The 56,260-nt window shown below is 68.9% G+C and carries 52 protein-coding genes, 1 tRNA gene, 1 other RNA gene and 1 riboswitch (1 of these 55 running past the window's edge); of the genes, 33 read left to right on the top strand and 21 right to left on the bottom strand.

The features are described from left to right. The 7 genes from ABD156_RS03205 to ABD156_RS03175 all read right to left on the bottom strand — a co-directional run. Window positions 1-212 carry the 5' portion of a hypothetical protein gene (locus tag ABD156_RS03205; RefSeq protein ID WP_344266039.1) on the bottom strand. 160 nt of this gene lie to the left of the window's left edge, so the window shows 212 of its 372 coding nt (coding positions 1-212); it begins with the start codon at window positions 210-212; its stop codon lies beyond the left edge, outside the window. Beyond that, window positions 209-2,959: an FtsK/SpoIIIE domain-containing protein gene (locus tag ABD156_RS03200; protein WP_344266036.1), complete on the bottom strand. Its 2,751-nt coding sequence runs from the start codon at window positions 2,957-2,959 to the stop codon at window positions 209-211. The genes ABD156_RS03205 and ABD156_RS03200 overlap by 4 nt, the downstream gene beginning before the upstream one ends. 7 nt (window positions 2,960-2,966) lie before the next feature. Then, complete coding sequence (locus tag ABD156_RS03195; RefSeq protein WP_344266033.1) at window positions 2,967-3,215, bottom strand: hypothetical protein; 249 nt, start codon at window positions 3,213-3,215, stop codon at window positions 2,967-2,969. Between the two features lie 5 nt (window positions 3,216-3,220). Further along, window positions 3,221-3,481 carry a hypothetical protein gene (locus tag ABD156_RS03190; RefSeq protein WP_009084635.1) on the bottom strand — a complete coding sequence of 87 codons (261 nt, stop codon included), beginning with the start codon at window positions 3,479-3,481 and terminating at the stop codon, window positions 3,221-3,223. A 371-nt stretch (window positions 3,482-3,852) separates the two neighbouring features. Continuing rightward, a complete protein-coding gene (locus tag ABD156_RS03185; RefSeq protein ID WP_344266027.1) occupies window positions 3,853-4,230 on the bottom strand; it encodes a nuclear transport factor 2 family protein in 378 nt (125 codons plus the stop codon). A 102-nt stretch (window positions 4,231-4,332) separates the two neighbouring features. Then, window positions 4,333-4,417 (bottom strand) — tRNA-Ser (locus ABD156_RS03180). A 63-nt stretch (window positions 4,418-4,480) separates the two neighbouring features. Next, window positions 4,481-5,230 (bottom strand): PP2C family protein-serine/threonine phosphatase, encoded by a 750-nt coding sequence (locus ABD156_RS03175; RefSeq protein ID WP_344266024.1) that lies wholly within the window; start codon window positions 5,228-5,230, stop codon window positions 4,481-4,483. 77 nt (window positions 5,231-5,307) lie between these two features. Here ABD156_RS03175 and ABD156_RS03170 point away from each other — a divergent pair, with 77 nt between their 5' ends. Together ABD156_RS03170 and ABD156_RS03165 are read left to right on the top strand one after the other, a co-directional pair. Beyond that, window positions 5,308-7,050 carry an HsdM family class I SAM-dependent methyltransferase gene (locus ABD156_RS03170; RefSeq protein ID WP_344266021.1) on the top strand — a complete coding sequence of 581 codons (1,743 nt, stop codon included), beginning with the start codon at window positions 5,308-5,310 and terminating at the stop codon, window positions 7,048-7,050. Window positions 7,051-7,067: 17 nt separating this feature from the next. Continuing rightward, a complete protein-coding gene (locus ABD156_RS03165) occupies window positions 7,068-7,955 on the top strand; it encodes a serine/threonine-protein kinase (protein WP_344266018.1) in 888 nt (295 codons plus the stop codon). Here the strand turns inward: ABD156_RS03165 and ABD156_RS03160 are convergent. Further along, window positions 7,945-8,457 carry a hypothetical protein gene (locus tag ABD156_RS03160; RefSeq protein WP_344266015.1) on the bottom strand — a complete coding sequence of 171 codons (513 nt, stop codon included), beginning with the start codon at window positions 8,455-8,457 and terminating at the stop codon, window positions 7,945-7,947. The genes ABD156_RS03165 and ABD156_RS03160 overlap by 11 nt on opposite strands. Window positions 8,458-8,717: 260 nt before the next feature. Between ABD156_RS03160 and ABD156_RS03155 the strand changes: the two genes are divergently transcribed. From ABD156_RS03155 to folP, 3 genes are all read left to right on the top strand, one after another. Then, window positions 8,718-9,350, top strand: coding sequence for a L,D-transpeptidase (locus ABD156_RS03155; protein ID WP_344266012.1), 633 nt, complete (start codon window positions 8,718-8,720; stop codon window positions 9,348-9,350). Window positions 9,351-9,443: 93 nt separating this feature from the next. Further along, entirely contained in the window at window positions 9,444-12,422 is a 2,979-nt protein-coding gene (locus tag ABD156_RS03150) for a PQQ-dependent sugar dehydrogenase (RefSeq protein ID WP_344266010.1), read from the top strand. A gap of 76 nt (window positions 12,423-12,498) precedes the next feature. After that, window positions 12,499-12,589: riboswitch (ZMP/ZTP riboswitch) on the top strand. Between the two features lie 25 nt (window positions 12,590-12,614). After that, a complete protein-coding gene (gene folP, locus ABD156_RS03145; protein WP_344266008.1) occupies window positions 12,615-13,466 on the top strand; it encodes a dihydropteroate synthase in 852 nt (283 codons plus the stop codon). A 116-nt stretch (window positions 13,467-13,582) separates the two neighbouring features. On the opposite strand, the gene ABD156_RS03140 is transcribed toward folP, so the two are convergent. After that, window positions 13,583-15,100, bottom strand: a complete 1,518-nt coding sequence (locus ABD156_RS03140) for a 3-hydroxyacyl-CoA dehydrogenase (RefSeq protein WP_344266006.1) — start codon at window positions 15,098-15,100, stop codon at window positions 13,583-13,585. Window positions 15,101-15,146: 46 nt separating this feature from the next. After that, on the bottom strand, window positions 15,147-15,827 hold the full coding sequence (locus ABD156_RS03135) for a TetR/AcrR family transcriptional regulator (RefSeq protein WP_344266004.1): 681 nt from the start codon (window positions 15,825-15,827) through the stop codon (window positions 15,147-15,149). A 125-nt stretch (window positions 15,828-15,952) separates the two neighbouring features. On the opposite strand from ABD156_RS03135, the gene ABD156_RS03130 reads away from it, so the two are divergent. Continuing rightward, window positions 15,953-16,399 carry a nitroreductase family deazaflavin-dependent oxidoreductase gene (locus tag ABD156_RS03130; protein WP_344266001.1) on the top strand — a complete coding sequence of 149 codons (447 nt, stop codon included), beginning with the start codon at window positions 15,953-15,955 and terminating at the stop codon, window positions 16,397-16,399. 1 nt (window position 16,400) lies between these two features. Here ABD156_RS03130 and ABD156_RS03125 read toward each other — a convergent pair whose 3' ends face one another. Both ABD156_RS03125 and ABD156_RS03120 read right to left on the bottom strand, forming a co-directional pair. Next, complete coding sequence (locus tag ABD156_RS03125; RefSeq protein ID WP_344265998.1) at window positions 16,401-16,595, bottom strand: hypothetical protein; 195 nt, start codon at window positions 16,593-16,595, stop codon at window positions 16,401-16,403. 69 nt (window positions 16,596-16,664) lie between these two features. Then, window positions 16,665-17,240, bottom strand: coding sequence for a hypothetical protein (locus ABD156_RS03120; RefSeq protein WP_344265996.1), 576 nt, complete (start codon window positions 17,238-17,240; stop codon window positions 16,665-16,667). 180 nt (window positions 17,241-17,420) lie between these two features. Between ABD156_RS03120 and ABD156_RS03115 the strand changes: the two genes are divergently transcribed. From ABD156_RS03115 to ABD156_RS03105, 3 genes are read left to right on the top strand one after another with little or no spacing between them, the layout of a single operon-like run. Continuing rightward, the gene (locus ABD156_RS03115) at window positions 17,421-18,173 is read left to right on the top strand and encodes a response regulator transcription factor (RefSeq protein WP_344265993.1); all 753 of its coding nucleotides are present in this window, start codon (window positions 17,421-17,423) and stop codon (window positions 18,171-18,173) included. Beyond that, a complete protein-coding gene (locus ABD156_RS03110) occupies window positions 18,148-19,635 on the top strand; it encodes a sensor histidine kinase (protein WP_344265991.1) in 1,488 nt (495 codons plus the stop codon). The genes ABD156_RS03115 and ABD156_RS03110 overlap by 26 nt, the downstream gene beginning before the upstream one ends. A 45-nt stretch (window positions 19,636-19,680) precedes the next feature. Continuing rightward, window positions 19,681-21,498, top strand: coding sequence for an ArnT family glycosyltransferase (locus tag ABD156_RS03105; protein WP_344265989.1), 1,818 nt, complete (start codon window positions 19,681-19,683; stop codon window positions 21,496-21,498). Here the strand turns inward: ABD156_RS03105 and ABD156_RS03100 are convergent. Next, window positions 21,485-22,390: a serine/threonine dehydratase gene (locus ABD156_RS03100; RefSeq protein ID WP_344265986.1), complete on the bottom strand. Its 906-nt coding sequence runs from the start codon at window positions 22,388-22,390 to the stop codon at window positions 21,485-21,487. The genes ABD156_RS03105 and ABD156_RS03100 overlap by 14 nt on opposite strands. 261 nt (window positions 22,391-22,651) lie before the next feature. Here ABD156_RS03100 and ABD156_RS03095 point away from each other — a divergent pair, with 261 nt between their 5' ends. From ABD156_RS03095 to ffs, 4 genes are all read left to right on the top strand, one after another. Further along, window positions 22,652-24,997: a sensor histidine kinase gene (locus tag ABD156_RS03095; protein WP_344265983.1), complete on the top strand. Its 2,346-nt coding sequence runs from the start codon at window positions 22,652-22,654 to the stop codon at window positions 24,995-24,997. After that, window positions 24,994-25,413, top strand: a complete 420-nt coding sequence (locus ABD156_RS03090; protein ID WP_009084595.1) for a roadblock/LC7 domain-containing protein — start codon at window positions 24,994-24,996, stop codon at window positions 25,411-25,413. Before ABD156_RS03095 ends, ABD156_RS03090 begins: the two co-directional genes overlap by 4 nt. 3 nt (window positions 25,414-25,416) lie before the next feature. Beyond that, a complete protein-coding gene (locus tag ABD156_RS03085; RefSeq protein WP_344265976.1) occupies window positions 25,417-25,911 on the top strand; it encodes a GTP-binding protein in 495 nt (164 codons plus the stop codon). A gap of 5 nt (window positions 25,912-25,916) precedes the next feature. Next, window positions 25,917-26,016: signal recognition particle sRNA small type (ffs, locus tag ABD156_RS03080), an RNA gene on the top strand. A gap of 6 nt (window positions 26,017-26,022) precedes the next feature. Here ffs and ABD156_RS03075 read toward each other — a convergent pair. Next, the gene (locus ABD156_RS03075) at window positions 26,023-26,895 is read right to left on the bottom strand and encodes a spermidine synthase (RefSeq protein ID WP_452039180.1); all 873 of its coding nucleotides are present in this window, start codon (window positions 26,893-26,895) and stop codon (window positions 26,023-26,025) included. A 24-nt stretch (window positions 26,896-26,919) separates the two neighbouring features. Here ABD156_RS03075 and ABD156_RS03070 point away from each other — a divergent pair, with 24 nt between their 5' ends. Then, a complete protein-coding gene (locus tag ABD156_RS03070; RefSeq protein WP_344265973.1) occupies window positions 26,920-29,031 on the top strand; it encodes a DNA polymerase III subunit gamma and tau in 2,112 nt (703 codons plus the stop codon). Window positions 29,032-29,275: 244 nt separating this feature from the next. Here the strand turns inward: ABD156_RS03070 and ABD156_RS03065 are convergent, their stop codons facing one another. Together ABD156_RS03065 and ABD156_RS03060 are read right to left on the bottom strand one after the other, a co-directional pair. Beyond that, window positions 29,276-32,374, bottom strand: a complete 3,099-nt coding sequence (locus ABD156_RS03065; RefSeq protein ID WP_344265970.1) for a TIM-barrel domain-containing protein — start codon at window positions 32,372-32,374, stop codon at window positions 29,276-29,278. Between the two features lie 105 nt (window positions 32,375-32,479). Beyond that, window positions 32,480-33,298, bottom strand: coding sequence for an N-acetylmuramoyl-L-alanine amidase (locus ABD156_RS03060; RefSeq protein ID WP_344266707.1), 819 nt, complete (start codon window positions 33,296-33,298; stop codon window positions 32,480-32,482). Window positions 33,299-33,437: 139 nt separating this feature from the next. On the opposite strand from ABD156_RS03060, the gene ABD156_RS03055 reads away from it, so the two are divergent. Then, window positions 33,438-33,794, top strand: coding sequence for a YbaB/EbfC family nucleoid-associated protein (locus tag ABD156_RS03055; protein ID WP_344265967.1), 357 nt, complete (start codon window positions 33,438-33,440; stop codon window positions 33,792-33,794). 3 nt (window positions 33,795-33,797) lie between these two features. After that, window positions 33,798-34,394 (top strand): recombination mediator RecR, encoded by a 597-nt coding sequence (gene recR / locus ABD156_RS03050; RefSeq protein WP_043834546.1) that lies wholly within the window; start codon window positions 33,798-33,800, stop codon window positions 34,392-34,394. A 420-nt stretch (window positions 34,395-34,814) separates the two neighbouring features. Here the strand turns inward: recR and ABD156_RS03045 are convergent, their stop codons facing one another. After that, a complete protein-coding gene (locus ABD156_RS03045; protein ID WP_344265959.1) occupies window positions 34,815-35,912 on the bottom strand; it encodes a UDP-N-acetylglucosamine 2-epimerase in 1,098 nt (365 codons plus the stop codon). 111 nt (window positions 35,913-36,023) lie between these two features. Here ABD156_RS03045 and ABD156_RS03040 point away from each other — a divergent pair, with 111 nt between their 5' ends. The 11 genes from ABD156_RS03040 (at window position 36,024) to ABD156_RS02990 (ending at window position 48,356) form a co-directional block, all read left to right on the top strand. Further along, complete coding sequence (locus tag ABD156_RS03040; protein ID WP_344265956.1) at window positions 36,024-37,043, top strand: glycosyltransferase family 2 protein; 1,020 nt, start codon at window positions 36,024-36,026, stop codon at window positions 37,041-37,043. After that, the gene (locus ABD156_RS03035) at window positions 37,040-38,344 is read left to right on the top strand and encodes a hypothetical protein (RefSeq protein ID WP_344265952.1); all 1,305 of its coding nucleotides are present in this window, start codon (window positions 37,040-37,042) and stop codon (window positions 38,342-38,344) included. Before ABD156_RS03040 ends, ABD156_RS03035 begins: the two co-directional genes overlap by 4 nt. Before the next feature lie 83 nt (window positions 38,345-38,427). Further along, on the top strand, window positions 38,428-40,374 hold the full coding sequence (locus ABD156_RS03030; RefSeq protein ID WP_344265949.1) for a DUF6541 family protein: 1,947 nt from the start codon (window positions 38,428-38,430) through the stop codon (window positions 40,372-40,374). A 60-nt stretch (window positions 40,375-40,434) separates the two neighbouring features. Beyond that, on the top strand, window positions 40,435-41,139 hold the full coding sequence (locus ABD156_RS03025) for a glycosyltransferase family 2 protein (RefSeq protein WP_377926893.1): 705 nt from the start codon (window positions 40,435-40,437) through the stop codon (window positions 41,137-41,139). Between the two features lie 9 nt (window positions 41,140-41,148). Beyond that, the gene (locus tag ABD156_RS03020) at window positions 41,149-41,586 is read left to right on the top strand and encodes a DUF2304 domain-containing protein (protein ID WP_344265943.1); all 438 of its coding nucleotides are present in this window, start codon (window positions 41,149-41,151) and stop codon (window positions 41,584-41,586) included. A gap of 44 nt (window positions 41,587-41,630) precedes the next feature. Continuing rightward, a complete protein-coding gene (locus ABD156_RS03015; protein ID WP_344265940.1) occupies window positions 41,631-42,107 on the top strand; it encodes a uridine kinase family protein in 477 nt (158 codons plus the stop codon). Window positions 42,108-42,534: 427 nt separating this feature from the next. Further along, the gene (locus ABD156_RS03010; RefSeq protein ID WP_344265938.1) at window positions 42,535-44,226 is read left to right on the top strand and encodes an ABC transporter substrate-binding protein; all 1,692 of its coding nucleotides are present in this window, start codon (window positions 42,535-42,537) and stop codon (window positions 44,224-44,226) included. Window positions 44,227-44,313: 87 nt separating this feature from the next. Next, window positions 44,314-45,315: an ABC transporter permease gene (locus ABD156_RS03005; RefSeq protein ID WP_344265935.1), complete on the top strand. Its 1,002-nt coding sequence runs from the start codon at window positions 44,314-44,316 to the stop codon at window positions 45,313-45,315. After that, window positions 45,312-46,247, top strand: coding sequence for an ABC transporter permease (locus ABD156_RS03000; RefSeq protein ID WP_344265932.1), 936 nt, complete (start codon window positions 45,312-45,314; stop codon window positions 46,245-46,247). Before ABD156_RS03005 ends, ABD156_RS03000 begins: the two co-directional genes overlap by 4 nt. 4 nt (window positions 46,248-46,251) lie before the next feature. Next, complete coding sequence (locus ABD156_RS02995; protein WP_344265929.1) at window positions 46,252-47,247, top strand: ABC transporter ATP-binding protein; 996 nt, start codon at window positions 46,252-46,254, stop codon at window positions 47,245-47,247. Further along, window positions 47,244-48,356 (top strand): ABC transporter ATP-binding protein, encoded by a 1,113-nt coding sequence (locus ABD156_RS02990; protein ID WP_344265926.1) that lies wholly within the window; start codon window positions 47,244-47,246, stop codon window positions 48,354-48,356. The genes ABD156_RS02995 and ABD156_RS02990 overlap by 4 nt, the downstream gene beginning before the upstream one ends. A 60-nt stretch (window positions 48,357-48,416) precedes the next feature. Here ABD156_RS02990 and ABD156_RS02985 read toward each other — a convergent pair whose 3' ends face one another. After that, a complete protein-coding gene (locus tag ABD156_RS02985; protein WP_344265923.1) occupies window positions 48,417-48,839 on the bottom strand; it encodes a YybH family protein in 423 nt (140 codons plus the stop codon). 103 nt (window positions 48,840-48,942) lie between these two features. On the opposite strand from ABD156_RS02985, the gene ABD156_RS02980 reads away from it, so the two are divergent. The 4 genes from ABD156_RS02980 (at window position 48,943) to ABD156_RS02965 (ending at window position 52,085) form a co-directional block, all read left to right on the top strand. Next, on the top strand, window positions 48,943-49,317 hold the full coding sequence (locus ABD156_RS02980) for a YciI family protein (protein WP_344265920.1): 375 nt from the start codon (window positions 48,943-48,945) through the stop codon (window positions 49,315-49,317). Beyond that, window positions 49,314-50,507: an RNA polymerase sigma factor gene (locus ABD156_RS02975; RefSeq protein ID WP_344265917.1), complete on the top strand. Its 1,194-nt coding sequence runs from the start codon at window positions 49,314-49,316 to the stop codon at window positions 50,505-50,507. The genes ABD156_RS02980 and ABD156_RS02975 overlap by 4 nt, the downstream gene beginning before the upstream one ends. Before the next feature lie 108 nt (window positions 50,508-50,615). After that, window positions 50,616-51,275, top strand: coding sequence for a DedA family protein (locus ABD156_RS02970; protein WP_344265914.1), 660 nt, complete (start codon window positions 50,616-50,618; stop codon window positions 51,273-51,275). Between the two features lie 180 nt (window positions 51,276-51,455). Beyond that, entirely contained in the window at window positions 51,456-52,085 is a 630-nt protein-coding gene (locus tag ABD156_RS02965; protein ID WP_344265911.1) for a Clp protease/crotonase-like domain-containing protein, read from the top strand. Window positions 52,086-52,088: 3 nt separating this feature from the next. On the opposite strand, the gene ABD156_RS02960 is transcribed toward ABD156_RS02965, so the two are convergent. Then, entirely contained in the window at window positions 52,089-52,988 is a 900-nt protein-coding gene (locus tag ABD156_RS02960) for an EamA family transporter (RefSeq protein ID WP_344265909.1), read from the bottom strand. An 87-nt stretch (window positions 52,989-53,075) separates the two neighbouring features. Between ABD156_RS02960 and ABD156_RS02955 the strand changes: the two genes are divergently transcribed. After that, entirely contained in the window at window positions 53,076-53,981 is a 906-nt protein-coding gene (locus ABD156_RS02955; RefSeq protein ID WP_344265906.1) for a LysR family transcriptional regulator, read from the top strand. Here the strand turns inward: ABD156_RS02955 and ABD156_RS02950 are convergent. Continuing rightward, window positions 53,978-54,532, bottom strand: a complete 555-nt coding sequence (locus ABD156_RS02950) for a TetR/AcrR family transcriptional regulator (RefSeq protein ID WP_344265903.1) — start codon at window positions 54,530-54,532, stop codon at window positions 53,978-53,980. The genes ABD156_RS02955 and ABD156_RS02950 overlap by 4 nt on opposite strands. Window positions 54,533-54,595: 63 nt before the next feature. Here ABD156_RS02950 and ABD156_RS02945 point away from each other — a divergent pair, with 63 nt between their 5' ends. Beyond that, on the top strand, window positions 54,596-55,726 hold the full coding sequence (locus tag ABD156_RS02945) for a serine hydrolase domain-containing protein (protein ID WP_344265900.1): 1,131 nt from the start codon (window positions 54,596-54,598) through the stop codon (window positions 55,724-55,726). Here the strand turns inward: ABD156_RS02945 and ABD156_RS02940 are convergent. Next, window positions 55,680-56,240, bottom strand: a complete 561-nt coding sequence (locus ABD156_RS02940) for a DedA family protein (RefSeq protein ID WP_344265897.1) — start codon at window positions 56,238-56,240, stop codon at window positions 55,680-55,682. The two genes, ABD156_RS02945 and ABD156_RS02940, sit on opposite strands and share 47 nt — an antisense overlap. Window positions 56,241-56,260 lie beyond the last annotated feature (20 nt).

The following is a 56,260-nucleotide window of genomic DNA, read 5'->3' as shown; positions in this document are numbered from 1 at the left end:
TGCAGCGCCATCTTCCACCACCGGCTGGCGCGCTCGCGGGTCTTCTCTTCCCGATCCTGCGCGGCGACCACTGCGGCTTGGGCGTCTGACAGTTGGCGTTCGATCTCGTCCGCCCGCGCCAGTTCCCACGCGCGCAGGCTGTCCGCCGAACCCCGGGCCAGGCCGACGATTTCCTTGTACCGCATGGCAGGACTGGTGGTTCCCTCGGTCACGGCGTACCTCCCGCGGTCGGCTCGGTTTCCGGGCGCTGGAACGGAATGATGACTTCCGGCGCCCCGTGCGTGGTGCGGTCGAAGAACAATGCCCGGCCGGGCCGCGGCGACCAATGCACGACCTGGCCGGCGGCGAACGGCGACAGATCGTTGCCCTGGACGTCCAAGGCGGCCCAGGTTCCGATGTCGTCCGTGCCGCCGAAGCCGAGCGTGTCCTTGAGTCGCGCGATGCTGCGCCACCAGCCGATGGTGTGCACGCCGTGCGCGGGGCCGTTTTTCAGCAGCAGACGCAGGTGGTCGAGGCCGCTCTTCAACTGTCCGACGGCTTTGGCTTCCAGCGAAGGCAAAGCAGCGTCCACTCCGTACAGCAGCAGGATGCGTGGCGTCGTCGTGGAGAGTGACTCGACGATTGATCCCAGCTCGGTGGAGAGGTCTTCAGTGAGTGTCGCGAGGTGACCTTCGGCTTCTAGGCGGCTCTTCAAGTCCAAAACCGCGGGGGAACTGGCCACAATGGGGCAATGGAGCAGGAATTCGACCTGTCCGAGCTCAAGCTGCCGGGAAAGCGATCGCGCGGCTGAGTCCATAATGGACAAAGCCTCCGCGGTCGCGCCGCCGAGTACCGCGATGTTTCGGCCGGGTACCCGAGGCAGCTCGACGCCGCAGGCAGCCTCGGTGACGTCGATCGACTGACCCAGGATCGCCCGCGGCTGCGGACTCGGCTTGAGCTCCATGAACGCCGGGAACTGTTCCAGCACCGGCGAATGCGCACCGTCGAACAGGCGGGGCCGGGAGAATCGGCCAGCGTAGAGTTCCCACAGTTTTTGCTGCAGGTTCACGAAAACGTTGCGAGTGCTCGCATCCGGCACATGCGCGAGCTGGTTCCCGTGTGCGACACCGGAATCGTGGTTGATCACCGCGTGCCACTTAGGTGCGGAAACAGCCGCGTTGTTCGTCTCTGCGAGCACCCGGCGCGCCTTCGGCATGGCGATGCGCAGCGTGCACTGCTCGAACACCGCGGGCTTGCCCCAGAAAGCTTCGATACCGGCGACATCCTGGCTGGCCAGCACCAGATGGATGCCTTGCGAACGCCCACGGCGGGCGATGTCTTCGAGCAGCTGCGTGGCTTGCGCGGTGACCTGGTCACGTCCGGCGAAGAGGTACTGGAATTCGTCGATCACCGCGACGATCCGCGGCCAGTGCCCGCCCGGATCCTGTTCGCGCAGGTCAGCCAGGTTGGTGACCTCGTGCTCCTTCGCCGCGGCGGAGCGGCGACGCAGTTCGTCGGCGAGGAAACGCAGCAGCGCCAACCCGAATTCACGGTCGGTGTTGACGTTGACGCCGACCAGCTTCGCGTGCGGCAGCCAACTGGAGTCCTTGCGACCCGGCGCGAGACCGGCGAACGAGACGCCTTCCTTGAAGTCCAGCAGGTACAACGCCAGCTCGTCCGGCGTGTAGCGCGCGGCGAGACTTCCCAGCAGCGCGTACAGGAAGTTCGTCTTCCCCGAACCGCTCGGGCCGCCGATGAGGGCGTGCGGGCTCGCGTCGCCGATCACGACTTCGACGGCTTCGCCCTCGTGGAACCCGATCGGCGCGCGAAGTTCCCGCGCGGAACTTTCCTTGCCGATCTCGGCCGGCATCAGGTCGGCGAACGACCTGGGGCCGCCTTGGCGGGAAATCAGCGCTTCGGCGATGCGGTTCGCCGCGCGGATGACCTGCCCGGACGGCATCGGCGGATCCAGGTCCACGACCAGGTCGCTGCCGGTCATGCTGCTGACCGCGCGGCGTTCGTCCAGCAGGCTGAGCGTTTCGATCGACGCGCTCACCGCGGTGGGCACGTCCACCAGGATCAGGCAGATCCCGGCCGCGAGCGCGCCGCTGGCCACGCGCTTGAGATCGCGCGCGCGTTCCGCGTCGAGGGTTTCGCCGTTGCCGTACAGCACCGCGATCCGGTACGGCTCCAAGCGCTGGTTGGTCGCTTTTCGCAGTTCCCGCAACGAGGTGTGGCCCGCCTGCATGCCGGTGGCGTGGATCCGGCGGATGTGCCCGGCGAGTTCGTCGAGCAGATCCTCCAGCCGGGTCGGGTCGTACAGCGACAGCGCGCTCGTGCGGCTGAGCGGGTACAGGTCCGGCAGGATCGCGGTGAGCTGGCCGACGTCCCACAGGTGGATTTTCACCGCGCCGGGCTCGAACGCCGACAGCACGCGCATCAGCAGGCCCTGCACGATTCCGTCAACCACCGGCCGGGTTTTCGGCGCGGAGGTGATGGCCAGGTGCGATTCGTCCAGCAGCGGCACGGCGACGTCGAACGTGCGCGAGATGTCGCGTCCGGCCGCGGTGGCCGAACCGACCCGCCACAGCCCGGGCGCGGTGACGCCGGAGTTCGTGCCGACGCGGCCGAGCCATTCGCTCGGCGGCCGCCCGGCCGGGCCCGGCGCGTGCGCGGCGACGAGGTCGCGCAGCTCGCCGGGACCGGCGCTCCAGTCGGTGTAGAAGGCGGTGCGGGTGCCGCCGAGCGCGGCGAACACCTCGTGCGCCGCCGGATGCCGCGCCCATTCCGTCTGCTGGGCCGGGTCGGCGTGATCCATGCCGACCCGGACGATCTCCTGTTCCAGCGTCAGCCGCGCCACCTCGGCCTCGGCCATTTCGCGCGCGCCGACCGCGGCCCCGAGCACGAGCCCGATCTGGTGCCGGACCCGGTCGAGAGCGGTTTGCACACGGTTGCGTTGCTCGGCTGACTTGCTGGCCATCTCATCCCTACAGGCGTGACTGGTATCCGCCTACCAAATCGTCGGCGGCGGCTAAACGGGTGAGGAGGTGTTCAAGCGCCTCGTCGGCCTGCGCGAACTGGCCCGGCAGCCACGGATCTGCCTTGGCCTGCGCGTCGACGAGTGCGCGCCGGGCGTCGCCGAGCAGAGTCCTCGCCCGCTCGGCATGCGCCCGTCCGTCGCCGACCCCCGCTCGCGCGGAGGTGAGCAACTGGTGGATTTCGGCGAGCCCCGACATCGGCGTTAAAGCCGCGCCGAGTAGGAATCGGCCGACGAGATGCCGGCCTGGATGGTGCTCTGCATGCCGGTGATCCCTTGCAGCGCTTCGGCGAGAAGGCCGTGCGCCTGGTTCACCTCGTGCTGGCTGCTGCCCTGGGTGGCTTGGGACAGCGACAGCTGTGCTTCTTCGAGTGCTTGCGCTGCCTGCTGCAGCGCGGCGATGCTCGCGGACGCCTTCTCGTTCGCGAGCGCGATACCAGCGCGGATCTCTTCCACTCCGGCCATGGGGGCGGGCTCCTCGGTGCGTCATGGGCTGAAACGACCACATACAAACTTAGCGTGATCAGGTGTCTTCGGTAAGTAAGTGGGAACGGGAGAATCGACAAAGCCCCGGACGCGGTCGGGCATCCGGGGCCAGTCGGGCGTCGGCTTCTCGGGTGCGCACGCGGGGCCCGAAACCCGCGTTTCAGCCTTCTGACCTGCGGGTTCTCGGTGTTCGTGCGACGGCCAACGCCCAGGTCAAAACGGTATTCGTGACACCGGGAAACCTCTCCGGACGGCTGCGATGAAGTCTGCGGCGAAGCCTAGCGGGTAGGACCGTTCGGCCGATCCGAGCCCCTGCCCCGGTTGCGGACAGCGACGGCCCGCCGCCCGGTTCAGCGAGCGCCTGCCGGATTCGGGTCGTCGCCGAGGTAGGTGCCGTAACCCTCGACGACGAGATCGCCGTCGAAGACCAGGACCTCGTTGACCAGTCCGCCCTTCTGGTTGCGGTAGTTGACGACGAGCGCGCCGAGTCCGACGTAGACGCCGATGACCTCGAAGCGGAGATCGGGAATCCGGCGCAGTCCCTCGGCCCAGTACGCGCGCAGCGCCGCCTTGCCGCGGAGCACGCCGTCGCCGCCGATCACCTGAACCGCGACCGGGGACCGGAACGTCACGTCGTCGGCGAAGTGGGTCATCAATGCGTCGAGGTCGTGGGCGTTCCACGCCTGGGCCCAGTGATCGGCGAACTCTTGAGCTGCGCTGTGGTTCATGAACGAATTCTGCCAGCGGAATATCGTTGCCAGGCAAGGGATTTACGCGGAAACGACGAAGGTCCCAGCCTCTGAGAAGCCGGGACCTTCGTGGTGTTGCAGCGGAGGATACAGGATTCGAACCTGCGAGGGCGTGAACCCAACACGCTTTCCAAGCGTGCGCCTTAGGCCGCTCGGCCAATCCTCCGTGGGGAAGAATACCGGATGGCCCTTTCGCCTTCCGCAGGTGGTCCGACCTGCGCGAACCGGTTCAGGCCGGGACGACGTCGGCGACCACGATGGTGATGTTGTCCGGGCCGCCGCCCTCGTTGGCCAGTGCGATGAGGCGCGGGACGATTTCCTCGGGGGTGCCGTCGGCGAGGACGTCCTGGATGGCCGGTTCGCTGGCGCCCGCCGTGAGGCCGTCGGAGCAGAGGAGGTAGCGGTCGCCGGCTTGCGGGGTGAACTCCCAGACGTCCGGTTCGGCCGAGCCGGTGCTCAGGAGGGCCTTCATCAGCATCGAGCCGCGCGGGTGGTGGTCGGCGTCGGCGGCGCTGATGGTGCCGTCTTCGACCAGGGCCTGGGCCAGGGTGTGGTCGCGGGTGATGCGCTGCAGTTCGCCGTCGCGCAAAAGGTAGCCGCGGGAGTCGCCGACGTGCGCCGCGGCGAAGTGGGTGCCGTCGAACAGCAGGGTGGTGAGGGTGGTGCCCATGCCTTGGGTGGCGGGGGTTTCCTCGGCCACCTGGGCGAGCTGTTCGGCGATCCGGCGGACGCCGTCGGAGAGCAGATTCGACAGGTTGTGCGCGGTGAGGTCCAGCGTGCGCAGCTCCGCGTCCAGCGAGGCCAGCACGCTGACCGCGGTCGAGCTGGCCACCTCGCCGTGCGGCTGGCCGCCGATGCCGTCGGCCACCACGAGCATCCGCCCGCTGGCGTACACGGAGTCCTCGTTGTTGGTGCGTCGTCGCCCTTGATCCGATCCCGCGGAGTAGCGCAGGGTGAACCGGGTCTGCTCGGTGGCCATGCCCCCATGAAACCATTGGTTGACTGAGTTAACAAGCAAAACGATGGAAACCGCTGTCGTCGGCTATCGTGCTCGTCATGGCAGACGACGCGGCGGTGAGTGCGGCCGACATCGCGCGCCTGGCGGGCGTGCGCCGGGCGGCGGTGAGCAACTGGCGGCGGCGCCACGACGATTTTCCCAAACCCGTAGGCGGCACGGCGTCCAGCCCGTTGTTTTCGCTGCCGGAGGTGCAGGCGTGGCTGCGCGGACGCGGTCGTCCGTTCGAACTCGCGCCGATTGACGAGGCGTGGCAACGGCTGCGTGCCCTTGGCGATGACCTCGACCTCGGCGCGCGGCTGGCGGCGGTCGGCGAGTATCTCGCGGACGATGCTGAGGGGCCCGATGATGCGGAGCTGCTGGCGTTGATCTCCCAGCTCGCGTCGAGCGAAGGCGCGGCGGAGACGTTCGAGCAGCTCTGCGACCGTTTCTTCGAGGCCCATGCCCGTCGACTGTCCACCACGCCGACCGCGTACGCCGACCTGATGGTGCGGCTGACCGGCGCGAAGGGGGCCACGGTGCTCGACCCGGCGTGCGGGTTCGGGTCGCTGCTGCTGGCCGCCGCCGCGACCCGGGCGCGGGGGCAGGACGTCGATCCGGACACCGCGCGGATCGCTGGCATCCGGCTGAGGCTGCACGGCGCGGACACCGAGGTGCACGCCGCGGACGCGTTGCGCGCGGACGCTTTCGCCGATCGGCTCGCTGACGTCGTGCTGTGCGATCCGCCGTTCAACGAGCGCGGCTGGGGGCACGAGGAACTGGTCGGCGACGCGCGCTGGGAGTACGGCTTGCCGCCGCGCGGCGAGTCGGAGCTGGCGTGGGTGCAGCATTGCCTAGCGCACGTGAAGCCCGGCGGCGCGGTGGCGGTGCTGATGCCGGGGGCGGCGGCCGGGCGGCGGAGCGGGAAGCGCATCCGGGCGAATCTGCTGCGCGCTGGCGCGTTGCGTGCGGTGTGCACGCTCGCGGCCGGCACCGATCTTTGGCTGCTCACGCGACCGGAGCCGGAGCAGCGCGCGCCGGCGACCGTGCTGATCGCCGACACCACCGCGGAGAACGTCGAGCAGGTGTGGCTGGACTTTCTGGCCGATCCGGATACCGGCGAACGCATCATCGACGTGCTCGACGACGACGTCGACCTCACGCCGTCCGGTCGCCCTGGCGAGAGTGACTCGGGCGAGGCTTTCCTTGCCGCGCAACGGCTATTCGGGCAGATCGGGATCGAGCTGCCCAAGCTGGAACCGGCTTCCGGCGAACCGGCGCACACGACTGTCGGCGAGCTGGTGAAGGCGGGCGCGCTGCGGATCACGCACGCGCCGCCGCGGACCGCCGACGGCGACGAAGCCGTGCTGACCACCGACGACGTCCTAATCGGTGGCCCACCGACCGGGCATGCCGCGCCCGATCCGGCGGCGGTGTTCGCGCATGAAGGCGACGTGGTCGCGTCGGTCACCGGCGCGGTGATCGTCCACAGTGGAGCTCCGGTGCGGCTCGGTCCCGCGCTTTCCCGTTATCGCGTGGATCCGGAGCTGCTCGACGCGCAGTTCCTCGCCGGCTGCCTGCGCGCCGCGGACTTCCCGGTGCACAGCGCGTCGACCCGGATCGATGCGCGGCGGTTGAAGGTGCCGCGGCATCCGCTCGAAACGCAGCGTGCGTACGGCGTCGCTTTCCGCGCGCTCGCGGACTTCGACCGGGCGCTGCGGCAAACCGCGGAAATCGGCCGCGACCTGGTGCGGCTAGGCTTTGCCGCACTCGCCGAAGGACGGCTGAAGCCCGGTGGCGGGTGAGCGCTGTGAGGGGGCCCATGCTGATCGCGGACCGCTACGAGGTCGACGATCTGCCGCTCGGGCGGGGCGGCATGGGTTCGGTGCACCGCGGGCTCGACCGGCGGCTGGGCCGGCACGTCGCGATCAAGCTGCTGCGGCTGCCCGGCGGCGACGAAGAGCTGGAGGAACGCTTCGCGCGCGAAGCGCGGATCCTCGCCACGCTCGACCATCCCGGCGCCCCCACGCTGTACGACTTCGGCGCGCATGACGACCGGCTGTTCCAGGTCATGCAGTTCGTCGAAGGCGTGACGCTGGACGATCTGATCGCCGAACACGGTCCGCTGCCGGTGCCATGGGCGGCGGCAATCGCGGCGCAAGCAGCCGCGGTGCTGTCGGCGGCGCACGCTCGCGCGGTCTGTCACCGTGATCTCAAGCCAGCCAACCTGATGCTCTGTCCGGACGGCAGTGTGAAGGTGATGGACTTCGGGCTCGCTGTGTTGCGCGAAGCCGACACTGCTCGCTTCACGCGCGCAGGACAGCTGCTGGGTACGCCGTCGTACATGGCTCCGGAGCAGATCCAGCGTGGGCACGCGGAGCCGCGAAGCGACCTGTACGCGCTCGGTTGCGTACTGCACGAGATGCTGACTGGCCGTCCGGTCTTCACCGGGCCGACGGCGTACGCGGTGTTCGACAAGCAGGTGAAGGAAACAGCGCCGGTCGTTCCCGGCGTACCGCGAGAGTTGAACGCGCTTCTCGCCGCGACGCTCGCGAAGGATCCTTCGGCGCGACCGTCTGGGGCGGAAGTGCTGTACGCGAATCTCGTGCCTTTCGCGCGCGACTTGCCACCGTTGCCGGGTTTCCTGCACCCGGCAACGGTGCTGAGCCCTTCGCGGATGTACGCGCGCATGGTGGGGCTTAGCGGCTGATGCTCGCGGGCGTCTGCTCCGAGAGCGGCAGGCCAAGCTTCTGGATGCGGTAGTAGGTGAAGGCGTTCTGTACGCCGATGCTGACGCCGATCGTGAGCATGATCGTCGAAGACGTCACGGTGTTGCTGACGCCGAGCGCGGCTCCGATGAAGGAGAAGCCAACGCGTACGCCGATGGTGGCGAACCACAGCACCAACGTGAGCGGAGTGCCCTTCACGAACGTCGTGCCTTCGCGGGCACTGAGGACCGAAGTGGAGCTGCGCAGGACGCCCAGCAGGCCAAGGACTACAACGTCGCCAGCCAGCAGCGCGTATTCCGTGGCGGTCGCGCTTTGCAACGCGGTGGCGGCGGAGAACACGCCGATCGCGGTCAGGATGAACGGCAGCGTCAGCAACCGCTTGCGGCTGAGCAGCGTGCCGCGCCACTGCCGGTAGACGACCCGGTAGAGGACGAGTGCCGCGATCGCGACGTAGAGAACGATGGTGAGCGGGCCGAGGTTCACGGTGCTCCTTCGGAGGTGGTCGGCTTCGCCCGGCCGGCGGCGGGTGCCGGGAGGCTGCCCGGCGTGCTTCCAGCCTCACCGGGATCGGTGCGGTTTTCGTCGGCGTACGGGCTGGTGCCGGGTGGATCCGCGGCTCAACCCGGGGGTGGAGACGCCGGATCGTGACCATTTCCGAGCAACCACGTGGGGGTGATGGTCGTCTATTCGGGTGATACGGGTCCTACCGAATGTGACCCGACCGAATGCGGGGGTACCGGATCGTGAAAAGGGTTCTGGTGGGGATGGCGGCGCTGGCCGCGGCTTTCGGGCTCGTGGCGTGCTCCGGCGGCACGGCCGGGTCGGCTTCCGGCGGCGGGGCGGTTCCCGCCGCGGCGAGCGCGCCCACCTCGTCGGCTAGCGCGCCGGCCAGCAGTTCCGCCCCGGCGACCAGCAGCAGCCCGGCGAGCACCAGCGCGACTCCGACGCCGAAGCCGACTCCGAAACCCGCGCCCAAGCCGCAGCCGAAGGCCGACCCGGAGCCGAGCGCCGACGTTCCGTGCGCGGCGGCCGCCGCCGCTTCCGGCACCAGCGCCTGTGTCGACATTTCCGGGCACCGCGCCTGGCTGCTGCAGGACGGCAAGGTCATCTACGGCCCCGTCTCGATGCTGCCCGGGCGCAAGGGGCACGCGACCCCGACCGGCACGTTCCACGTGCTGTCCAAGGAAAAAATGCACCTGAGCAAGCAGTTCGACAACGCGCCGATGCCGAACTCGGTCTTCTTCTACCCGGGCGACGCGTTCCACACCGGCAGCCTGAAGGTGTACTCGCACGGCTGCATCCACCTGTCGGCGGCGTCGTCGCTGCGGTTCTTCAACACCCTGCACGTCGGCGACGTCGTCCAGGTCGTGCCCTGACCCAGAGCGTCACGTTCGGATAAATATCACCCGATAGAGGCAACTCCATCCCCCTTTTGAGCGATTACTCCTCGCTGAGAAAGGGGGCCTTGGATGGCCTGGCGCAAGCTCCGTTCCCTGCTCGTGGCCGCACTCGTGGCGGTCGCCGTTCCCGTTGTGGACATCGCGGTCGCCCCGGCGGCAGCTGCCGATACTCCGGCGCTGCCGCCGGGGTTCGTCTTGCGGGACCTGCCCACCGGGCTCGGCCAGTACGAGTTCACCGACTTCGCCTGGCTGCCCGACGACAGCGTGCTGGCGCTCGGCAAGTCCGGCGTCGTCAACTGGGTCCCGGCCGCGGGCGCCGGCGCGCCGCAGCGGATCGCGACCTTCCCGGTCGAGACGCAGGGCGACATGGGCCTCACGAGCATCGCGCTCGCGCCGGACTACGTCACCTCGCACCAGATCTACCTGAACCGCTCGGTGTCGCTGGGCAACGGCCAGTACACGTTGCGCGCCGCCAAGTTCACCGTGCAGGTGGACGGCGACGGCCATCCCTCCGGACTGACCGGCGAGCAGGTGATTTTCGACCTGCCCGGCAGCCCGTATTACATCCACGGCCTCGACACCGTTTACCCCGCGCCGGACGGCACGCTCTGGTACTCCGTCGGCGACAACGGCGACGCGGGCAAGACCAACCCGGTCGCCTTCGTCGCGCAGGACCTCGATTCGCCGTTCGGCAAGATCCTGCACCTCACCGCGGACGGCAAGGGCGTGCCGAGCAACCCGTACTACAACGCTTCCGCGCCGGATTCCGCTCGCAGCAAGGTGTTCGCAAGTGGTTTCCGCAATCCCTTCCGGTTCAGTCTCGACCCGAAGAGCGGCCTGCCGGTGGTCGGCGACGTCGGCTGGTACACCTGGGAAGAGCTGGATGTCGTGCAGCCTGGCGCGAATCTCGCTTGGCCTTGTTACGAGGGGAACCATCCCACGCCGGGCTATTCGACGGACGCGCGTTGTGCTTCCGTGGTGAACACTCCGCCGTTGTGGGACTACCAGCACGGGACTGGTCCTGCGCAGGGCAACAGTGTCACTGGCGGGATTGTGTATGGGGGCACTACTTATCCGGCTGCTTACCAGGGTGCGTACTTCTTCGGCGACTACGCGGGGCAGAAGATCTGGACGCTGCGTTATGACGCCCAGGGCAAGCTCACGCAGGTGCCGACGAGTCCGCCGCCGTTCCAGAATGTCGGTGGGGTTACTCGGATTTCTGCCGCGCCCAATGGGGATATCGTCTTCAGTGACCTCAACGCCGGGGTGCTTCGGCGGTTGAGTTACTCGACGAACAACGCTCCGCCAGTGGCCAAGGCGACGTCTTCGACGGATCCGGATACTCGTACGGTTTCCTTTGACGCCAGTGGTTCTACTGACGCTGACGGAGATCCGCTGACCTACGCCTGGGACTTCGGGGACGGCAGTACTGGTGCTGGGGTTCAGGCCAGCCATCAGTACGGGGATGGTGCTTCGTTTACGGCGACGTTGACCGTCTCGGATCCGCTTGGCGGGATTGGGACGGCGAAGATTGCTGTCGCGCCGGGTAATCACTCGCCGGTGTTGACGTTGTCTGCTCCGGACAAGAACTTCGCCGTCGGTGAGCCGGTTTCGTTGTCGGCTACGGCTACTGACGTTGAGGACGGGGCACTTCCGGTTACGTGGACGTCGTTGATTCGGCACTGTCCGGATCTTGGGGCTTGCCATGTGCATCCTGGAGACGGGGCGACTGGGCCCACGCTGACGGTTCCGTTTACCGATCACACGGACTCTCGGATGGAGTTCACCGCGACTGTTACCGATAGCGCGGGGGTGCAGGCCAGCAAGACGTATGTCGCTTACCCGCGTCAGCATCGGTTGACGTTGGTGGGGACGCAGCCTGCCGCGTTGAGCATCCCGAGCGAGGGCGGCGTCAGCAGCGCGATGGTCACAGAGGGTGCGACGTTCGACGTGACCGCGGCGTTGGTCGGCACTGACGGGGTCTCCAAGTTCACCGGTTGGCAGGGCGGTCCGGCTACCTCTTCGTGGTCGATCACCGTTGGCGCCAATGACATGACCCTTACCGCCAACTACGTCACGGCGATCGACCAGCGATATGCGGCTGAACCTGGGTTGCGGAGTTTGCTCGGCGCGCCAACGGGTCCTGAGGTCGTGGACGGCCCGGTGCGCTATCGGGTTTACGCGAACGGCCGGTTGTACTGGTCCGCGGCCGCTGGAGTGCATGAGATCGGCGGGCAGATCCTGGCCCGGTACCTCGCGATCGGCGGGCATCAGTTGTACGGGCCGCCGGTGACCGACGAGACCCGGACGCCGGACGGGGTGGGGCGGTACAACCATTTGATCGGTACCCCGGCAAGCCAGGCCGCGTCGATTTACTGGACGTCTTCTACGGGCGCGCATTCGGTGCAAGGGCAGATTCGGGCTAAGTGGGCCGCGCTGGGCTGGGAGCGTGGGGTCGGGTATCCGACCACTGATGAGTCCGGGACTCCCGACGGGGTCGGGCGGTATAACCACTTCACCGGCGGGTCGGTCTATTGGACGCCTTCCGGTGGGGCGCATCAGATCGGCGGCGCGATCCGGGACAAGTGGGCTTCGCTGGGTTGGGAACGGGGTCTTGGCTATCCGACTACGGATGAGTCCGCGACGCCGGATCGGGTGGGCCGGTACAACCACTTCACTGGCGGGTCGATCTACTGGACGCCGGCTACTGGGGCGCATCAGATCGGTGGGGCCATTCGGGACAAGTGGGCTTCGCTGGGTTGGGAGCGAGGTCTCGGTTATCCGACTACCGATGAAACCAGTACCCCTAACGGGATCGCGCGGTACAACCACTTCACCGGCGGTGGCTCGATTTACTGGAGTGCGGGGACCGGGGCGCACATGGTGCAGGGGGAGATCCGCAAGCGATGGGCCGCGCTGGGATGGGAGAACGGGTATCTGGGGTTGCCTACCTCGGATGAATATCCGATCAGCGGGGGCGCCCGAAGCGATTTCCGGGGCGGATATGTGATTTTCCGGAATGGGGTGACCACGGACTACCGGTGGTGAGTCGTTCTCGGGGCTGCCGTCGGTGCGCCATCGCTCGGCCGACGGTAGCTCCGCACCGGGATTTCTTGTTACTGTGTCGTTAGGCTGTGACTGGCGTGTGAAGATGGATCACCATCGGGGAGCGGCCTCGTCCACGTGACGTCGTGCCGTGCGCCTGGGCTCTTGCAGGATCGAGATCCGGGAGACACGGCGATGGTTCGACCTCTGGCCTTTTCGAGAGAATCCTGGCACCGGCCTCAGCTGGTGGGAATTGTCAACGTCAGCACGGACTCGTTCTCGGACGGCGGCAGATTCCTGACGCCGGCGAACGCGCTCGCGCACGCGCGCCGATTGCTGGCGGCGGGCGCGGACGTCGTCGAACTCGGCCCCGCGGCCAGCCATCCGGGCGCCGCGCCGGTGACCGCCGACGAGGAAGTGCGGCGCCTCGACCTGGTCCTGGACCATTTGGTCGCCGACGGCATCCCCGTGTCGGTCGACTCGTTCCAGTCCAAGACTCACCGGTTCGCGGCTGCTCGTGGAGCCACGTTTCTCAACGACATCCAGGGATTTCCGGACCCCGCACGGTATGCGGAGCTGGCCGATACCGGATGCCGCCTCGTCGTCATGCACTCGGTGCAGCGGCGGGGACCCGCGACCAAGGTGCGCACCGACCCGCAGACAGTGCTGACGGCGCTGGAGCAGTTCTTCGACCAGCGGCTGGCCGCGCTCCAAGCGGCGGGCATCGACCGCGAACGGCTGATCATCGATCCTGGGCTCGGCTACTTTCTCGGCGCCACGCCGGAACCGTCGCTGGCAGTGCTGGGCGCGCTCCGCGCGATCAGGACCCGGTTCGGGGTCCCGATCATGGTCTCGCCGTCCCGGAAGTCGTTCCTGCGCGCGATCACCGGACGCGAGCTGGCGGAGATCGGCCCGGCCAGCCTGGCCGCTGAGCTGTACGCCGCCAGCCACCGCGTCGATTTCATCCGGACTCACGACGTCGCGGCGCTTCGGGACGCACTCACCGTCCTCGCTGCCTTGGACCACTACGCGGGCACCAGCCGATGACGCGCCTCGACACTGCCCTGTTTCCGGTTGAGCATCAAGCTCGAAACGGGCGTCCGGCAAGCATCCTCTCCGGATCCGCCAGCACTGCCTAAGCTACCGCGCACCACCGACAAAAATCAGGCCAGATCAGCCGGACGGGTACCGGTGGAGGCGAGCGGCAGGCCCAACGCAACCCGTTCAGTCAGCCAACCGCTGGGCCGGTAGCGAGGATCCCCGGTGGCGCGCAGCAACCCGTTCAGAATCCGGAGAACCTTTTCCGGACCGACCAGGTCTCCCCATTCCAGGGGACCGCGGGGGTAGCCAAGACCTAGCCGCACGGCGGTGTCGATGTCGGCGGGGGCCGCTAGACCCTGGTCGGCGATGTAGCAGGCCGTGTTGATGATCGAAGCCAGAAGGCGTTGCGCGATGGGGGCGGCACCGTCGCGGACGACCGTCACCGGGGTTCCGGTGGCAGCCAGGGCGGCCCAGGCGGCGCGGCCGTACTGGGGGTCCAGTCCAGGATGGACAGACATCGTGAAGCGCGATTCGTAGCCGAGGGCGTCGATTCCGCAGACGCGCGAGGCGGGCAATTCCAACTGCCGGGCAGCCTCCACAGTGGACTCTCCGCGCAGGGTCACCAGCAGAACCGTGTCCGGGTAGGCGTCTGGGACGACGTCGACGCCTGCCGCGGACAGCAGGCGGCCCAGGCGTTCGTCGGCGGCGTAGACCGGCATGGCGGGGGCGGGCGGGGCCGGAGCCTCCGCGGGGACTTCCTGTTTTCCGTCCGGATAGCGGTAGAAACCTTCGCCGGTTTTGCGGCCGAAGAGTCCGGCGGCGACGCGCGGGCGGGTGAGCCACGACGGGCGCAGGCGCGGTTCTGCGTGGAAGCCGCTCCAGATGCTTTCCAACACTGCGTGCGAGACGTCCAGGCCGGTGAGGTCCAGCAGTTCGAACGGGCCTAGCTTGAGGCCGAGGACGTCGCGTGCGATGCGGTCGATCTCGGCGGGAGAAGCGAGAGACTCGGAAAGGATCTGCAGGGCTTCGGTGTTCAGGCCACGGCCTGCGTGGTTGACGAGGAAGCCGGGCGCGTCCTTGGCCAGCACGGGTTCGTGGCCCCAGCCGCGGACCAGTTCGAGCGCTTCGCCGGGCAGCCAATCGGCGGTGCGGGCGCCGGGGATGACCTCGACCAGGCGCATCAGCGGGACCGGGTTGAAGAAGTGCAGACCGACCATGCGCGTGGGGTCGGTGATCCCGGCGGCGATTTCGGTGACCGACAGCGAGCTGGTGTTCGTCGCGAAGATCGTGTCGGGACCGCAGACCTTCTCCAAGCCGGCGAAGAGGGTTTGCTTCGTTTCCAGGTCTTCGCGGACGGCTTCGATCACCAGGTCCACGCCCTCGGCGGGCGCGAGCGGGCCGTCGACCGGGACCAACCGTTCCTTTGCCGCGCGGCCGGCCTCCTCGGCCAGTTTGCCCTTCGCGACCAACCGGTCGACCATCGCGCTGACGTGCTCGATCGCCGCGTTCACCGCGTCCGGTGCCGCGTCCGCGAGTTCCACGGTGGCTCCGCCGGTCGCGGCGAGCTGGACGATGCCTCGTCCCATCACGCCGGTGCCGATCACCCGGATCCTGCCGACCCGTCCGGCCCATCCCGTCACGTCGAACCCGCCTTTCGTTCTTGCGCCACGGCGAACTTACCCCGGACTACAGACCGACGAAGTCCGCCATCTGCCCGATGAGGTGCTCGAAGTACGCGTCGGCGGGGTCGACGCTGCCGACGTACTGGCCGAACAGCTCGAAGTTGAGCGCGCCGAACAGCTGCGTCCAGGCGCCGATGGCCCGCATGACGACCTCGGCGGGCGCGTCGATCTCCAGGATCCGGGTGAGCTGATCCGCTTGCGCGCGCAGTTCCGCCGACATCGGCGCGGTGACCGCCGGCTCGTGCGGATGTGCGTCGCGCAGCACTGCGACCAGCGCGAACGCCACTCGGCCCGCGGGTCCGACGGTGTCTTGCGGAGCTTGGTAGCCGGGGATCGGCGAGCCGTAGATGAGCGCGTACTCGTGCGGGTTGGCGCGGGCCCACTCACGGGTCGCGCGCCAGATGGCTCGCCAGCGCGTGCGCGGGTCTTCGGTGTGCGGGTCGGCCTGTTCGGCGGCCTCGCCGACGGCGTTGTACGCGTCGACGATCAGCGCGGTGAGCAGGTGATCCCGGCTCGGGAAGTACCGGTACAGCGCCGACGAGACCATCCCCAGCTCACGGGCGACCGCGCGCAGGGAAAGTCCGAGCGCGCCGACCTCGGCCAGCTGGCGGCGGGCCTCGTCCTTGATCTCGCGGGTCAGCTCGGCGCGGACTCGTTCGCGGGCGGTCCGGGGTGCGGCAGTCATGCGATCAGTGTGCCTCGATTGAGAGCGCTGCGCAAAATCGAGAGCACCGCTCTTGACAGCCGACGCGTGCCGGTGTTCACTGTTCACAACAGAGAGCACCGCTCTCGCAAGCCGAGGAGGATCCCATGACCAGCACCCGCTACCTCGAACCGAGCAAGACGATGGCGGCCTTCAACGGCTTCGTCCGCTGGCTCACCAAGCGCGGCCTCAGCGTGTGGGGCAGCCGGGTGCTGGGCGTGCGCGGCCGCAAGTCCGGCGAACTGCGCGAGGTCCCGGTGAACCTGCTGCCGTTCGAGGGCAAGCAGTACCTGGTGGCCGCGCGCGGCGAAACCCAGTGGGTGCGGAATCTCCGCGCCGCGGGCGAGGGCCAGCTGACCGTCGGACGCCGCACCGAGACCTTCACCTACCGCGAGCTGGCCGACGAGGAGAAGCCCGTCATCCTGCGCTCGTACCTCAAGCGCTGGGCGTTCGAGGTCGGCGCGTTCTTCGACGGCGTGGACGCGAAGGCGCCGGAGGAGAAGCTGCTGGAGATCGCGCCGGGCTACCCGGTGTTCGAGATCTTCACCCGGTGAGTCAGTGCGTGCGTTTCCGGAACGCTGTGGCCGCGACGAGGACCACGCCGACCAGGAACGCGACCAGCCCGATCAGGAACCAGAGTTTCTGTCCGGTCATGAAGCTGCCGGTCAGCACGCCGACGCCCTGCAGCACCCACACCGCGCCGACGAGCACCAGCACCACACCGCACGCCAGCGTGATCCACCGCTTCACGACAGCCTCCTCGCTCGCTGTGAAGGACTCCTTGAGGGAACCAGATTCCCTCAAGGAGCCCTTCACGGACTACCCGCGGCGGCGAGGCTGCCCGTTGCCGAACTGCTGGGCTTCGCCGAGCGAGGTCGCGGTGGCCGTGGTGCCTTGGACCTTCGCGACCACCGTGACGTTGTCGCCGGACTTGGGCGAACCGGTTTTGCTGGTCGAAGAATCCAGCGTGTAGCTCTGCTTGTAGCCGTCCTTGCTCGTCAGAGTCACCGAGGTGGCGCTGAGCTCGGTGATCGTCCCGGTTTGCAGGCGTTCGGTCACGTACCCGCCGGCGGGATCGGCCACCACGAAGTCGCCGTGCAGCGCGTCCCGCAGCGCGGCCATCCCGCCCATTCCTCCGCGACCGGCGAAACCGCCTTGTCCGCCGGGTCCTCCTGGGCCGCCGAAGCCGCCGGGACCCTGACCCTGCTGTGCGGTCGCGTTGTTGCCGCTGGTGCCCGCCCAGATCGCCAGCCCGCCGCCCACCGCGATCACTACCGCGACGCCCGCCGCGATCGCGGTCTTCCGGCCCGACCACGCTTTCCCCGGGCCGCTGCCGCCGGATGCGGGAGCAGGCTGCTCTCCCCAGGTCGCGCCCTGTGCTGGATCGGTCGTCATGGTCTCCTCCGGAACGTTCGAGCTGGTTCTTCCCGAGCGTCGGGGCGCGCGCTGTGCGGAAGCTGTGCCGGACGTGGGGGACACCTGTGCACCCAGGCGGGGGAACGCGGGGGCGCACTGCACAGGAAACGCACAGCCGGGGCACAGCTCGACCTGAAGGCGGGCCCCGAAGATGGCACCATGAGCAGTGTGAACGCCGCATCTGCCGGCCGGGGCAAGGCCGAACTGCGCCGCGCGGACGGCAGCCCGGTCCGCGTGCTGGTCGTCGACGACGAATCGACGCTGGCCGAACTCGTGTCGATGGCCCTGCGGATGGAGGGCTGGGAGGTGCGCAGCGCGGGCACCGGATCCGAGGCGGTGCGCGTCGGCCGCGATTTCCGGCCGGACGCCGTGGTGCTCGACGTGATGCTGCCCGATTTCGACGGGCTCGAGGTGCTGCGCCGGATGCGCGCCGAAACGCCTTATCTGCCCGTTCTTTTCCTGACCGCGAAAGACGCGGTGGAGGATCGGATCGCCGGGCTCACCGCGGGCGGCGACGATTACGTGACCAAGCCGTTCAGCCTCGAAGAGGTGGCGTTGCGGCTGCGCGCGCTGCTGCGCCGGGCGGGCGGGGTTTCCGGGTCGACCGGGTCGCAGCTCGTGGTCGGCGATCTGACGCTGGACGAGGACAGCCGCGAGGTGCACCGCGGCGGGGATCTGGTGCCGCTCACCGCGACCGAGTTCGAACTGCTGCGCTACCTGATGCGCAATCCGCGCCGGGTGCTGTCGAAGGCGCAGATCCTCGACCGCGTGTGGAGCTACGATTTCGGCGGCCAGGCCAATATCGTCGAGCTGTACATTTCCTATCTCCGCAAGAAAATCGACGCCGATCGGGAACCGATGATCCACACCATGCGCGGCGCGGGGTATGTCCTCAAACCTGCCGCGGGCTGAGCGCCGCCGTCCGTGGTCGTTGCGCCGCCGGCTGATCATGCAGCTGGCGGCGCTGCTCGCGCTGGTCTGCGTAGTGGTCGGCGTGGTCACCGAGCTCGCGTTGAACAGTTTTCTGGTCGGGCAGCTCGACGTACAGCTGGCGGCGGCGAGCGATCGCGGGTTCCGGCACGGCGTGCCGCGGCCGCCCATCAACGGCACCGGCAAGGTGCCGCCGGACCCGCTGCGCGTGCTCGGCCAGCCCGAGGGGACGCTCAGCCTGACGGTGCACGACGGAAACGTGAACGGGCAGGTGATCGGCCCGCTCGGTCTCGTTCAGCTGACGACGGAGCAGGAACGGGTTTTGCTCGTGCTCGCGCCGAACGGCCAGCGCCGCACGGTCGAGCTTCCCGGGAATCTCGGGAAATACCGCGTGATCTCGACGTATTCGCCGCGCGGCGAGTTCACCGTGATCGGGTTGCCGATGACCCGGGTCACGGAAACGTTGTGGCGGTTGGGGTTCATCTTCGGCGGCGTCGCGCTCGGCGGCATTCTCGTCGCCGGGTTCGCCGGTGCGGTCACGATCCGGCGCACGATGGCTCCGCTGGACCGGCTCGCTGCCACCGCTTCCCGGGTTTCCGAACTGCCGCTGGACCGCGGCGAGGTCGCGCTGTCCGAGCGAGTGCCCGAAGTGGACACTGACCCGCGAACCGAGGTCGGCAAGGTCGGTTCGGCGATCAACCGGATGCTGGGCCACATCGCCGAGGCGCTCGCCGCCCGGCAGGCCAGCGAAAGCCGGGTGCGGCAGTTCGTCGCGGACGCGAGCCACGAATTGCGCACGCCGCTCGCCGCGATTCGCGGGTACGCGGAACTGACCCGGCGCAGCGGCGAACAGGTGCCGCCGGACATCGCGTTCGCGATGAGCCGGGTGGAATCCGAATCGGCGCGGATGACGACGCTCGTGGAAGACCTGCTGCTGCTCGCCCGGCTCGACTCCGGACGCCCGGTGGTGCACCAGCCGGTCGATTTGTCCCGGCTGGTCGCGGACGCGGTCGCCGATTCGCACGTCGCCGGACCGGAACACAAGTGGCTGCTGGAACTTCCCGGCGAACCCATCGCGGTGCTGGGCGATTCCGGGCAACTGCACCAGGTGGTGCTGAACCTCCTCGGCAATGCCCGCACGCACACGCCCGCGGGCACCACGGTGACGACCGCACTGTCCACACGAGACGGATGGGTCACTTTGTCCGTTGTGGACGATGGGCCGGGAATTCCGCCGGAAATCCTGCCCGAGGTATTCGAGCGGTTCGCCCGTGGCGACAATTCTCGTTCGCGTGCTGCCGGGAGTACCGGGCTCGGCCTGGCGATTGTCGCCGCGGTGGTAGCGGCGCATTCCGGGCGGGTGATGGTCGCCAGCGGGCCGGGACGGACCGAATTCGTCGCCTCGTTCCCGCAATTGCGTGACGGTGGCAACACTCCTTCGTGAGTGATTCACAGCCCTCGCACAGCCCGGGCCGTGAGAATTGCGGGCATGACGATTGTCGACGCGCCCGCCGCGGTGGGCACGCCACGCTGGGTTCGCCCCGCGGTCACGGTGTTGCTGCTCGGCACTGCCGCGCTGTACCTCGCCAATGTCGCGATTTCCGGTTGGGGCAACGACTTCTACGCGATGGCCGTGCAGGCGGGCACGTGGGACTGGAAAGCGTGGTTCTTCGGCTCGCTCGATCCGGGCAACGTGGTCACCGTCGACAAACCGCCGCTTTCCCTGTGGATGATGGGATTGTCCGGGCGGATCTTCGGATTCTCCAGTTGGAGCATGCTGGCGCCGGACGCGCTGGCGGGCGTGGGCTCGGTCGGGCTGCTGTATCTGGCGGTGCGGCGGCTTTCCGGTCCGGTGGCCGGGATCCTGGCGGGGTCGTTGCTCGCGCTCACTCCGGTGGCCGCGTTGATGTTCCGGTTCAACAATCCAGACGCGTTCCTGGTGCTGCTGCTTGTGGCCGGTGGGTATTTCCTGGTGCGGGCGCTGGAAAACGCGAGCACGAAGTGGCTGCTGCTGGCGGGCGTCGCGATCGGCTTCGGGTTCCTCGACAAGATGCTGCAGGCCTTCCTGGTGTTGCCTGCGTTCGTGCTCGCGTACGCGGTCGCTGCGCCGGCTTCGCTGGGACGGCGGGTGTGGCAACTGCTCGCCGCGGCCGGCGCGGTGGTGGTTTCCGCGGGCTGGTGGGTGCTCGCGGTGGCGTTGTGGCCGGTGGCGGATCGGCCGTACATCAGCGGGTCGACGAACAACAGCGTGCTGGAATTGGCCTTCGGGTACAACGGACTCGGCCGGATTTTCGGACAGTCGCACGGCGGGGACGCGAAACCGAAATTGCCGGAGTTTCCCGGCGCTGAGCATGGCTTTGGCGGCCAGACGGGCTTGACTCGGTTGTTCACTCAGCAATTCGGCGGCGAGGCCTCCTGGCTGTTGCCCGCGGCGTTGATCGGGCTCGTGGCCGGATTGTGGTTCACCCGCCGAGCGCCGCGCACTGACCGCGCGCGGGCGGCGTTGCTGCTGTGGGGCGCCTGGACGGTGATCAGCACGCTCGTGTTCAGCTACATGAGCGGGATCATCCACCCGTACTACACGGTCGCGCTCGCGCCGGGAATCGCCGCCACCGTAGCGATTTCCGCGATGGAACTGTGGCGCGGCCGCGCTTACCTGGCCCCGCGAGCGGTGCTCGCGGTGATGCTGGCGGCGACCGTCGCGTGGAGTTTCGTGCTGCTGCACCGGACTCCGAACTGGCAGCCGTGGGTGCGGTACACCGTGCTGGTGCTCGGCGTCCTAGGCGTGGTCGCGCTGCTGATCGGGACTGCGCGCCGAGCTGTCGCGGCGCTGGCGATCGTGGCTGCGTTGCTGGGGATGGCGTCTTTCACGGTGGCTACCGCGTCGACGGCGCACACCGGCGGAAGTCCGGCGTCCGGGCCGCAAAGCCAGCACAAGGGCCGCACCAGTTTCGGTGGGCCACAACAGTCCAATGTGGAGCTTAACCGGCTGCTGGAGAACACGACGACGAAGTGGGCCGCCGCCGAAACCGGTGCGATGCAGGCCGCTGGCCTGGCTCTGGGCAGCGGCAAACCGGTGCTCGCGGTCGGCGGCTTCAGCGGCAGTGACCCCGCGCCGACGCTCGCGCAATTCCAGCAGTACGTGACGAGCGGCGACATCCACTACTTCGTCGTCGCCTCGCGGGGCGGCCGCGGCGGCCCTGGCGGCAGCCGCGGCACCTCAGGGAAGATCACGAGCTGGGTCGAGCAGCACTTCCGCGCCACCACGGTCGGCGGCGCGAAGGTGTACGACCTCACTCAAAGCTGACCGAGATATTGGCTCCGCACAAGACAAAACACGGCAGCTCGGCCGGGACGCGCCCGGCGAGCCAGGCGGCCAGCGGTGCCGCGGCGGCGGGTTCGACCACGAGCCGGAAATCGCGCCACAGCCGGTCGCGCGCAGCGAGGATCTCGGCGTCGGACACCAGCACGGACGTGACGGACGGCGAGTTGAGGAGGCCGAACGCCAGCTCGCCGACGCGAGTCGCGCCGAGCGCGGAAGCGGCGACCGAGTCGATCGTGACGTCCACCGGCTCGCCCGCGGCGAGGGCGGCGTGCAGCGCCTGGCAGTGCTCCGGCTCCACCGCGAACACCTGACGGCCGCCGGACGCCAGCGTCGCGCCGGACGCCAGCCCGCCGCCGCCCACCGCGACGGCGATGGCGTCGACGTCCGGAGCGTCGGCCACGATCTCCGCGGTCGCGGTTCCTTGACCAGCGATCACGTCGGCGTCGTCGTACGCGTGCAGGTAGCGGGTGCCGGGTTCCTCGGCGACCGCCAGCGCGGCTGCCGCGGCTTCTGCGTAGGCCGTGCCATGCCGGATGAGCTTCGCGCCCGCCGCTTCGATGCCGGCGGCCTTCGCGTCGGGCACGGACTCCGGCACGTAGACGACGGCGGGAATGCCCAGCGCGTGCGCGGCGGTGGCGACGCCGAGGCCGTGATTGCCGCCCGACGCCGTGACCACTCGCTTCGGCTTAGGACCGCTGAGCAGGGCGTTTACCGCGCCGCGGAGCTTGAACGAACCGGATCGCTGGAGGTGCTCCAGCTTCAGGACGAGCGGTCGGCCGTCGATTTCGGTGCGTAACAGCGGCGTCCACCGGACGTGTGGTCCGAGGCGGAGGTGGGCAGCGGCGACGTCGGCGGCGACAGGCAGGGAGGGCATATCGGCCATTGTCCTCTCGGGCGTACCGGCGTGCGTGCCGCTCGCCGGGAAAACCCCAGCGTGTCAGGGCGCGACACGGTACAAGAGGGCATTGTCTAGATCTTGCGGATCTCGCTAAGCTCTGCGCAGACGTGGGGTGTCCGACCATGTGCGTACCGCGACAAGTACTACTGAGAGTAGTAGCGTCCTGCGGGTGTCCCCGTTCGGTGCACTCCACGCCTCGGTCTCGTCGGGACTCCTCGGGAACGGAAGGTGACGTGGATGCGCGACGGCTCGGCCCGGTCGCACGAATCCGCTGCGCGGCTGCTCGACCGCCTCGGGATCCGCACTGTGCAAGCGCGAGTGACCGTGGTGGTCGTAGCTCCGCTGGTCCTGGTCTTGGCGGCGGCGGTTCCGCTCGTCTTTGCCCAGGTCACCGCCGCGTCGACGGCCGCGACCACTTCGGACGCCGCGGCCCGGGCGCAGCGGGCGGGCGGCCTGGTTGGACAGTTGCAGCGGGAAAGCCTGCTCACCGCGGCTTTTGTCGCTGATCCGTCGGCCACTAATACGGAGCTTGTCCGGCAGCGGCAGGCGGTGGACAGCGCGGCGCACGGCGTCGCGGACAGCCTGGTCAGCTCGGGTGGAGCACTGTCGAAACTGCGGCAGAACTCGCTCAAACGTCAGATTTCCGTAGCCGATGTGGCGTCCGGCTACGATTCCCTGTCCACTGGGGTGATCGACGCGCTGGGACTGGCCACTTCGGACGGTACCGGCGCTCGGCAGCTCAACGCCCTTGACGCACTGCTGCGCGCGGACGAGCAACGGGCGGCAAGGGCGACCGCGCTGATCGCGTCCACTGGAGCTGATCGCGCAGGTCAGCGTGCTGCCGTCTACGGAGAACAGTTCGTCCGGCTGGCCGGGAACCAGGACGCGGCACAGTTCGCCGCGGTCGAGACTGGGGCGACGGCTCAACAGCTGGACCGGCTGGCCGCCGCGCCGCGGCAAGACCGGCAGTTTGTGTCCGATGTGGTCACTGCCGGTACACAACTCGCCGATCAGCGCGGCGCGGTGGAAGCCCGGCTCTCCGGTGCGATCGCCGACGCCGCTGCCGCGAAGGCGTCCAGCGCGACCCGGACAGCGTTCATCATCGGCGGCGCCGCGATTGTCCTTTTCGGACTGGTTGCCGCATTGTCCGTGCTGGCCGCGCGATCCGTCGTCCGGCCGCTGCGTCGGCTCAGCACGCAAGCGCGCTCGACTGCCGACCTCGCTGCCGCTGAATTGGTTCAGGTCGCCGAGCCGGAATCGGGTCCGCCGCAACCGTTGCTGCCCGCTCTCGACGCCGGAACCGGCGGCGAATTGGCCGAGCTGGCCGCCGCGTTCAACCGGCTCCGCGGCTCCGCGGCGGAAGCGGTCACCGAGCAGGCGAACGCACGCCGCGCCGGTGTCCAGCTGCTCGTCGGAGCCGCCAAGCGCACGCAGAACCTGGTCGCGGGCCAGCGCACGGTGGTCGAGGAATTGACGCGCGGCGCGGATGATCCGGTGTTGCTCGCTGGGCTGCATCGGGTGGAACACGCCGCGCTCCGGCTGCGCCGCACTGCCGACGATCTGCTTGTGGTGACCGGAAATCGCGACGAAACCCGGGTCGGCGGTCCGATCGAACTGGCCACCGCGTTGCGCTCGGCCGCCGCGGAAATCGACGACGAATCCCGGATCCGGCTCGACGACCCGGCCGAGGCGCTGCTCGCGCCGTCGCTGGGGATCGACCTGGTGCTGCTGTTCGCCGAACTGCTGGAAAACGCGGCCGCGTTCTCGCCGCCGGAATCCGCGGTCGAGATCTCGACGGAGTTCCAGCCGTCCGGCGATCTGCTGGTGCGCATCGCCGATCACGGCGTCGGGCTGTCCGCGGAACGGTTGGCGCAGGAGAACCGGCGGCTCGCCGAACCGGTCGACGCGGCGTCCGGACAGCAACTCGGCCTGGCCGTGGTCGGACGGCTTGCCCAGCGGCATTCGCTGCGCGTCGAGCTGGAGTCCACTCCGGACGGCGGCGTGACGGCAAAGGTCTCGGTGCCGCAGGCGCTGTTCACCCGCGACGTCGATTTCCGTCGCGGGCCAGGGCTTTTCGAACCGGGACAGGTGCCGGATCCGCGTCCGGTGCTGCTGCCCGCGCCCGCGATCGCCGCACTGTCCGCGCCGACTCCGGCCGGGTTCCGGTGGTTCATCGACCCGCCGGAGCCCGAAACCGAAGAGCCGGAGCAGGCCGAGACGCCGGAATGGCCGGACGCGGAACCGGAATTCGCCTCGCGCGCCGGAACGCTGGAACTGCCCGATGAGCCGGGGGAAACCGAAGAGTCCGAAAAGGACACTTCGGAAGCGCAGGACGTCACGGACCCGTCCCCGACTCACCAGTTCACCGTGGTGCAGCCGGAATCCCGCGACGGCGTCTACCGCCGCGTCCCCGGCGCCCAGTTGGCCCCCGGGCTCAAACTGCCGCAGATCGTCCGCACCCCGTTGCCGCGCCGCGAATTGCGCGATCCGGCCGCCGAGCGGGCCACCTTCGACTCGTTTTCCGACGGCGTCGCCAAAGCACAGCAAGTCACCGCTCAGCAGGCCGATCAAGGAGGATCATGACCGTTCCCGCCGCCGCGCAGAACTTCAACTGGCTGGTCAACCGCTTCGCGCTGCACACCGCCGGCGCGATCGCCGCGCTCGCGGTGTCCGCCGACGGGCTGCTGATCGCCGCGTCGCAGGACCTCGACCGCGCGGACGCCGACCGGCTCGCGGCGACCTGCTCGGCGATGCTCGCGCTGGCCCAGAGCGTGTCCGAAAGCCATCCGCTCGGCGATCCGGACAAGGTCGTGGTCGAACTGGAACGCGGCTACCTGGTGGTCTGCACCATCAGCATCGGCTGCTCGCTCGGCGTGCTGGCAAACAAACAGGCCAGCCTCGGCACGATCGCCTACGAGATGGCGATGTTCGCCAACCGCGCGTCCGAAGTCCTTACCCCCGCGCTGGTCGAGGAGTTGAAGAACACCGCGTTCGCCTGACCCGTGAAGATTCTCGTGCTTGGCCCGGCCGGAGCCGGGAAAACGACGGCGGTGCACGCCGTTTCGGAGATCGCGCCGGTGCGCACCGACGCCGGCGACACCACCGCCGCGCTCGACTTCGGCAGATTCGGCGAGGGCGAGCGGCGGCGGTACCTGTTCGGCGCGCCGGGGCAGGCCCGGTTCTGGTTCCGCTGGCCGGACCTCGTGCGGGGCGCGGACGCCGTGCTCGTGGTGGTCGACCCGCGCCGGATCGCCGACGCCTACCCGGTGCTCGACGCGGTCGAAGGGCTGCGGCTGCCGTTCGTGGTCGGGGTGAACTGCTTCGACGGCCTGCTCACCCGGCCGCTGCACGACGTGCGCTGGGCGCTGACCGTGCGCGACGGCATCCCGGTGCATCCGTTCGACGCCCGCGACCCGGCGTCGGTGCGGGAAGTCCTCGACCTCGTCGGAGCCGGGGTGGCGCGGGGGTCGCGGGCGCCGCAACCGAGTCCGCTATAGTCGTCTGCGGGGACCCCCCGTGGCGTCCACCCTGTGAACTTCCCCAGGGCCGGAAGGCAGCAAGGATAAGCGGGCTCTGGCGGGTACGGGGGGAACCCGCTTTTTTTTGCCCTAAAACAGGCCGAGGACGTCGTCTGGCGGCACCGGCGAGGGCAGCTCTTCCGCGTCGGACACCGGGGCGGCCTTCCCCCGAAGCTGACGCAGCTCGTCCCCGTGCACCACCCGCGCCGGATACGGCGAGGACGCCGCGCGCCGGGTCAGCTCCGCCGTCGGCAGTTCGAGCCGTGAGGCGGCCAGCACGAGATTGCCGAATCGCCGGCCGCGCAGCACGCTGGGCTCGGCGAGCAGGACGACGTGCGGAAACACCTCCGCCAGCGTCGCGAGGAATCGGCGCGCAAACCGCAACCCTGGCCCGTCGGAGATATTCGCCAGCATCGTGGCGCCCGGCCGCAGCACGCGGGCGACGTCCGTCACGAATTCGACGGTCGCCAAGCCGCCGGCCAGCGTCGCGCGTTCGAAGGCGTCGATCACGATCAAGTCCGCCGTCGCGTCGTGCCTGCTGCGCACGCCCGCGCGGCCGTCCTCGATCCGGACCCGCAGCTTCGGGACGCCGCGCAGCTCAAGGTGTTCGCGGACCAGGTCGATCAGCGGCTCGTCGGCGTCGAATACCAGCTGACGCGAACCCGGCCGGGTCGCGGCGACGTAGCGCGGGAGAGAACAGCCCGCGCCGCCGACGTGCAGCGCGTCGAGCGGGCCGGGAGGAAGGAAGTCGACCAGATCGCCGAGCCGGCGCACGTAGTCGAACTCCAGATTCGTCGGGTCGTCCAGATCGACGTAAGACTGCGCCACCCCGTCCACCGAAAGCATCCACGCGTTGGGCCGATCGGCGTCGCGCAGCAGCTCGGCGGTCCCGAACCGCACCGGGTAACTGCCCGGTCGCGGGCCGCTCGGCGCACGGCCGCGACCGGAACGGGAGGGGCTCACCGTGCTCACTGTAGTCTCGGGCACGTGGCTCTCGCGCTGTACCGGAAGTACCGTCCGGCGACCTTCGCCGAGGTCGTCGGCCAGGAGCATGTGACCGAACCGCTGCGCACGGCGCTGGCCGCCGGGCGCATCAACCACGCGTACCTGTTCTCCGGGCCGCGCGGCTGCGGCAAGACGTCGAGCGCGCGGATCATGGCCCGCTCGCTCAACTGCGCCCAAGGCCCGACCCCGGATCCGTGCGGCGAGTGCAACTCGTGCCGCGCGCTCGCGCCGGAAGGCCCCGGCAGCGTCGACGTCACCGAACTCGACGCGGCCAGCCACGGCGGCGTGGACGACGCCCGCGAACTGCGGGACAAGGCGTTCTACGCGCCCGCCGAATCGCGCTACCGCGTGTTCATCATCGACGAGGCGCACATGGTCACCACGCAGGGCTTCAACGCCCTGCTGAAGATCGTGGAAGAACCGCCAGAGCACCTCATCTTCATCTTCGCCACCACCGAGCCGGACAAGGTGCTCACCACCATCCGCTCGCGCACGCACCACTATCCGTTCCGGCTGATCCCGCCGAACTCGATGCGGGAACTGCTGGAGCGCAACGTCGCCGCCGAGGGCGCGACGGTCGAGCCCGCGGTGTACCCGCTGGTGATCCGCGCCGGCGGCGGTTCGGCTCGCGACACCCAGTCGGTGCTGGACCAGCTGCTCGCCGGCGCCGGCCCGGAAGGCGTCACGTATCCGCGGGCGATGGCGCTGCTGGGCGTCACGGACACCGCGCTGATCGACGCGGTGGTCGACGGCCTCGCGAACGACAATCCCGCCGAAGTGTTCGGCACCGTCGAGAAACTCGCCGACGCCGGACACGATCCGCGCCGATTCGCCACCGACCTGCTCGACCGGCTGCGCGACCTGCTGCTGATGCGCGCGGTCCCGGAAGCGGGCGAACGCGGCCTGGTCTCCGCGCCGGACGACGAGCTGAAGCGGATGACCGAGCAGGCCGAGAAGCTCGGCCCGGCCACGCTGTCCCGCTACGCCGACATTGTCCACAATGGACTTCTCGAGATGCGCGGCGCGACTTCGCCGCGGCTCGTGCTCGAACTGCTCTGCGCGCGGATGCTGCTGCCGTCGGTCACCGAGGCGGAGAAAGCCTTGCTGGCACGGATCGAACGGCTGGAGCGGCGTCCGGCTGGTGCGCCCGCTCCGGCTGGCCCGGCTGGTCCCGCTGTCGCCCCTGGTCCTGCGCCTGCGCCTAATGCCGGTCCCGCTCCGGCCGCTGCCGCTGCTCCGGCGGAAGCTCCGGCTCGGTTCCAGCGGCCTTCGCAGCGTCCGGCTCAGGAAGCTCCCGCCGCACCGGCACCGGCCGCGACCCCGGCACCGGCTCGTCCGGCTGCGGAGGAACCCGCGCGTCCTGCGCGTCCGGAGGTCAGCCGTCCGGCCGCTCCCGTCGAAACACCTGCTCCGGCTGCCGCCGCGCCTGCACCCGCTCCCGCGCCGGAGGCTCCGGCTGCTCCGGCCGCGGAGGAAGCCCCGGCGGCGGGCGGCGTCGACGCGGCCAAGGTACGCGAGAAATGGCCGCAACTGCTGGCGTCGCTGCGGAAGTTCACCGGCGGTCGCGCGCTCGAAGCCATGCTCACGCAGGCCGCGGTCGCCGAGGTCGACGGGTCGGCGGTCACGCTGACGCACAAGTCCGAACCGCTCGCCCGGCGGCTGAGCGATCAGGGCAACGCGGGCAAGATCGCGGCCGGGCTGAGCGAGGTGCTCGGCGGCGAATGGCAGGTCCGCTGCGTGCACGGCGCGGCCCCGGCCGCCGCTCCGGCGCGGCAGGCTCCCCGGCCGCAACCGGCGGCACCGGCTCCGGAACGGTCGTTCACGCGTCCGTCCGCGGCGGCCCAGCCCCCGGCGGCCGCCGCCGCGCCTCCGGCCCCGCCGAAGCCTGCGGCGGAAGCGCCGAGCCGTCCCCGCGTCACCACGAGCGAGCCGGACATCCCGCTCCCGCCCGAGCCCTCGGACGAGGACGACGACATCTACTCCGAGGACTCCAGCCCGGTCCCGCCCCCTCCGCCGCCGCCCGCGGAGGAGGACCCGGAGCAGATCGCGCGCAAGCTCCTGTCAGACCACCTCGGCGCGCGTCCGCTGGACTGACCGCCTCGTGAGTTGCGGTGCCGGTTAGAACCGGCACCAACACTCACGAGGCCGTGCTGCGAGGGGCACTCTCTCGAACTTGGCTTCCAAAGCCGGGCACGTGGCGCGGCAGCGCCATGCGCGGCGGAGTCGCGTGGCCTTGGCCGCCGCAGCTCTTGCCACGGACGGATTTGCCGTCCGTGAGGGGAACCCTGAGGGAATCAGAGTCCCTCAGGGTTCCCCTCACGGACCTCGCCCGGGGCGGTTACCGCACGAGCCGCACGTTTAGCGGGTGCGGCGTCGGTGGTGCCTGCACGGTTACGGTCCGGGTGGCGGCGTCCCAGGTCCAGGCTCCGCTGCGACGACCGTCCACGTACACCGCGGACGGCGCGGTCGCGTTGGTGAATCGGACGGTCCACGCCCGCTGCGTGCTGCCGATCGCGAGCGTCGCCGAGTGCGCGTTTTCGGTGTAGCGCAAGGAAGTCGCGATGCCCTGCTCCTGGAGAGTGAACGCACCGTTGTGGCCGCCAGCCACCGTGGCGGTCGCGGCGGTAAGCGGTTCGTCGCCGGGAACGTCGCCGCTGCGGGTGACCATGATTCCGCCCGAGCGCACGAATACCGGCATCGTGTCCAAACCGGTAGTGATCTGCGCGGTGGTGCCGCCTCGGTAGGTTTTGCCGGTGAAGTAGTCCGTCCAATCGTTGCCCGGCGGGAACCAGACGCTCGTGGTCGCCGTGCTGCCCGGGCTGGTCGCGGGAGCCACGAGGACGTCCGGGCCATACAGGTATTCGCCGCCAGCTTGGGCGTATGCCTCCTGCTGGTCCGGATATTGCAGGTACAGCGGGCGCACGATCGGCATCCCGGTCGCGGTGGCTTGCTGGGCGAGCGTGTACGTGTACGGCACGAGATTTTCGCGCAGGTTAAGGAACTTCGTCGCCGACGCGTCCGCGGCCGTCCCGTACTGCCAGGGCAACCGGTCGCTGTGGTTGGAGTGCAGGCGGTCGATCGGCTGGAACGTGCCTAGCTGCACCCAGCGGGCGTACAGATCGTCGGGCAGTTTCGTGCTGCCCGGCTCCGTGCCCGGCTGCTGCAAACCGCCGGTGTGGCCGCCGATGTCGTGGCTGATCGAAGCCAGGCCGGTCGCTGCGGATTCGCCGGGCGTGTAGCCGACCTCGAAGGCGAGCGTGGCCCAGTCGGAAATCGTGTCACCGGTGAAGTGCAGCGTGGTGCGTTTGTCGGCCCACGGTCCGGTCGGCACGGCTGTCGGCGAGCTGTATCCACCGGCTTGCAGCGAGCCGTATGCGCGGGAGAACGCGAAGCCGCCGCGCTGTGCGTACTGCTGGTTGATCCACGCGTCCGGGGTGACCCCGGCGAGGCTGGATTTCGAGGCGTCACAACACCAATCGAGCCACCAGACGTCGTTGCCCTGCTGCTCCATCGGCCGGTGCAGGTCGAAGTAGGCCCGCAGCTGGTCGGGGTCGCCGAAGTCGAAGACGTAGCAGTCCTTTCCGCAGCTGGGCTGGAGTTTGCCCTTCGCGGTCGCCTGCGCGGCCGGGAACTGCGGGTCGTCGCCGCGGATGCTGGGGTGGATGTTCAGCGACGTGTGCAGGCCCTGGTCGTGTGCCCACTGGAAGAACGCCTTCGGGTCGGGGAAGCGGGCCGGGTCGATTTCCCAGCCGTTCCACCGGTCCGGCGATTTGAAGTCGGTGTCGACGACGAGCATGTCGAGCGGCACGTGCTGTTCGCGGAACTTGGGCACGATCGTCTGCTGGAAGTCAGCGGCCGTGCGGTCGTAGTACTCGGAGTACCAGACGCCGTAGGCCCAGCGGGGAAGCAGCAGTGACGGTCCGGTCAGCTGGGCCAGTTCCTGCAGGGCGCGGCCGTAGTCCTGGCCGTAGGCGAAGACGTATCCGTCCTGGTAGCTCTCGCTGCTGGGGCGTTGGGTGACGACCTTGGTGTTCGGGTCGTACAGGGCCGAGGCGGTGTCGTCGAGGAGGGACCAGCCGTCTTGGTAAAGGATTCCGGGTGCGGAGACTGCGCTGCCGTCCACCCCGTCCAGGCCGCGTCGGTAACCGCCGAGCGGCGCGTGCGGGGCCAGCAGTGCCGAATGCGAGGCGGTGATGGCGACCGTGTCGAGGTTGACGTGGCAGTTCGCGTCCGGGCAGGACAGCGTGACGGTGTTGGTGCCAGCCTTGAGCTTGACCGGGATTGTGGTGGTGCGCCACGAATTCCAGCTGCTGGTCGACGGCAGGGTGAGGTTGTTCGAGGTGCCGTTGGTTTGGAGCGTCAACGAGGTTGGCTGGGTTTGGCCGGAAACGGCGGTCGCGTCGGCGTAGCGGAGTTGCAGATCGTAGGGACCGTCGGTGGGGACGCCGGTGATCGTCAGCGCGTCGGACGCACCGGCTCGTTCCATGCCTGCCAGGAAGGCTTTGCCGGAGTGTCCGTCGTGGTCGCTGGCCGGATGCGCGCCGCCGGACAGGGTGCCTTGCTCGGCCTCGCACAGGGTGCCGAAGGTGCACGGCGTCGGTGCGGGCGGCACGGGCTGCGGGTAGGCGGTGCCGGTGTTGACCACGGCGAGGCTGTCGACGTTGACGTTCCCTGAGTCGGCGGTGCCGCGCTTGACGGTCACCTGGTGCTGTCCTGCAGGCAGGGTGAGCGGCACGGTCGCGAGGGCCCAGGTGTCCCAGTCAGCGGTGGCCGGAAGGGTGATGGTGCGTGCGTTGGCGCCATCCACGAGGACGGTGAGGGTGCGCGTGGTGTGCTGGCCGTCGCCGCCGGTTCCGTTGGCGTAGCGCAGATCCAGTTGCTGATCACCGGGCGTCGTGACGCGGAAGGCCAGGCTGTCGCCGGGATTGATGAAGCCCGCCGCGAAACCGTCGCCCGTGTAGCCGCGATGGTCGTTGGCCACGCCCGGGCCGTTGAGCTGCAGTTGTTCGGCCTCGCACAGGGTGCCGAACGCGCAGGCCGGAGTCAGCTTGCCCGCCCACGGCCGCGCGGTGACGTCTTGACCGCCGGTGCGCAGCTGGACGGTCAGGTTGTCGTCGGAAAACGCGCCGGAGTCGAGCTTGTAGCGCAGCTGGACAGCGCTGGTCCGGATGGTCAGCCAGCCGTCGCGTTTGGTTGCGGTGTAAGGGGTTTTGGGGAAACTGCCGCGACCGATCGCGTTGAACGTGCCGGCGTCGACGAACTTGGCGTCGCCCGCGTATTCGGTCCGGATCAGCGTCGGGGACAGGACTTCGAACCGCGCTTGCCCGGCGGTCACCGCCGGTGGAGCGGCCTCGGCGACTCCCGTCGACACGAGCGTGCCCGCCATGGCTGTCACGGCCAGCAGCCGCACCAGTCGTCCTCGGAGTGATGTTGCCACCGGCGCCTCCTCGAGAAGTCCCCAGCGACGGTAAGTCGGGACCGATCAAGAAAGAAGGCGGTGTCCGGTGTTCTGTCCGCTCAGTAGCCCTTTCGGCTCTCTGCGTCAGGCGCTGGCCAGGTACGCCTCGAGCGCCTTCGCGATGGCCTGCGCGTAGTGCGCCCGGCCCGCCGCCGACGACATCTGCCCGGCCTCGTCGGCGTTGCGCATGTTGCCGCATTCGACGAGCACGGACGGCCGGGTCGACAGGTTGAGACCGGCCAGATCGTTTCGTGGCGAAAGGCCTGCCGAACCGATGTAAGTGGAGGTGGCGAAGCCGTCGTCGCGGATTCCGTCGCGCATGGTGCGTGCGAGCTTCAGCGACGGTTCGCCCTGCGCCGCGTTCAACGGCGGCGCTGAGTACGCGACGTGGAAGCCGTGCGCGGTCGGCGAAGTGGAGCCGTCGGCGTGGATCGAGACCACCGCGTCGGCGTTCGCGTTGTTGCCGATCTGCGCGCGCTCGTCGACGCACGGGCCGACACCGGAGTCGTTCTGCCGCGTGTAGACGACCTTGATTCCCTTGGCCGCCAACGCATTCCCGACCTCCTGCGCGACCGCGAAGGTGAACGCGTGCTCGGGATACCCGGCGTTGGTCGACGTGCCGGTGGTGTTGCACGGTTTCGTCTGCCCGCGCCCGGCAGGCACCTTCCGGTTGATCTCGGCCGGGTTCGAGGCGTTGCCGCCGTTGTGGCCGGGATCGAGGACCACGACCTTGCCCGAGCCGACCGGCGGCGCCGCGGACGTCGAAGGCGGGCTCGAAGACACCGGCGGCGGGCTCGACGACGGGCTCGGGCTGGGGGCCGCCGAGCTGGTGGCGTTCGACGTCGGCGCGGCGGCAGGTGAAGCAGGCGTCTCGCCGCCGCCGGAACACGCCGTGAGCAGCATCAGGCCGGTCAGCAGCGGGAGTGTCTTCGCTCGCACGCGACCACGGTGCCACAGCACACGCGTGCCGCCAGGACGGACGCGCCGGGCGCGCGGCTAGGCTGGGGAGGAACACCCAAACGCGGAAGGACCGAGTGCGATCATGGTGCAACCCGGCGGCGGCGGCTTCGACCTGTCGCAGATCATGCAGCAGGCCCAGCAGATGCAGCAGAAGCTGGTGGAGGCCCAGGAGGAACTCGCCAACACCGAGGTCACCGGCACCGCGGGCGGCGGTCTGGTCACCGCGACGGTGTCCGGCGACAGCCAGTTGAAGAGCCTCGTCATCGACCCGAAGGTGGTCGACCCGGAAGACGTCGAAACCCTGGCCGACCTGGTGGTCGCCGCGGTGCGCGACGCGTCGGCGAGCGCGCAGAAGCTCACCGAGCAGAAGCTGGGCCCGCTGGCCGGAGGCCTCGGCGGCGGCATGCCGGACCTCGGCAGCCTCGGCTTCGGCGGCTGACACTTGTACGAAGGTGTCGTCCAAGACCTGATCGACGAACTGGGCCGCTTGCCCGGCGTCGGTCCGAAGAGTGCCCAGCGCATCGCGTTCCACCTGCTGGCCGCCGACCCCGCGGACATCGCGCGGCTGCAGGACGTGCTGGGCAAGGTCAAGGAAGGCGTGCAGTTCTGCGAGATCTGCGGCAACGTCTCGGAACAGGAAACGTGCCGGATCTGCCGCGACGAACGCCGCGACCTCACGGTGATCTGCGTGGTCGAGGAGCCGAAGGACGTTTTGGCGGTCGAGCGGACCCGCGAGTTCAAGGGCCGCTACCACGTTCTCGGCGGCGCGTTGGATCCGTTGTCGGGGATCGGGCCGGAGCAGCTGCGGATGCGGCAGTTGCTGCAGCGCATCGGCGAGGCGGATGTTCGGGAGATCATCATCGCGACGGATCCGAATACTGAGGGGGAGGCTACGGCCACTTACCTCGTGCGGATGCTGCGTGATTTCCCCGGGCTGTCGGTGACGCGGCTGGCGTCGGGGTTGCCGATGGGTGGGGATCTTGAGTTCGCGGACGAGCTGACTTTGGGACGCGCGTTGTCTGGGCGGCGAGCGTTGTAAGAGCTTTTCGGCAGGGAGGGACACGGCCGTAGTGCCGTGTCCTTTTTTGTGTGCTGGGATACTCGGGCGATGAAGCCGGTGGGGAAGGTCAGGTCGTTCTTCTTTATGGGACGAGAGGGACCACCGAGGTCCTCGGACCGAGGGGTTTGGTGACTGGCCTCGAACGACTGTGGGCCGGAATGGCCTGGTTGGTCGTGAGCTTTCGTGCCGAGGGGCTGGCGGCGCGTGCTCTAGTTTTGATGTTAGGTCGCCAACTGTGTTTTTGGCGTCGGCTTCGCCGCCGCGGGCGGGATCGCCTTTAAGTCGGCGTCTGACGGAGCTGCGCGCCCGGCCCGGGGGGCCGTGCACGCAGCTCCGTCAGACGCCGACGCGATCCCGCGTTGTGGTTGGGTTGGTTAGGGGTGGCTGGTTGTGGCTGGGTTAGCAGTAGCCCAGTTGTGCGAGTGAGTTCACTACGATGTCGGACGGGTGGTATTTGTCCATCCAGGATTCGCCGCGTCGATTCTGGTACGTGTCCAGGAATTCCTGCAGTTTGTCGCCGCGCATTTCGGTCAGGATTACGTTTTCGCCGATCCCTACGTGGCGTTCGGTGCGGGCTCGGTGGACGGCGCACGGCAGGCCCAGGTAGCCGCATTCCTCCTGCAAGCCACCGGAGTCCGTGACGACGTACTCGGCTCGTGCGACCAGTGGCAGGAACTTCAGGTACCGCATCTTCGGCTGGGCGATGAACTTGTCGTCGAACAGATTGTCCAAGCCCAGTGCGCGGATCTTTTCCCGTTCTGGCGCGCCTGCCATGTACAGGATCGGCATCTTGCGGCTCTGCGCGCGCAGGATTTCCAAGACCTCGCGGTACTTGTCCGCGCGGGAAACCAACTCGAATCGGTGCAGCGTCGCCAAGCCGAATTTCTCCGGCAAGCCCGGTACATCCAGCGGCTGGTCCACGACCTGGCGCATCGAGTCGATCGCCGTGTTCGCTTCGGTGTTCACCACGACGCCGCGGGCGTTGCGCAGGTTCTGCACTTCTCGCTCGCTCGGCGAGAAGTGGATGTCGACTAGCTTCCCGGCGATTTTGCGGTTCATTTCCTCCGGCAGCGGCGACAGGATGCTGCCCGACCGCGTGCCTGCCTCGATGTGGCCGACGCGTGCCTTCAGGATCTTCTTGCCGATCAACGCGCCGTACGGCGTCGTGAACGTGTCGCCGTGCACCAGCACCAGCGGCGGGCGGCCGTCCGACGACAACCGCGCGCGCAGTTCGGCGCGGCGGCTCCACGCGGTGCGCATGACCTGCGCCGCCCAGCCGGGTACTTGCGCCGGGGACTCGAGATTGTGGGCCTGCGAACGCGGCACGAACCACAGCGCGGGTTCCGGCAGCTTCAAATCCAAGAGCACGTCCGCGACCTCGTCCACGTGCTGTGCGGTGAACCAGATCTCCGGTTTCGCTCCGCGCTCGGCGACGCGATGGAACACCGGCGCGATTTTGATCAGTTCCGCGGTGGTGCCGACAACGAACGAAATCACCGTGGATTACCCAATCTCCGGGCCGGCGACAGCCGGGTGAACAGCAGGTCAACGCCGCGGGCCAGGACGCTGTGCGCTCCGCCCCGCCCGGTACAGGGTAGCCTCGCCGGGGTGAGTGCGAATCCGCCCCTCCCATCGCTCAGCGTCGTGATTCCGGTCTACAACGAACAAGACTGGATCGACCGCAGCGTCGGCGCGTTGATCGCCTCGGCCGAGGCGGCGCGGTGGCCGGTGGAAATCCTTGTCGTGGACGACGGGAGCACCGACGGCACGCCCGCCCGGCTCGCCCGGCTGCGCGACCAGCACGGCATCACCGTGCTGAGCCAGTCCAACAGCGGCCGGTTCGAGGCCCGCCGGGCCGGAATGGCGAAGGCGTCCGGCGAATGGCTGCTGCTGCTGGACAGTCGCGTGATCGTGGACACCGGCAGCCTCGGGTTTCTGCGCGACCAGCTGACCGGCCACCCCGAACGCACGGCCTGGAACGGCCACATCAACGTCGCCTCCGAGCACAATCCGTACGCCGGTTTCATGGCCGGGCTGGTCGCGTTCTCGTGGCGCAAGTACTTCGCGGATCCGAAGCTGACGTCGTTCGGCATCGAGGAATTCGACCTGTACCCGAAGGGCACCGGATTCTTCTGCGCCCGCCGCGATCTGCTCGAGGGCTCCGCCGCCGCTTTCGAATCGTTGTTCGACGACGTCCGGCTGGCCAGCGACGACACCCGCATGCTGCGCTGGATCGCCGAACGCGCGCGCATTCACCTCGCCCCGCAGTTCTCCGGGACCTACCACGGCCGCGATTCGCTCAAGAAGTTCTGGGCGCAGTCGTTCTTCCGCGGCACCACGTACGTGGATTCCTACCTCGGTTCGCCCGGCCCGGCGCGCACCGCGCTGTTCGGCGCGCTCGCGGTCGGCGCGGTCGGAGCCGGGCTGGCCGTGAAGAAGCCGAAAACGACTGCCGCGCTCGGGATCGCCGGGTCGGCGGCGGCCGCGGCCGCGGTCAAGAAGTGCGGGGCCAGCACCGCCGAGGCGCGTGCGGTGGGCACCTTGCTGCCGGTGTTCGCGGCCGGGTTCGGGTCGGGCGTGTTCCGCGGTTTGTTCCTCGCCTTGCGCGCCCGGCTGCGGCGCCGATGAGCGTGGCGGACACCGGCGCGGCGGCCAACGGGGTCGTCCGGGACACCCATCGCACCGCGGGCAAACTCGGCGGTTCGCTGATCGCGGCGATCATCCTCGGCTACGTCCTCACCGTCGCCTGTGCGCGGCTGCTGCCGCCGGACCAGTACGCCACCTTCCTCACGTTCTGGGGCCTGCTGATGGGCCTCGGCAGCGCGTTGTCCCCGCTGGAGCAGGAGCTCTCCCGGCAATCCGCGACGGCGGCGCTGACCGGTGGCGTCGCCGGCCGCGGGGCGCTGCGCGCCGTGGTTGTCTCGGCGGCGGCCGCGGGGGCGTTCGGGCTGGCGCTGCTCATCCCGCCGATCAACGACCGGCTGTTCCACGGCACCTGGGAACTCGCGCTGGTGGTGGTGGCCGGCGGGATCGCGTTCGCCTGCCAGTTCGGCGTGCGCGGCCTGCTGATCGGCCAGCACCAGGTCAAGCACTTCGCCGGGTTGATCGTCGCCGAACCCGCGGTCCGCGCGCTGGTGCTGGGCCTGCTGGTGATCGCCACCGCGTACCGGCTGGTGCCGCTGGCGCTGGCGGTCGCGGCCGGATCGTTCGCCTGGCTGCTGTTCATCCGCAAGGCGTGGCGGCTGCTGGACGTCCGCGCGGACGGCGACGGCTGGGCGGTCACCAGCCGCCGGATGCTCATGCTGCTGCTCGGCGCGGCCCTTACCGCGACGGTCATCACCGGGTACCCCGCGCTGGTCGGCCTGCTCGCTCCCGGCGGCGACCGGGACCGGCTCGGCGCGGTGTTCGCCGCGCTGGTCATCGCCCGGCTGCCGCTGACGCTGGTCGCGCCGGTGCAGTCGCTCGCCGTGCCGTTCGTGGTGCGGCTCTCCGCCACCGCGGACGGCCGGGGCCGGCTGCGCCGAGTCCTGCTGCTGGGCACTTTCGCCGCGCTCGCGCTGGCCGCGCTCGGCGCGCTGGTCGGCATGCTGATCGGGCCGTGGGCGGTCGAACTCGTCTACGGAGCCGCCTACCAGGTGGACGGCTGGGCGGTCGCCGGGCTCGTGTGGTCGTCGGTGTTGCTGGTGCCGATGCAGTTGCTCACCGCCGTGCTGGTGGCGCGCGCCCAGGCCAACCGCGTGTTGATCACCTGGGCAGTGGTCGCGGTCACCGCGGCGGCGTTGCTGCTGGCCATTCCGGGTGACACCGTGCTGCGCGCCGTCGTTTCGCTCGCCGTCGCGCCGATGGCCGGGCTCGTCGTCGTGCTGGTATTCGTACTCACAAATTCGGCCGCGGAAGCAACCTCTGACACGGGTGAAGCGTGTTCTTAGCGTCGCAGTAGTGTGAGTTCCGAGCCGCCGATTCCCGGCGTGCGTCGGATGGCGAAAGCCAATCAGGGTTGGATTCGAATTCGATGAACGTTCTTCTGGTGCTGCTTGCATTCTGGGTGCCTGGGCTCGTCTTCGGAGCGGCCATCCGGTTGCGCGGGTGGACGCTCGCCGCGGCGGCGCCGCTGCTGACGTTCGGGATCATCGCGCTCGGCGTCCCGGTGCTGGGCGGCCTCGGCGTCCGCTGGTCGCTGCTCAACGTCGTGCTGTGGACGCTGGTGCTCGCCGTCGTCGGCTTCGGGCTGGCGTTCGGGGCGCAGCGGCTGCGTGCCCGCAGGCACCCGGACTGGGCGGGCGAGGAGCCGGCGAAGCTGCCGCTGCGCGACCACCTCGTGATGGCGGCGGGCGTCGTCGTCGCACTGGGCGTGGGCGCGGTCACCTTTTTGCGCGGCTCCGGCGGGATCAACACCGTCCAGCAGGGCTTCGACGCGCCCTTCCACGGCAACCTGGTCCGCTGGATCGCCGAACACGGCGACGCCCGGCCGTCCACCGTGGGCACTATCGCCAACCTGCCGAACCAGGGCAATTACTTCTACCCGGACACGTATCACGCCTTGCTCGCGCTGGTCTTCGGCAAGGGCGGGCTGACCATGATGCCCACGCTGAACCTGGCCGCGCTGGCGGTGATTTTCACCGTGCCGTTCGGGGTCGCCGCGCTGTGCCGGGTCTGGGGCATGCCCGCGCTCGGCACCGCCGCGGCCGCCGCGGTCAGCACGTGGTTCAGCGCCTTCCCGTACGACTCGTTGTGGCGCGGTCCGTTGTGGCCCTACGTCGCCGGCGTCGCGTTGATTCCGGCGATGCTGGCGCTCGGCCGCTATTTGCTGAAGCCGAACGGCATCGCCGGTCCGGTCGCGATCGGTGTCGGCGTGGCCGGGTTGTGCGGTCTGCACACCAGCGTCGTGTTCGTGGTCGTTGTTTATTTCCTGCTTATTCTTGTCGCCGTTCTCTGCCGTTTCGAGAAGATCGAATGGCGGCGCAGCCTGCCGTCGCTGATCGCGACCGGCGGGCTGGCGATCGTGCTCGGCGTGCCGCTGGTGCTGCCCTCGCTGTACAACGCCGGCGGGGTCACGAGCGCGTACTGGGCGCCGGAGACCACGCTCGCCGGCGGCTTGGGCCAGACGATCACGTTCTCGCCGATGTCGGACTTCCCGCAGTGGTGGATCGGCGTGCCCGCGTTCATCGGGCTCGTCCTGCTGGTGCGGCACCGGCGGATGCTGTGGCTGGTCGCCGCGTACGTCGTGTTCGGCGGCCTCTTCATGCTGACGGTGTCCATCAACTCGCCGATCATGCAGAAGATGACCAGCCTCTTCTACAACGACCACTGGCGGATCGCCGCGCTGGTGCCGTTGGCGGGCGCGGTCGCGTTCGGAGAGTTCGCGCACACCGGGGCCGCCTGGTTCACGCGGAAGGTGCAGCCGCGGGTCAACCTCAAGCCGGCCGTGCTCGGCGTGCTCGGGGTCGTCCTGTTGCTGGTGGTGTGCGGCGGCCTGAGCAAGGGCGGCTACATCGGCCGCAACGCGAGCCGGCTGGCCGTCACCTACCGGGACGGGCCGACCGTGTCCAAGGCGGAGGAAGCCGCCTTCGCCTGGCTGGGCCAGCACACCGTGCCGGGCGAGCGGGTGATGAACAACCGGTCCGACGGTTCCGTGTGGATGTACGCACTGGCCGGAGTCCAGCCGGTCGAGTGGACCTTCTACGGCGCCGAGGCGAACACCAAGGCCGGGTACCTGAGCGCGTGGGTCAACGACATCGACAAGTACCCGCGGGTCCGCGCGGACCTCACCGACCTGCGGGTGCGCTATCTGATCCAGGGCAAGGGGTTGGCCACGGAAAACGCGATCCAGTCCGTCGGCGTGGTGCGGGTCCAGCCCGGCCCGCAGTTCCGCGTGGTGTTCCACAACGAGGGCGCGACGATCTACGAAATCGCCGGACAGTCCGGCGTGACCGGCCCTACCACAGCGAACGGTCAGTGAGCGGTTAAAGTGGCTGCCGTGTCCAGCACATCCGTGAGCACTCGACGCGTGCTCATCGTGATGCCCGCGCTCAATGAGCAAGACAGTGTCGCTTCGGTGCTCGCCCAGGTCAAGCAGTCGCTGCCGGGTGCGGACGTGCTGGTGGTCGACGACGGTTCGACCGACCGCACCGCCGAACTCGCCCGCGCCTGCGGCGTCCGGGTGGCCCGGCTGTCGGTGAACCTCGGCGTGGGCGGCGCGATGCGCACCGGTTTCCGTTACGCCGCCGCCCGCGGCTACGACGCTGTCGTCCAGGTCGACGCCGACGGCCAGCACGACCCGGACGAGGTCGGCGCCTTGTTGCGGCTCCTCGACGAGGGCGCCGACATCGCGATCGGCTCCCGGTTCGCCGGCAAGGGCGCCTACCGCGCGGTCGGGCCGCGCAAGTACGCGATGGTCGTGCTGTCGCTGGTGTTCAGCAAGCTGTCCGGCAGCAAGCTCACCGACGTCACCTCCGGGTTCAAGGCGATGGGCCCGCGCGCGATCCGCCTGTTCGCCGGCTACTACCCGGCCGAGTACCTCGGCGACACGGTCGAGGCGCTGGTGATGGCGATCCGGGCGAAACTGTCCATCCGGGAGACCCCGGTGGTCATGCGCGAACGAGCGGGCGGCAAACCGAGCCATTCGCCGGTGAAGTCCGCGGTGTACCTGGGCCGCGCGGGGCTCGCCCTGCTGCTCGCGCTCGTGCGCCGTCGTCCGTCCGTCGACTCGTCCGTCACGGCGTAGGGAGGCTCCATGGCAGGCTGGCAGGTACTGAGCATCGTCATCGCGGCTCTGGTGCTGCTCGTCGTCGTCGAGATGATGCGGCGGCGCAAGCTGCGCGAGAAGTACGCCGGCATCTGGCTCGTGGTGGCGCTCGGCGTCGTGGTGCTCGCGGTGGTCCCGCCGGTCGCGGAGTTCCTGGCGCATCTCACCGGGGTCGCCACCCCGTCGAACTTCGTGTTTTTCCTGGCCGGCGTGGTGCTTGCGCTGGTCGCGCTGCAGCTGTCGACCGAGGTCGGGCACCTGGAGGAAGAGGTGCGGACCGCGGTCGAGGAGACCGCGTTGCTGCGCTGCGAACTCGAAGACACCCAGCGCGAGCTCGAAGCGCGCATCGCGGAGCTGGAGAAGCGCACGTCCGCACCCGACAATGTGGACGGCCTGCCTGAAGCGAGCCCGGCACGCGTTCTCTGATCTCCGCGCTGCTCGCCGCTCCGGCCCGGCTCGGCGGCGTCCGGGTGCTCGCCATCGATGGTCCATCCGGGGCCGGGAAATCCACTCTCGCCGCTGAGGCGGTCGAAGCTCTCGGGCCGCGTGCCGCGCTGGTCAGCACCGATGCCTTCGCCACTTGGGACGATCCCGTCGCGTGGTGGCCGCAGCTGGAAGACGGCGTGCTGACGCCGCTGGCGCAAGGCAGGCCCGGCGAGTACCGCCGAGTGGACTGGACCTCCGGCACGCCGCGGCCCGGCGAGCTGGTGCGCGTCGAAGTGCCCGAGGTGCTGGTGCTGGAAGGCGTCTCGAGTGGACGCCGGGCACTGCGGTCGAGGTTGTCGTGGCTGTGCTGGATCGAGGGCGGGACCGAGGCTGAACGGTTGTCCAGGGCGGTCGCCCGGGACGGCGAGGTGGCCCGCGGCGAGCTGCGGCGCTGGCAGTTGTTCGAACGCGGCTGGTTCGCCGTCGACGGCACTCGCGAGGCGGCGGACCAGCTGGTCTGAACAACCGGAATGCCTGCTCGACATCGGTTTGCGGCCAGCGAAAACGGCTATTGCGCGGAATGCGCGAGCGCTGGAAACTCGAGTACATTCGGGCTGTTCCGATGTCCTTCGCGGGCAACTCCGAAGGCCCGTCTCACGAGTTCCGGAACATCCACGGCACCCGGAACGGACAACCCGCTCCGCTAGGCCAACCGGGTGAGCAAACCGCCACTCAACGTACCAAACCGGCGGTTTTCGCTACGCAGAGCGCACAATTGCCGACACGTTGCGGTCAATTTGGGGCTTACGTAGCGCGATCGTAACCTCACGTGCTTAAGCGGGGGCCGAGTTCCCGCTAGTGTCACCGAACACACCGATCGCACTGGTCTTCCCGAACTGACCGCCGACGGTGAATTTCGATACACCGAACATTCCCAAGGGGTGCCAGATGCAGCAATTGCGGCTGACCCGAACACGCCGGGCAGCTCTGATCGGACTCGCGGGCGCGCTCGCGGTCTCGCTGTCCGCGTGCGCGGAATCGAAGCGCGACGAGTCCGGAGGCGGTGGTTCCGGGGGCACCATGGTCTTCGGCAACACCGGCAACCCGAAGATGTTCGACCCGATCTTCAACGACGAGGGCGAGACGTTCCGGATCACCCGGCAGATGCTGGACACGCTGATCCAGAACAAGCCGGGCACCGCTGACCTGGCCCCGTCGCTCGCCACGAAGTGGACGCCGAGCAACGACGGCAAGACCTGGACGTTCGACCTCAAGCAGGGCGTGAAGTTCAGCGACGGCACCGCGTTCGACGCGAAGGCCGTCTGCTTCAACTTCGATCGCTGGTACAACATGAAGGGCGCCACCGCCCAGAGCCAGATGATCTACTACGGCGACGTCTTCGAGGGCTTCGCGAACAACGAGGGCACCACCAAGGGCCAGCCGGTCTACAAGAGCTGCGAGGCGAAGGACGACCACACCGCGGTTCTGAACCTGACCCGCGCGAAGGGCGCCTTCCCGGCCGCGTTCACGCTGCCGTCGTTCGCGATCCAGAGCCCCACCGCGCTGCAGAAGTACAACGCGGACAAGGTCACCGGCTCCGGCACGTCGATCACGTATCCGGAGTACGGCTACAAGCACCCGACCGGCACCGGCCCCTTCAAGTTCGAGGGCTGGGACCAGGGCAACGGCCAGATCACCTTGGTGCGCAACGACACCAGCACGATGCCGCAGCCGGCGAAGCTGGACAAGCTCGTGTTCAAGGTGATCCCGGACGAGAACGCCCGCAAGCAGGCGCTCAAGGCGGGCGACATCAACGGGTACGACTTCCCGGCCCCCGCCGACTACGGACTGCTGCGCAACGACGGCGAGCAGGTGCTGATCCGCCCGTCGTTCAACGTGCTCTACCTCGGCATCAACCAGGGCGGCCCCAACGGCGCGAAGCTGGCGAACCCCAAGGTCCGCCAGGCGCTGGCCTACGGCATCAACCGCGAGCAGTTCGTGCGCTCCAAGCTGGCCGAGGGTTCCGAGGTCGCGACCGAGTTCGTGCCGAAGGCGATCTCCGGCTACACCGACGACGTGACCAAGTACCCGTACGACAAGGAACGCGCCAAGCAGCTCCTGAAGGAAGCCGGCGCCGAGGGCATGACCCTCAAGTTCTACTACCCGACCGAGGTCACCCGGCCTTACATGCCGAACCCGGCCGACACCTACACCGCGATCTCCGAGGACCTGAAGGCCATCGGCATCAACGTGCAGCCGGTCGCGGAGTCGTGGAACGGCGGGTACAAGGACGACGTGCAGCAGAACAGCAAGCAGGACATCCACCTGCTCGGCTGGACCGGTGACTACAACGACGCGGGCAACTTCGTCGGCACCTTCTTCGGCCGCCCGAAGCCGGAGTTCGGCCTCACCGACCAGAACAACCAGGGCATCTTCAAGGCGCTCGCCGACGCGGACGCCGCGCCCGCCGGCGACGCGCACACCAAGGCGTACCAGGACGCCAACAAGAAGATCATGGAATACCTGCCCGCCATCCCGATCGCCTACCCGACGCCGGCGATCGTGGTCGGCCCGAAGATCAAGGGCGTGGTGGCCAGCCCGCTCACCGACGAACGCTTCGACACCGTCACGATCGGCTGACGTGCTCCACTGAGCAGCCAGGCCAAGGGCAGGTGCTACCGCGCCTGCCCTTGGCCTCGTTCCCGGGCTGTACACAAAGGACTACTCGTGCTCCGTTTTCTCGTGCGTCGGCTGCTACAAGCGATCCCGACGCTCCTCATCCTGTCCATCCTGGTGTTCGCCTGGTTGCGCTCACTCCCCGGCGGGCCCGCGTCCGCTCTGCTCGGGGACAAGGCGACGCCGGAAAAACTGGCGAACCTCAACCACGTGCTCGGCCTCGACCAGCCGATTTTCGTGCAGTACTTCAAATTCCTCGGCCGCGCGATCACCGGCGATTTCGGCAATTCGCTCGTGTCGGCCCGGCCGGTGATGTCGGAGATCGGCACCTTCCTTCCCGCCACCATTGAACTGGGCATCTCGGCGATGATCATCGCCGTGGTGGCCGGCATTTCGTTCGGCTATCTCGCCGCCCGGTTCCGCGGCCAGGTCGTCGACAACGTCATCATCGTGCTGACCCTGGTCGGCGTCGCGGTGCCGATCTTCTTCCTCGGCTACATGATGCAGGACCTGCTTTCCACGCCGCTCGGCTTGCCGTCGCAAGGCAGGCAGGCTCCCGGCATCGACGCCACCGTCGTCACGCATTTCGCCATTCTCGACGGAATGATGACCGGCGAATGGGACGCGGTCTGGGACGCGATCAAGCACCTCATTCTTCCCGCTCTCGCGCTCGCGACGATTCCGCTCGCGGTGATCACCCGGATCACCCGCGCGTCGGTGCTCGACGTGTTCAACGAGGACTTCATCCGCACCGCGAACTCCAAGGGCCTCACCCAGCCCGTGGTCCGCCAGCGGCACGTGCTGCGCAATGCCTTGCTGCCGGTGATCACCACGATCGGCCTGCAGACCGGCGCGCTGCTCGGCGGCGCCGTGCTGACCGAGCGAGTGTTCAACTTCCGCGGCCTCGGATTCCTTCTGGCGGAAGGGATCGACAAGCGGGACTACCCGCGGCTGCAGGCGCTGCTGCTTCTCGGGGCACTGGTCTACGTGCTCGTGAACATGCTCGTGGATATTTCCTACGGGCTCATCGACCCGAGGGTGCGTGTGCGGTGAACACTCTGCTGAACAAGAAGAAAGAGCCGATCGACAAGCTCGCCGCCGCTTCGGCGGGTGGGCGCAGCCTCGGCGCCGAGGCGCTGCGCCGGATGCTGCGCAGCCCGGTCGCGATCGTCGGCGGTGTGATCACCCTGCTGTTCCTGCTGCTGGCGATTTTCGCGCCGCTGCTCGCGCCGAAGGACCCGCAGGTCCGGTATCTGCAGGACCAGGTCGTCCTCGGCCGGGGCATCATTCCGGGCGCGCAGCCCGGTTTCCCGCTCGGCGTCGACGACTTCGGCCGCGACTTCCTGTCCCGGCTGCTGATCGGCGCACAGCAGACGCTGCTGGTCGGCGTGCTCGCCACGGTGATCGGCGTGCTGCTCGGCGCGCTCATCGGCGGGCTCGCGGGCGCGTTCGGCGGCTGGGTCGACACCGTCCTCATGCGCATCGTCGACGTGCTGCTGGCGTTTCCCTCGCTGCTGCTGGCGATTTCGATCGCGGCGCTGTTCGCGAAGCCGAGCCAGTGGACGGTGATCATCGCGGTGTCGATCATCGGCGTGCCGATTTTCGCCCGGCTGCTGCGCGGTTCGATGCTCGCCCAGCGAGAGGCAGACCACGTGCTGGCGGCGACGTCGCTCGGTGTGAAGAGGACGACGATCGTGTTCCGGCACATGCTGCCGAACTCGCTCGGCCCGGTGATCGTGCAGGCGACGCTGACCCTGGCGACCGCCATCCTGGAGGCCGCGGCGCTGTCGTTCCTCGGTCTCGGCGACCCGGACCCGACCCGCGCGGAGTGGGGATTGATGCTGGGCAACGCTTCCCAGCACTTCCTCGACATCCGGCCCGAGCTGGCTTACTACCCGGCGATCGCGATCATCATCGTGGCGCTCGGGTTCACCCTGCTCGGCGAGTCCCTCCGCGAAGCCCTCGACCCGAAGAACCGGCGGTGACCCCGTGGCACTTCTCGAAGTCCGCGACCTGAAGGTCGTGTTCCAGCGCCGCGGCGAAAGCCCGTTCACCGCGGTCGACGGCGTGAGTTTCGACGTCGAACCCGGCCAGACGGTCGGTCTGGTCGGCGAGTCCGGCTGCGGCAAGTCGGTGACCTCGCTCGCGATCATGCGGCTGCTCGCCAAGCGCGGCAACACCGTCAGCGGTTCGGTGCGCTTCGAAGGCACCGACCTGCTGACCCTGTCCGACCGCGAAATGCGCGACCGCCGTGGCCGCGACCTCGGCATGGTGTTCCAGGACCCGCTGTCCTCGCTGAACCCGGTCATCCCGATCGGGCTGCAGATCACCGAGGTGCTGGAGCGCCACCGCGACATGCCGCGCAAGAAGGCGCGGATCGAAGCGGCGGAACTGCTCGACAAGGTCGGCATTCCCGACCCGACGCGGCGGCTTTCCGAGTACCCGCACCAGCTTTCCGGCGGGATGCGCCAGCGCGCGCTGATCGCGATCGCGCTGGCGTGCCGTCCTCGGCTGCTCATCGCGGACGAGCCGACCACCGCGCTCGACGTGACGATCCAGGCGCAGATCCTCGCCCTGCTGCGGGAACTGGTGCAGGACACCGGAACCGCGCTGGTGATGATCACGCACGACCTCGGCGTCGTCGCCGGGCTCTGCGACGAGGTCAACGTGCTCTACGGCGGCCGGATCGTGGAGCGCCAGGAACGGCATTCGCTGTTCGCGCAGCCGCGGCATCCGTACACGCACGGCCTGCTGGCCTCGATCCCGCGGCTCGACGAGGGCCGCGGCGAGAAGCTGGTGCCGATCCGCGGTTCGGTCGCCGACAACATCCCGTGGGACGGCGGGTGCGCGTTCGCGCCGCGCTGCCCGAACGCGGTCGCGGCCTGCCTGGAAGATTCGCCGGAGCTGGTTCCCGACCGGAACGGCTTGCTGCGCTGCCACAACCCGGTGCAACCCGCCGTGGCGGCAGGAGGAGGAACCCGATGACGGTGGCGAACACCGACGAGGTGCTGCTCGAGGTCACCGGCCTCAAGGTGCACTTCCCGATCAAGCGCGGCATCGTCGTGGACCGCACGGTGGGCCACGTGTTCGCGGTGGACGGGGTCGACCTGTCGATCCGCCGCGGCGAAACCTACGGCCTGGTCGGCGAATCCGGCTGCGGCAAGTCGACGCTCGGCCGCGCGATCCTGCGGCTCAACGAGCCGACCGACGGCAAGGTCGTGTTCGACGGCACCGACGTCGCCCAGCTCAAGGGCGAGCAGCTGCGCAAGGCGCGGCGGCGGATGCAGATGGTGTTCCAGGACCCGATGTCGAGCCTGGACCCGCGCCAGTCGGTCGAGTCGATCCTCGTCGAGGGCATGCGCGCGCACGGGCTCGACAAGGACAAGGAATCCACCGCGAAGCGGCTGCGCGAGCTGCTGAGCGCGGTCGGCCTGCCGGAGACCGCGCTGCGGAAGTACCCGCACGAGTTCTCCGGCGGCCAGCGCCAGCGCATCGGCATCGCGCGGGCGCTGTCGGTGGAGCCGGACCTGATCGTCGCCGACGAACCGGTGTCCGCACTGGACGTTTCGGTGCAGGCGCAGGTGGTGAACCTGCTGGAGGATCTGCAGGAAGAGCTCGGTCTCACCTACGTGGTGATCGCGCACGACCTCGCGGTGGTCCGGCACATCTCCGACCGGATCGGCGTGATGTACCTCGGCGCGCTGGTCGAGGAGACGACGTCGGAGGAGCTGTACCAGAACCCGCTGCACCCGTACACGCGCGCGCTGCTGTCGGCGATTCCGGTGCCGGACCCGGTCGTGGAGGACAGCCGGGAGCAGATCCTGCTCGCCGGCGACCTGCCGTCGCCGGCCAATCCGCCGTCGGGCTGCCGCTTCCACACGCGCTGCCCGTGGAAGCAGGAAAGCCTCTGCGACACCGATCGCCCACAGCTGCGCGAGATCGGCGCCGGGCACCGGGTGGCGTGCCACTACGCGGAGGACATCCGCGACGGGCGGATCCAACCGCACAAGGTCGAGGTGGAACTGGTCGACGCCGGGGCGCTGAACCCCGACCTCGGCCCGCCGGACGTCGGTTCGGCCGCCGAGATCCTCTGAGTCGTCCGTGAAGGGCTCCTTGAGGGAATCTGATTCCCTCAAGGAGCCCTTCACGGCTTTTCAGGGCTGGAGATCAACGGCGGCGCGGAACGAACCGTCCATGTGGAACGGCGTCGAGCTGTGCTCGTGCGAGATCAGCCAGCCGTTTTCGAGCCGCCGCAAGGCAAACGTGCTGCGGAACCAGAGAGTGAACGATTCGCTCGCGCCGCGCGGGGTCGCGGTCAGCTTGGTCAGCGCCGTCACCACCGCCAGATCGCCGGACACGGTGATCTCCTCGTCGTGGTGGGTGCGGGAAATCGGACCGTCGAAGGTGCTGAACCACTGCGTGACGTAGTCCGCGGAAGCGCCGGTCGTGCGCAGCGGCGGGGCGAGGTCGAACCGGACCGCCTTGTCGGCGTAGCAGGCGACGAGCCGCTGCGGGTCCTTCGCGTGCGTCGCGGCGGTGTGCTCGGCCAGCAGGTCGCGGATCTCGTTCTCGGACATTTTGTGGTCTCCTTCTCCTCAGGCGGTGCGTACGTCCGGGACGTCGAAGCTGTCCGCGCGGCTTCGACATCAGGGGTAGAAGACTTTTTCGAGGAGGCTTCGGATGAAGTATCTGGTCCTGATCTACGGCAACCCGGCGTCGCGCGCGGCCTGGGCGGGGATGACCGACGAGCAGAAGGCCGAGGGCCTGCGTGCCTACCAGCGGTTCCACGAGGAGCTGGAAGGCGAGCGGATTGTCTCCGAGCGGCTGGCCGCGCCGGACCTGACGAAGCAGGTCCACGTACGCGCCGACGGCGTGAGCACCACCGACGGCCCGTTCGCCGAGATCAAGGAACAGCTCGCCGGCTTCTACCTGCTGGAATGCGATTCGGAGGCCCGCGCGCTGGAGATCGCCGCGCGGATCCCGGAGGCCCCGTTCGCGACGATCGAGGTGCGGCCGGTGATGGGCCTGACCGGCGACGTGGACTTCGAGCTGTGATCGACAGCCTCCTGCGGGATCTCATCCCGCAGGTGCTGACCGCGCTCGTGCGCCGCTACGGCGATTTCGGCAAATGCGAGGACGCCGTGCAAGAGGCCCTGTTCGCCGCCGCCGTGCAATGGCCGAAGGACGGTGTTCCGGACAACCCGAAGGCCTGGCTCATCACGACGGCCTCGCGGCGGCGGATCGAGATGTGGCGCACCGAAGCCGCGCGCATTCGTCGTGAGGAGACGGTGGCGGCGATGGAACCGCCGTCTTTCGAACTCGTGCCGCAGCAGGACGACACCCTCACCCTGCTGTTGCTCTGCTGCCATCCGGCCCTGACCCGGCCGTCGCAGGTGGCTCTCACTTTGCGTGCCGTCGGCGGCCTCACCACTGCGGAGATCGCGCGGGCGTATCTCGTCCCGGAGCCGACTATCGGCCAGCGGATCAGCCGAGCGAAACACAAACTGCGCGGGGCGGAGTTCGCGTTGCCGCCGCAGGACGAGCTGCCGGAACGCGTCGCCGCGGTCTTGCAGGTGCTGTACCTGGTGTTCACCGAAGGCCACACCGCCAGCTCCGGCAGCGCGGTGAACCGCGTCGAGCTGACCGCCGAAGCGATCCGGCTCACCCGGCAACTGCACGCACTGCGGCCTGCCGACGGCGAGGTCGCCGGCCTGCTCGCCCTCATGCTGCTCACCGACGCCCGTCGGCCCGCCCGCACCGGTCCGGACGGAATCCCCGTGCCGCTGGCCGAACAAGATCGCTCACGCTGGGACGCGTCCGCGATCGCCGAAGGCAGCGCGCTCATCGAACACGCGCTGGCCACCACCCCGGTCGGCCCGTACCAGCTGCAGGCCGCGATCGCCGCCGTGCACGACGAAGCCCCGACCGCCGACGCGACCGATTGGCCGCAGATCCTGCTGCTGTACGACCTTCTCCAGCAGATCGCCCCCGGCCCGATGGTCACCCTCAACCGCCTGGTCGCGCTCGCCCGCGTCGAAGGCCCGGCGCTCGCACTGAGCGAACTGGACGCCACCGACGTGGACCACTACCGCGCCGACGTCGTCCGCGCGCATCTCCTGGAACTCTCCGGCGACCCGCAAGGCGCCCACGATTGCTACGTACGCGCCGCCCAGCGCACGTTGAGCCTGCCGGAACGGGAGTACCTCGAATCGCGCGCTTTGCGTGTTATGTCGGAAAAACCCTGAAAAACCCTGCCGTAAGACGGACCCCACCCCCGACTCCAGGTGGACGCGAGGATCGCCGCAAGCTGGGTACCCTGCGGAGACCAGGCACGAATCACAAGGGGGTTGGCAGTGAACATCGACCACGTGCTGGAGGCGATCCCTCCGCTCTCGGTCTACCTGTTGGTGGGCTTGGTGGTGATGGTCGAAAGCCTGGGCATCCCGCTGCCGGGGGAGATCGTGCTGGTGAGCGCGGCGCTGCTGGCGTCGTCGCACAGCGGGCTGAACCCGGTGTGGATCGGCGCGCTGGCCACCGCGGGCGCGATCATCGGCGACAGCATCGGATACCTGATCGGCCGCAAGGGCGGCAAACGGCTGTTCGCGTGGGCGGGCCGGAAGTTCCCCAAGCATTTCGGCCCCGATCACATCGCGAGCGCCGAACGGATGTTCCACAAACGCGGCATGTGGGCGGTGTTCTTCGGCCGGTTCGTCGCGGTGCTGCGCATCCTGGCCGGCCCGCTCGCCGGGTCGCTCAACATGCACTACCCGCGCTTCCTGATCGCGAACGCCCTCGGCGGCATCGTGTGGGCGGGCGGAACGACGGCGCTCATCTACTACCTGGGCGTGGTCGCCGACAAGTGGCTGAAGGGCTTCCAGTGGGCAGGCCTGGGAGCGGCGTTGGTGATCGGCGTGGTGGTGACCCTGGTGCTGAAGAAGCGCATGGCCCGCCACGCGGCGGAGTCGGCCTCGGCTTCGTCCTCGTCGTCGGAGAAGAACGACGCGGTGGCCTGACGTTTTCGGCCCTGGGATTCCCCCGGTGAGTCTTCGGACTCGCTGGGGGTTTCTGTTCTCTGGCCCGGAAATAAGCGATGCCCCGGGCGGCATGCTGAAAGCAGAGGCGACCCGGGGCGTACTAGGCCATACTAGCACATCCCCCCTCGACCGAGAGGGGATGAAGAGGAGGGGCGGCTGATGCCGGAGGAGCCGGGGTGGATCCGGGACGGCTTGTCGACCCCGAGGTTCGCGCCGTATCTCGCGAAGGCAGACGGCGATCTCGCCCGGGCTTGTGCGTTGTACTGGTGGAACATCGAGGTTTCCGCCGCCTTCTACCCCGCGCTGCATTGCCTGGAACTGGCGCTGCGCAACGGTTTGCACCGCACCTTGGCGACGGCGTTCGACCGGGAAGACTGGTGGCGGGTCGCCCCGCTGCGGTCCGACGGCGTGCGCAAACTGGCCGAGGCCCGGCGAAAGCTGACCGTCCGCGAACGGCGGCAGACCCCCGACGATCTCGTGGCCAACCTGTCTCTCGGATTCTGGGTGTCGACCCTCAGCAGCGCCTACGACCGGACGCTGTGGGTCCCGCACCTGCATCGCGCGTTCGCCTTCTACCGCGGGAAACGGCGCGATCTGCACACCGATTTGCGCACCGTTCTGCTGTTCCGCAACCGGATCATGCACCACGAGCCGATTCATCACCGGCATCTGTGGAAGGACCACGAGACGATTCTGCGCGTGCTCGGCTATCTGGTTCCGGAGCTGGCCGGCGAGCTGAAGACCTACGACCGGGTACCCGAGTTGCTGCGGCAGCGTCCCGCCGGATAACCCTCACACCGGCAGCAATTCCTCCGGCGTAACCGTGGGCTTCCGCCGCAACGACCCCAGCAGCACCCCGCCGATCACCACCGCCGCGGCGACCAGCGTCAGCACCGTCGGCACCTCGCCGAGGATGAAGAACGACGCCGTCAACCCCACCACCGGCACCAGCAGCGAGAACGGCGCGACCACGCCCGCCGGGTTGCGGCGCATCAATGTGGTCCAGATCCCGGACCCGATGACCGTCCCGAAGATGACCACGTACGCCAGCCCCGCGACGCCGATCAGACCCGTTTTGGTCCCGAGCGTCGCCAGCGAATGCCACGCGGCGCCGGGGCCCTCGAAGATGCTCGACAGTGCCAGCATCGGCAGCGGCGGCACCACCGACATCCACAGCGTCAGGTGCAGCGGGTTGTCCGGCTCGGCGCGGCGCATGCTCAGGTTGCCGATCGCCCAGCTCAGCGCGGCCAGCAAGGTCAGCACCACCGGCACCAGCGCGGCGTGGGCGGACTGCTGCCACGCGATCGCGGTCATGCCCGCCACCGCGAGCAGGATCCCGGCCAGCTGCCGTCCGGAGACGCGTTCCCGCAGCAGCGCCGCGCCCAGCAGCACGGTGAACGGCGCCGACGCCTGCAGCACCAGCGACGCCAGCCCGGTCGGCATGCCCAGGTGCATCGCGACGAACAGGAACGCGAACTGACCGGTGCCGAACCCGAGCCCGTAGCCGAGGAGGTAGCGCAGCTTCACCCGCGGCCACGGCACGAGGAAAACCGTCGGGATCGCGATCAGCAGGAACCGCAGCGCGCCCGCGAACATCGGCGGGAACTGGCCGAGTGTGGCGTGGATCGCAATGAAGTTGAGGCCCCACAGGACGGCGACGAACACAGCGAGCAGACGGTCCCGGATGGCCATGCTTCTTACTGTGCCTAGGCAAACTTTGAAGCACCAGCGAGAATAACTGCACTGACTGTGTAGCGTTGCTTCACATACACTGCGCGGATGGACTTGGGCAGGCTCCGGACGCTGCGCGAATTCGCCGATCGGGGCAGCGTCACCGCCGCCGCTCAGGCGTTGCACTGCACGCCGTCGGCGATCTCGCAGCAGTTGCGCGCGTTGCAGGCGGAGGTCGGCATCGCGCTCACCGAACCGGCCGGTCGCGGGCTTCGGCTCACCGACGCCGGCCGCGCGCTCGTCGCCCGCGCCGACGACGTGCTGGCCGCGCTGGACCGGGCCGAAGCGGAGCTGGACACCTACCGCAGTGCCCCGCGCGGCCGCGTGCGGATCGCGATCTTCCAGTCCGCCGGCCTGATGCTGCTGCCCGGCCTGCTGCGCCGCATCGACCAGCACGAGAACCTCGAGGTCGACGTCCGCGACGTCGACATGGTCCCGCCGCAGGTGCCTGGCCTGGTCGCGGACTACGACGTCGTCGTCGCCCACCGCGACGAGCACGCGGCCGAGTTCGACACCGAACGCCTCGACGTGGTCCCGCTGCTGCGCGAACCGCTGGACGTCGCCCTCCCGGTCGGCCACCGCCTCGCCCGCAACCGCCGCGTCGGCCTGGCCGATCTCGCGGACGAACGCTGGATCTCGGTAGACCACGGCTTTCCGGTCGACGACGTCCTCCGCTCGCTGACCGTGCGCACCGGCGTGCGGCCGCAGATCGTCCAGCGCATCAACGATTTCCGCATCACCGAACGGCTGGTCGCGGCCGGACACGGGATCGCGCTGATGCCTCGGTACACAATGGACACTCGGCGCGGCAGCGGATTGGTCGGCCGCCCGCTGGCGGGGATCCGAGCGGCGCGGCTGGTGGAAGTCGTGTGCCGCACCGGTGCCGCGAACCGGCCAGCTGTCGCGACCGTGATCGACGAAATGCGCGCCGAAGTAGCCGCCCTCACGACCTAGCTGGGTTCCCTGGCGGGCAGCCCTCGCAGCAACGTATCGAGGAAAAGCTCGAACCGCGGTGCGTCCGGCCCGAGGTCGAGCGGGTTTTCCCGGACGGCGAGCCAGCTGACCGTGCAGGTGATGAAGATGTACCAGCTCTGCTCGGCCAGTTCCGGCGACACCCCGGCATTCGTGAACGCGGCGACCACCTCGGTGTGCAGCCGGCCGAACGAATCCGCGTTGTGCCGATGCGGCCGGGACAACCGGCTCGCATACCCGGGTACCGCGAGAAACTGGTCGTGCATCGCCCACGCGACCTTCGCGAGCCACGGTCGCCAAGACCGGCGCGGCGGCCCCTCCTCGGGAAGCACCCGATCCAGCACTACCTCGCTGACCAGGTCGAACAGCGCGTCCCGATTGGCGACCCAGCGGTAGAGCGCGCCATGCGTCACGCCGAGCCGCGCGGCCAGTTCGCGCATGGTCAGCGTGTCGAGATTCCCGGCGGACAACGCGGCGTCGACGATCCGCTCGCGGTCGAGCTGTGCGGGACGGCCGGGCCGCGGTCGAGTCATAGCCGGGGACTCTACCGAGAAGAATTAGTGACCATTGGTTACAAACGGGTGTAGCGTGGCGGCATGGCAGACATCAAGGGCACCGTGCGGCCCGGCTTCGAACAGGTGCGAGACGAGTTCGCCGCAGTAGCCGACGGATCCGCGCAACTGGCGGCGTACCACCGCGGTGAGCAAGTGGTCGACCTCTGGACCGGCGAGGACATCGATGGAGATTCCTTGATCGGCGCGTACTCCGCGTCGAAAGGGGCGGCGCATCTGACCGTCGCGCTGCTGGTCCAGGACGGCGTACTGGACCTGGACCAGCGAGTGAGCCACTACTGGCCGGAGTTCGCGGTCGAAGGCAAGCAAGACGTCACCTTGCGAGAACTCCTCGCGCACCGAGCCGGAGTGGTCGGCTCCGACGAAGGCTTCAGCCGTGCGGAGCTCGCGGACGACCGGATCGTCGCCGAACGCTTGGCTCGGCAGCGCCCCTTCTGGCGGCCCGGCACCGCATTCGGTTACCACGCATTGGTAATCGGCGCGCTCAGCGGCGAAGTCGTCCGCCGCGTGACCGGCCGCACCCTCCAGGAAAACTTCGCCGATCGCGTCAGCGGTCCGTGCACAGTGGACTTTCATCTCGGCTTGCCCGCCGACCTGGAGCCGCGATTCGTTGCCACGCAACCGATGGTGCTGACTCCCGAACGTCAGCTCCCGCTGCCCGCCGCGAACAGCCTCCAGGGCATCGCGTTCAACCGGCACCACCCGGACGGCCCGGAAGTGTGGGAACTGCCGAACCTGCCGGAGGTCCGGCGGCTCGGTCCGGCGTCGTTCGGCGGGGTCGCCTCGGCCCGCGGTCTGGCCCGGATGTACGCGGCGGCGATCAGCCCGCTGGACGGCGAATCGCCCTTGCTCAAGCCGGAAATCATCGCCGAGTTCGCGCAGATCCATTCCATCGGGCGCGACGTGGTGCTGGGCGAGCAGAAGGCGTTCGGCATCGGATTCCACGCCACCGGCGAGCGTTACCCGGAGCTGGGCCAGGGCAGCTTCGGGCACAGTGGCGCGGGCGGCCAGCAGGCGTTCGCCGATCCCCGAAACGGCATTGCGTACGGCTACACCCGCCGCCGCATCCCGTTCCCCGCGGCGGCCGCTCCAGAGAACGAATCGCTGATCAGGGCGCTGTACTCGGCGCTGCGTGGCGTCGAATCCCAAGGGTGATCGCCGAGCCCAGCAGCACCGCGATGGTCAGCGACAACGCCAGGCTCACTCCCGGCTCGGCAACCAGCTGGCCACCGGCGTAGCCGAGGAACGCGACATACGAGGTCCACAGCAGCACGCCCACCGCGGACGCGGTCAGAAACTCGGCGAACCGCCACCGCAACGAGCCGGCCAGCAGCGCGCCGACCGTTCCGCCGGAAGGCAGCCACCGCGCGACCACCAAGACCGGCCGAGGGTGTCGCTGCAGCCGCCCGTCGAGCCAGGTCAGCCCGGCGGCCAGCTTGCGCCGGCGGCCCAGCCGGGTCAGCATCCGCGCCCCGCCGAACCGTCCGAGCGCGTACAACGCCTGGTCAGACAGCAGGCAGCCGAGGCTCGCGACCGCGATCACGACAGCCAGCGACGTCCCGTGCTGCGCCGCGGCCACGCCCATGCCGAGCAGCGTCACCTCGGTGGGCAACAGCGGCACCAGCGAGACGACGAACAGCAGCACCAGTCCAGCCGTCGTAGCGTTCATGTCTCTATTAACCGCCTTGC

The sequence above is a fragment of the Amycolatopsis albidoflavus genome (assembly GCF_039525725.1).
In the GTDB taxonomy this organism is placed as follows: domain Bacteria; phylum Actinomycetota; class Actinomycetes; order Mycobacteriales; family Pseudonocardiaceae; genus Amycolatopsis; species Amycolatopsis albidoflava.
The sequence above is the reverse complement of the archived record's forward strand: the minus strand, read 5'-3'. Positions and strand labels throughout refer to the sequence as shown.

What these genes read in the sequence shown, in the direction of transcription:
- ABD156_RS03200 (WP_344266036.1), bottom strand. Translation starts at nt 2,959, where the DNA reads ATGGCCAGCAAGTCAGCCGAGCAACGCAACCGTGTGCAAACCGCTCTC.
- ABD156_RS03195 (WP_344266033.1), bottom strand. Translation starts at nt 3,215, where the DNA reads ATGTCGGGGCTCGCCGAAATCCACCAGTTGCTCACCTCCGCGCGAGCG.
- ABD156_RS03190 (WP_009084635.1), bottom strand. Translation starts at nt 3,481, where the DNA reads ATGGCCGGAGTGGAAGAGATCCGCGCTGGTATCGCGCTCGCGAACGAG.
- ABD156_RS03185 (WP_344266027.1), bottom strand. Translation starts at nt 4,230, where the DNA reads ATGAACCACAGCGCAGCTCAAGAGTTCGCCGATCACTGGGCCCAGGCG.
- ABD156_RS03175 (WP_344266024.1), bottom strand. Translation starts at nt 5,230, where the DNA reads ATGGCCACCGAGCAGACCCGGTTCACCCTGCGCTACTCCGCGGGATCG.
- ABD156_RS03170 (WP_344266021.1), top strand. Translation starts at nt 5,308, where the DNA reads ATGGCAGACGACGCGGCGGTGAGTGCGGCCGACATCGCGCGCCTGGCG.
- ABD156_RS03165 (WP_344266018.1), top strand. Translation starts at nt 7,068, where the DNA reads ATGCTGATCGCGGACCGCTACGAGGTCGACGATCTGCCGCTCGGGCGG.
- ABD156_RS03150 (WP_344266010.1), top strand. Translation starts at nt 9,444, where the DNA reads ATGGCCTGGCGCAAGCTCCGTTCCCTGCTCGTGGCCGCACTCGTGGCG.
- folP (WP_344266008.1), top strand. Translation starts at nt 12,615, where the DNA reads ATGGTTCGACCTCTGGCCTTTTCGAGAGAATCCTGGCACCGGCCTCAG.
- ABD156_RS03135 (WP_344266004.1), bottom strand. Translation starts at nt 15,827, where the DNA reads ATGACTGCCGCACCCCGGACCGCCCGCGAACGAGTCCGCGCCGAGCTG.
- ABD156_RS03130 (WP_344266001.1), top strand. Translation starts at nt 15,953, where the DNA reads ATGACCAGCACCCGCTACCTCGAACCGAGCAAGACGATGGCGGCCTTC.
- ABD156_RS03120 (WP_344265996.1), bottom strand. Translation starts at nt 17,240, where the DNA reads ATGACGACCGATCCAGCACAGGGCGCGACCTGGGGAGAGCAGCCTGCT.
- ABD156_RS03115 (WP_344265993.1), top strand. Translation starts at nt 17,421, where the DNA reads ATGAGCAGTGTGAACGCCGCATCTGCCGGCCGGGGCAAGGCCGAACTG.
- ABD156_RS03110 (WP_344265991.1), top strand. Translation starts at nt 18,148, where the DNA reads ATGTCCTCAAACCTGCCGCGGGCTGAGCGCCGCCGTCCGTGGTCGTTG.
- ABD156_RS03105 (WP_344265989.1), top strand. Translation starts at nt 19,681, where the DNA reads ATGACGATTGTCGACGCGCCCGCCGCGGTGGGCACGCCACGCTGGGTT.
- ABD156_RS03100 (WP_344265986.1), bottom strand. Translation starts at nt 22,390, where the DNA reads ATGCCCTCCCTGCCTGTCGCCGCCGACGTCGCCGCTGCCCACCTCCGC.
- ABD156_RS03095 (WP_344265983.1), top strand. Translation starts at nt 22,652, where the DNA reads ATGCGCGACGGCTCGGCCCGGTCGCACGAATCCGCTGCGCGGCTGCTC.
- ABD156_RS03090 (WP_009084595.1), top strand. Translation starts at nt 24,994, where the DNA reads ATGACCGTTCCCGCCGCCGCGCAGAACTTCAACTGGCTGGTCAACCGC.
- ABD156_RS03060 (WP_344266707.1), bottom strand. Translation starts at nt 33,298, where the DNA reads ATGCTGCTCACGGCGTGTTCCGGCGGCGGCGAGACGCCTGCTTCACCT.
- ABD156_RS03055 (WP_344265967.1), top strand. Translation starts at nt 33,438, where the DNA reads ATGGTGCAACCCGGCGGCGGCGGCTTCGACCTGTCGCAGATCATGCAG.
- ABD156_RS03035 (WP_344265952.1), top strand. Translation starts at nt 37,040, where the DNA reads ATGAGCGTGGCGGACACCGGCGCGGCGGCCAACGGGGTCGTCCGGGAC.
- ABD156_RS03030 (WP_344265949.1), top strand. Translation starts at nt 38,428, where the DNA reads ATGAACGTTCTTCTGGTGCTGCTTGCATTCTGGGTGCCTGGGCTCGTC.
- ABD156_RS03025 (WP_377926893.1), top strand. Translation starts at nt 40,435, where the DNA reads ATGCCCGCGCTCAATGAGCAAGACAGTGTCGCTTCGGTGCTCGCCCAG.
- ABD156_RS03020 (WP_344265943.1), top strand. Translation starts at nt 41,149, where the DNA reads ATGGCAGGCTGGCAGGTACTGAGCATCGTCATCGCGGCTCTGGTGCTG.
- ABD156_RS03010 (WP_344265938.1), top strand. Translation starts at nt 42,535, where the DNA reads ATGCAGCAATTGCGGCTGACCCGAACACGCCGGGCAGCTCTGATCGGA.
- ABD156_RS02990 (WP_344265926.1), top strand. Translation starts at nt 47,244, where the DNA reads ATGACGGTGGCGAACACCGACGAGGTGCTGCTCGAGGTCACCGGCCTC.
- ABD156_RS02985 (WP_344265923.1), bottom strand. Translation starts at nt 48,839, where the DNA reads ATGTCCGAGAACGAGATCCGCGACCTGCTGGCCGAGCACACCGCCGCG.
- ABD156_RS02980 (WP_344265920.1), top strand. Translation starts at nt 48,943, where the DNA reads ATGAAGTATCTGGTCCTGATCTACGGCAACCCGGCGTCGCGCGCGGCC.
- ABD156_RS02965 (WP_344265911.1), top strand. Translation starts at nt 51,456, where the DNA reads ATGCCGGAGGAGCCGGGGTGGATCCGGGACGGCTTGTCGACCCCGAGG.
- ABD156_RS02960 (WP_344265909.1), bottom strand. Translation starts at nt 52,988, where the DNA reads ATGGCCATCCGGGACCGTCTGCTCGCTGTGTTCGTCGCCGTCCTGTGG.
- ABD156_RS02955 (WP_344265906.1), top strand. Translation starts at nt 53,076, where the DNA reads ATGGACTTGGGCAGGCTCCGGACGCTGCGCGAATTCGCCGATCGGGGC.
- ABD156_RS02950 (WP_344265903.1), bottom strand. Translation starts at nt 54,532, where the DNA reads ATGACTCGACCGCGGCCCGGCCGTCCCGCACAGCTCGACCGCGAGCGG.
- ABD156_RS02945 (WP_344265900.1), top strand. Translation starts at nt 54,596, where the DNA reads ATGGCAGACATCAAGGGCACCGTGCGGCCCGGCTTCGAACAGGTGCGA.
- ABD156_RS02940 (WP_344265897.1), bottom strand. Translation starts at nt 56,240, where the DNA reads ATGAACGCTACGACGGCTGGACTGGTGCTGCTGTTCGTCGTCTCGCTG.